Source organism: Paenarthrobacter sp. NPDC090517 (genome assembly GCF_044769165.1).
Taxonomy (GTDB): Bacteria; Actinomycetota; Actinomycetes; order Actinomycetales; family Micrococcaceae; genus Arthrobacter.
This window is the reverse complement of sequence record NZ_JBIVXN010000006.1, coordinates 113,482-169,968: the sequence shown is the minus strand read 5'-3', so window position 1 is coordinate 169,968 and position 56,487 is coordinate 113,482. Positions and strand designations below refer to the sequence as shown.

General features: G+C 61.9%; 54 protein-coding genes and 3 tRNA genes (2 of these 57 cut by a window edge). 35 read left to right on the top strand and 22 right to left on the bottom strand.

The genetic code is table 11. The features are described from left to right. From ACIQTW_RS17985 to ACIQTW_RS17945, 9 genes are all read left to right on the top strand, one after another. A protein-coding gene (locus ACIQTW_RS17985; RefSeq protein ID WP_402939682.1) for a DMT family transporter crosses the window boundary here: on the top strand, positions 1–12 show its 3' portion. It extends 993 nt beyond the left edge of the window; 12 of the gene's 1,005 nt are visible here — the last part of the coding sequence; the start codon falls outside the window, past its left edge; its stop codon occupies positions 10–12. A 114-nt stretch (positions 13–126) separates the two neighbouring features. After that, on the top strand, positions 127–1,512 hold the full coding sequence (locus ACIQTW_RS17980; RefSeq protein WP_402939680.1) for a glycine--tRNA ligase: 1,386 nt from the start codon (positions 127–129) through the stop codon (positions 1,510–1,512). A gap of 2 nt (positions 1,513–1,514) precedes the next feature. Then, a complete protein-coding gene (locus ACIQTW_RS17975; protein WP_402939677.1) occupies positions 1,515–2,477 on the top strand; it encodes a GNAT family N-acetyltransferase in 963 nt (320 codons plus the stop codon). 127 nt (positions 2,478–2,604) lie between these two features. Beyond that, complete coding sequence (locus ACIQTW_RS17970; protein WP_402939675.1) at positions 2,605–4,101, top strand: YibE/F family protein; 1,497 nt, start codon at positions 2,605–2,607, stop codon at positions 4,099–4,101. Positions 4,102–4,214: 113 nt separating this feature from the next. Beyond that, a complete protein-coding gene (gene dusB / locus ACIQTW_RS17965) occupies positions 4,215–5,396 on the top strand; it encodes a tRNA dihydrouridine synthase DusB (RefSeq protein WP_402939672.1) in 1,182 nt (393 codons plus the stop codon). Between the two features lie 64 nt (positions 5,397–5,460). Next, positions 5,461–6,777 (top strand): deoxyguanosinetriphosphate triphosphohydrolase, encoded by a 1,317-nt coding sequence (locus ACIQTW_RS17960; RefSeq protein WP_402939669.1) that lies wholly within the window; start codon positions 5,461–5,463, stop codon positions 6,775–6,777. A 58-nt stretch (positions 6,778–6,835) separates the two neighbouring features. Then, positions 6,836–8,725 (top strand): DNA primase, encoded by a 1,890-nt coding sequence (gene dnaG / locus ACIQTW_RS17955; protein WP_402939667.1) that lies wholly within the window; start codon positions 6,836–6,838, stop codon positions 8,723–8,725. 53 nt (positions 8,726–8,778) lie between these two features. Continuing rightward, positions 8,779–8,851 (top strand) — tRNA-Asn (locus ACIQTW_RS17950). A 115-nt stretch (positions 8,852–8,966) separates the two neighbouring features. Beyond that, positions 8,967–9,039 (top strand) — tRNA-Asn (locus ACIQTW_RS17945). 50 nt (positions 9,040–9,089) lie between these two features. On the opposite strand, the gene ACIQTW_RS17940 is transcribed toward ACIQTW_RS17945, so the two are convergent. The 5 genes from ACIQTW_RS17940 to ACIQTW_RS17920 all read right to left on the bottom strand — a co-directional run bounded on the left by ACIQTW_RS17940 (position 9,090) and on the right by ACIQTW_RS17920 (position 14,921). Continuing rightward, a complete protein-coding gene (locus ACIQTW_RS17940; RefSeq protein ID WP_218649751.1) occupies positions 9,090–9,479 on the bottom strand; it encodes a hypothetical protein in 390 nt (129 codons plus the stop codon). A 62-nt stretch (positions 9,480–9,541) separates the two neighbouring features. After that, complete coding sequence (locus tag ACIQTW_RS17935) at positions 9,542–10,816, bottom strand: alpha/beta hydrolase (RefSeq protein WP_402939664.1); 1,275 nt, start codon at positions 10,814–10,816, stop codon at positions 9,542–9,544. A gap of 22 nt (positions 10,817–10,838) precedes the next feature. Then, a complete protein-coding gene (locus ACIQTW_RS17930) occupies positions 10,839–13,364 on the bottom strand; it encodes a bifunctional lysylphosphatidylglycerol flippase/synthetase MprF (protein ID WP_402939661.1) in 2,526 nt (841 codons plus the stop codon). A 124-nt stretch (positions 13,365–13,488) separates the two neighbouring features. Then, positions 13,489–13,668: a glycine zipper domain-containing protein gene (locus tag ACIQTW_RS17925; protein WP_017199401.1), complete on the bottom strand. Its 180-nt coding sequence runs from the start codon at positions 13,666–13,668 to the stop codon at positions 13,489–13,491. Positions 13,669–13,691: 23 nt separating this feature from the next. After that, entirely contained in the window at positions 13,692–14,921 is a 1,230-nt protein-coding gene (locus ACIQTW_RS17920; RefSeq protein WP_402939657.1) for a multidrug effflux MFS transporter, read from the bottom strand. Positions 14,922–15,093: 172 nt separating this feature from the next. On the opposite strand from ACIQTW_RS17920, the gene ACIQTW_RS17915 reads away from it, so the two are divergent. The 6 genes from ACIQTW_RS17915 to ACIQTW_RS17890 all read left to right on the top strand — a co-directional run bounded on the left by ACIQTW_RS17915 (position 15,094) and on the right by ACIQTW_RS17890 (position 20,422). After that, the gene (locus ACIQTW_RS17915) at positions 15,094–15,942 is read left to right on the top strand and encodes a phage holin family protein (protein ID WP_402939654.1); all 849 of its coding nucleotides are present in this window, start codon (positions 15,094–15,096) and stop codon (positions 15,940–15,942) included. A gap of 46 nt (positions 15,943–15,988) precedes the next feature. Then, positions 15,989–16,612 (top strand): CDP-alcohol phosphatidyltransferase family protein, encoded by a 624-nt coding sequence (locus ACIQTW_RS17910; protein WP_402939651.1) that lies wholly within the window; start codon positions 15,989–15,991, stop codon positions 16,610–16,612. Then, on the top strand, positions 16,612–17,517 hold the full coding sequence (locus ACIQTW_RS17905) for a DMT family transporter (protein ID WP_402939649.1): 906 nt from the start codon (positions 16,612–16,614) through the stop codon (positions 17,515–17,517). Before ACIQTW_RS17910 ends, ACIQTW_RS17905 begins: the two co-directional genes overlap by 1 nt. Positions 17,518–17,624: 107 nt before the next feature. Continuing rightward, positions 17,625–18,821, top strand: a complete 1,197-nt coding sequence (locus ACIQTW_RS17900) for a glycosyltransferase (RefSeq protein ID WP_402939646.1) — start codon at positions 17,625–17,627, stop codon at positions 18,819–18,821. 83 nt (positions 18,822–18,904) lie between these two features. Further along, positions 18,905–18,978 (top strand) — tRNA-Ile (locus ACIQTW_RS17895). Positions 18,979–19,231: 253 nt separating this feature from the next. Then, on the top strand, positions 19,232–20,422 hold the full coding sequence (locus tag ACIQTW_RS17890) for an acyl-CoA dehydrogenase family protein (RefSeq protein WP_402939643.1): 1,191 nt from the start codon (positions 19,232–19,234) through the stop codon (positions 20,420–20,422). Positions 20,423–20,478: 56 nt separating this feature from the next. Here the strand turns inward: ACIQTW_RS17890 and ACIQTW_RS17885 are convergent, their stop codons facing one another. Further along, complete coding sequence (locus ACIQTW_RS17885) at positions 20,479–21,003, bottom strand: M23 family metallopeptidase (RefSeq protein ID WP_402939640.1); 525 nt, start codon at positions 21,001–21,003, stop codon at positions 20,479–20,481. Between the two features lie 408 nt (positions 21,004–21,411). Between ACIQTW_RS17885 and rpsB the strand changes: the two genes are divergently transcribed. From rpsB to ACIQTW_RS17855, 6 genes are all read left to right on the top strand, one after another. Continuing rightward, positions 21,412–22,284, top strand: a complete 873-nt coding sequence (gene rpsB, locus ACIQTW_RS17880; RefSeq protein ID WP_017199410.1) for a 30S ribosomal protein S2 — start codon at positions 21,412–21,414, stop codon at positions 22,282–22,284. 121 nt (positions 22,285–22,405) lie between these two features. Then, on the top strand, positions 22,406–23,242 hold the full coding sequence (tsf, locus tag ACIQTW_RS17875; protein WP_011774217.1) for a translation elongation factor Ts: 837 nt from the start codon (positions 22,406–22,408) through the stop codon (positions 23,240–23,242). Between the two features lie 121 nt (positions 23,243–23,363). Then, positions 23,364–24,101 carry a UMP kinase gene (gene pyrH, locus ACIQTW_RS17870; RefSeq protein WP_402939637.1) on the top strand — a complete coding sequence of 246 codons (738 nt, stop codon included), beginning with the start codon at positions 23,364–23,366 and terminating at the stop codon, positions 24,099–24,101. A 116-nt stretch (positions 24,102–24,217) separates the two neighbouring features. After that, positions 24,218–24,775, top strand: a complete 558-nt coding sequence (frr, locus tag ACIQTW_RS17865) for a ribosome recycling factor (protein WP_011774219.1) — start codon at positions 24,218–24,220, stop codon at positions 24,773–24,775. Continuing rightward, entirely contained in the window at positions 24,775–25,710 is a 936-nt protein-coding gene (locus ACIQTW_RS17860) for a phosphatidate cytidylyltransferase (protein ID WP_402939636.1), read from the top strand. Before frr ends, ACIQTW_RS17860 begins: the two co-directional genes overlap by 1 nt. 20 nt (positions 25,711–25,730) lie before the next feature. After that, positions 25,731–26,315: a DivIVA domain-containing protein gene (locus ACIQTW_RS17855; protein WP_402939633.1), complete on the top strand. Its 585-nt coding sequence runs from the start codon at positions 25,731–25,733 to the stop codon at positions 26,313–26,315. A gap of 12 nt (positions 26,316–26,327) precedes the next feature. Here the strand turns inward: ACIQTW_RS17855 and ACIQTW_RS17850 are convergent, their stop codons facing one another. Genes ACIQTW_RS17850 through ACIQTW_RS17830 form a run of 5 tightly spaced genes read right to left on the bottom strand, consistent with a single transcriptional unit; the run spans position 26,328 to position 30,837 of the window. Continuing rightward, entirely contained in the window at positions 26,328–27,020 is a 693-nt protein-coding gene (locus ACIQTW_RS17850; protein ID WP_402939632.1) for a hypothetical protein, read from the bottom strand. Between the two features lie 48 nt (positions 27,021–27,068). Continuing rightward, a complete protein-coding gene (locus ACIQTW_RS17845) occupies positions 27,069–28,535 on the bottom strand; it encodes a cation acetate symporter (RefSeq protein WP_402939630.1) in 1,467 nt (488 codons plus the stop codon). Continuing rightward, positions 28,532–28,903 (bottom strand): hypothetical protein, encoded by a 372-nt coding sequence (locus ACIQTW_RS17840; protein ID WP_402939627.1) that lies wholly within the window; start codon positions 28,901–28,903, stop codon positions 28,532–28,534. The genes ACIQTW_RS17845 and ACIQTW_RS17840 overlap by 4 nt, the downstream gene beginning before the upstream one ends. Further along, positions 28,900–29,619: a LytR/AlgR family response regulator transcription factor gene (locus tag ACIQTW_RS17835; protein ID WP_402939624.1), complete on the bottom strand. Its 720-nt coding sequence runs from the start codon at positions 29,617–29,619 to the stop codon at positions 28,900–28,902. Before ACIQTW_RS17835 ends, ACIQTW_RS17840 begins: the two co-directional genes overlap by 4 nt. A 21-nt stretch (positions 29,620–29,640) precedes the next feature. Further along, complete coding sequence (locus ACIQTW_RS17830) at positions 29,641–30,837, bottom strand: sensor histidine kinase (RefSeq protein ID WP_402939622.1); 1,197 nt, start codon at positions 30,835–30,837, stop codon at positions 29,641–29,643. A gap of 208 nt (positions 30,838–31,045) precedes the next feature. Between ACIQTW_RS17830 and ACIQTW_RS17825 the strand changes: the two genes are divergently transcribed. Both ACIQTW_RS17825 and ACIQTW_RS17820 read left to right on the top strand, forming a co-directional pair. Further along, a complete protein-coding gene (locus ACIQTW_RS17825) occupies positions 31,046–31,426 on the top strand; it encodes a DUF485 domain-containing protein (RefSeq protein ID WP_017199418.1) in 381 nt (126 codons plus the stop codon). After that, a complete protein-coding gene (locus ACIQTW_RS17820; protein WP_402939619.1) occupies positions 31,423–33,042 on the top strand; it encodes a cation acetate symporter in 1,620 nt (539 codons plus the stop codon). Before ACIQTW_RS17825 ends, ACIQTW_RS17820 begins: the two co-directional genes overlap by 4 nt. A 76-nt stretch (positions 33,043–33,118) precedes the next feature. Here ACIQTW_RS17820 and ACIQTW_RS17815 read toward each other — a convergent pair whose 3' ends face one another. From ACIQTW_RS17815 to ACIQTW_RS17795, 5 genes are all read right to left on the bottom strand, one after another. Continuing rightward, positions 33,119–34,138: a PHP domain-containing protein gene (locus ACIQTW_RS17815; RefSeq protein ID WP_402939616.1), complete on the bottom strand. Its 1,020-nt coding sequence runs from the start codon at positions 34,136–34,138 to the stop codon at positions 33,119–33,121. Between the two features lie 73 nt (positions 34,139–34,211). Then, a complete protein-coding gene (locus ACIQTW_RS17810; protein ID WP_402939613.1) occupies positions 34,212–34,817 on the bottom strand; it encodes a hypothetical protein in 606 nt (201 codons plus the stop codon). A 43-nt stretch (positions 34,818–34,860) separates the two neighbouring features. Further along, entirely contained in the window at positions 34,861–35,268 is a 408-nt protein-coding gene (locus tag ACIQTW_RS17805) for a DUF4383 domain-containing protein (protein WP_011774231.1), read from the bottom strand. Positions 35,269–35,397: 129 nt separating this feature from the next. Continuing rightward, positions 35,398–36,090, bottom strand: a complete 693-nt coding sequence (locus ACIQTW_RS17800) for a hypothetical protein (RefSeq protein ID WP_402939608.1) — start codon at positions 36,088–36,090, stop codon at positions 35,398–35,400. A 147-nt stretch (positions 36,091–36,237) separates the two neighbouring features. Next, positions 36,238–36,708: an Lrp/AsnC family transcriptional regulator gene (locus ACIQTW_RS17795; protein ID WP_017199423.1), complete on the bottom strand. Its 471-nt coding sequence runs from the start codon at positions 36,706–36,708 to the stop codon at positions 36,238–36,240. A 195-nt stretch (positions 36,709–36,903) separates the two neighbouring features. On the opposite strand from ACIQTW_RS17795, the gene pdhA reads away from it, so the two are divergent. From pdhA to ACIQTW_RS17780, 3 genes are read left to right on the top strand one after another with little or no spacing between them, the layout of a single operon-like run. Continuing rightward, entirely contained in the window at positions 36,904–38,073 is a 1,170-nt protein-coding gene (gene pdhA / locus ACIQTW_RS17790) for a pyruvate dehydrogenase (acetyl-transferring) E1 component subunit alpha (protein WP_402939605.1), read from the top strand. After that, on the top strand, positions 38,073–39,083 hold the full coding sequence (locus ACIQTW_RS17785) for an alpha-ketoacid dehydrogenase subunit beta (protein ID WP_402939602.1): 1,011 nt from the start codon (positions 38,073–38,075) through the stop codon (positions 39,081–39,083). The genes pdhA and ACIQTW_RS17785 overlap by 1 nt, the downstream gene beginning before the upstream one ends. Next, entirely contained in the window at positions 39,080–40,486 is a 1,407-nt protein-coding gene (locus tag ACIQTW_RS17780) for a dihydrolipoamide acetyltransferase family protein (protein WP_402939599.1), read from the top strand. The genes ACIQTW_RS17785 and ACIQTW_RS17780 overlap by 4 nt, the downstream gene beginning before the upstream one ends. Before the next feature lie 108 nt (positions 40,487–40,594). On the opposite strand, the gene ACIQTW_RS17775 is transcribed toward ACIQTW_RS17780, so the two are convergent. Continuing rightward, positions 40,595–41,467 (bottom strand): NAD-dependent epimerase/dehydratase family protein, encoded by an 873-nt coding sequence (locus ACIQTW_RS17775; RefSeq protein ID WP_402939596.1) that lies wholly within the window; start codon positions 41,465–41,467, stop codon positions 40,595–40,597. A 223-nt stretch (positions 41,468–41,690) separates the two neighbouring features. Between ACIQTW_RS17775 and ACIQTW_RS17770 the strand changes: the two genes are divergently transcribed. Both ACIQTW_RS17770 and ACIQTW_RS17765 read left to right on the top strand, forming a co-directional pair. Continuing rightward, positions 41,691–42,290 (top strand): TetR/AcrR family transcriptional regulator, encoded by a 600-nt coding sequence (locus ACIQTW_RS17770; protein ID WP_402939593.1) that lies wholly within the window; start codon positions 41,691–41,693, stop codon positions 42,288–42,290. Then, positions 42,287–44,080 (top strand): alpha/beta fold hydrolase, encoded by a 1,794-nt coding sequence (locus tag ACIQTW_RS17765; protein WP_402939591.1) that lies wholly within the window; start codon positions 42,287–42,289, stop codon positions 44,078–44,080. Before ACIQTW_RS17770 ends, ACIQTW_RS17765 begins: the two co-directional genes overlap by 4 nt. 47 nt (positions 44,081–44,127) lie before the next feature. Here the strand turns inward: ACIQTW_RS17765 and ACIQTW_RS17760 are convergent, their stop codons facing one another. Then, on the bottom strand, positions 44,128–44,760 hold the full coding sequence (locus tag ACIQTW_RS17760; protein ID WP_402939588.1) for a TetR/AcrR family transcriptional regulator: 633 nt from the start codon (positions 44,758–44,760) through the stop codon (positions 44,128–44,130). Positions 44,761–44,894: 134 nt separating this feature from the next. Here ACIQTW_RS17760 and ACIQTW_RS17755 point away from each other — a divergent pair, with 134 nt between their 5' ends. Genes ACIQTW_RS17755 through ACIQTW_RS17725 form a run of 7 tightly spaced genes read left to right on the top strand, consistent with a single transcriptional unit; the run spans position 44,895 to position 52,721 of the window. After that, entirely contained in the window at positions 44,895–46,505 is a 1,611-nt protein-coding gene (locus ACIQTW_RS17755; protein ID WP_402939585.1) for a carboxyl transferase domain-containing protein, read from the top strand. A gap of 2 nt (positions 46,506–46,507) precedes the next feature. After that, positions 46,508–48,649, top strand: coding sequence for a biotin carboxylase N-terminal domain-containing protein (locus ACIQTW_RS17750; RefSeq protein ID WP_402939582.1), 2,142 nt, complete (start codon positions 46,508–46,510; stop codon positions 48,647–48,649). Then, on the top strand, positions 48,646–49,809 hold the full coding sequence (locus ACIQTW_RS17745) for an acyl-CoA dehydrogenase family protein (protein WP_402939579.1): 1,164 nt from the start codon (positions 48,646–48,648) through the stop codon (positions 49,807–49,809). The genes ACIQTW_RS17750 and ACIQTW_RS17745 overlap by 4 nt, the downstream gene beginning before the upstream one ends. Before the next feature lie 20 nt (positions 49,810–49,829). Then, positions 49,830–50,597 carry a CoA transferase subunit A gene (locus ACIQTW_RS17740; RefSeq protein WP_402939576.1) on the top strand — a complete coding sequence of 256 codons (768 nt, stop codon included), beginning with the start codon at positions 49,830–49,832 and terminating at the stop codon, positions 50,595–50,597. Then, the gene (locus ACIQTW_RS17735) at positions 50,594–51,346 is read left to right on the top strand and encodes a CoA transferase subunit B (protein ID WP_402939573.1); all 753 of its coding nucleotides are present in this window, start codon (positions 50,594–50,596) and stop codon (positions 51,344–51,346) included. The genes ACIQTW_RS17740 and ACIQTW_RS17735 overlap by 4 nt, the downstream gene beginning before the upstream one ends. Then, entirely contained in the window at positions 51,343–51,828 is a 486-nt protein-coding gene (locus ACIQTW_RS17730; protein WP_091466399.1) for a MaoC family dehydratase, read from the top strand. Before ACIQTW_RS17735 ends, ACIQTW_RS17730 begins: the two co-directional genes overlap by 4 nt. A 44-nt stretch (positions 51,829–51,872) precedes the next feature. Beyond that, positions 51,873–52,721, top strand: coding sequence for an HpcH/HpaI aldolase/citrate lyase family protein (locus tag ACIQTW_RS17725; protein ID WP_402939568.1), 849 nt, complete (start codon positions 51,873–51,875; stop codon positions 52,719–52,721). A gap of 65 nt (positions 52,722–52,786) precedes the next feature. Here the strand turns inward: ACIQTW_RS17725 and ACIQTW_RS17720 are convergent, their stop codons facing one another. The 4 genes in view from ACIQTW_RS17720 to ACIQTW_RS17705 are tightly spaced (at most 48 nt apart) and all read right to left on the bottom strand, a layout consistent with a single transcriptional unit that may run on beyond the window. Then, positions 52,787–53,926, bottom strand: a complete 1,140-nt coding sequence (locus tag ACIQTW_RS17720; protein WP_402939565.1) for a Gfo/Idh/MocA family protein — start codon at positions 53,924–53,926, stop codon at positions 52,787–52,789. After that, on the bottom strand, positions 53,911–54,612 hold the full coding sequence (locus ACIQTW_RS17715; RefSeq protein ID WP_402939562.1) for a ThuA domain-containing protein: 702 nt from the start codon (positions 54,610–54,612) through the stop codon (positions 53,911–53,913). The genes ACIQTW_RS17720 and ACIQTW_RS17715 overlap by 16 nt, the downstream gene beginning before the upstream one ends. Before the next feature lie 48 nt (positions 54,613–54,660). Beyond that, positions 54,661–55,665 (bottom strand): sugar phosphate isomerase/epimerase family protein, encoded by a 1,005-nt coding sequence (locus ACIQTW_RS17710; RefSeq protein ID WP_402939560.1) that lies wholly within the window; start codon positions 55,663–55,665, stop codon positions 54,661–54,663. 11 nt (positions 55,666–55,676) lie between these two features. Then, on the bottom strand, positions 55,677–56,487 hold the 3' portion of the coding sequence (locus ACIQTW_RS17705) for a Gfo/Idh/MocA family protein (protein WP_402939558.1). 410 nt of this gene lie beyond the right edge of the window; only the last 811 of its 1,221 coding nucleotides appear in the window; the start codon falls outside the window, past its right edge; it ends in the stop codon at positions 55,677–55,679.

Here is a 56,487-nt window from a genome sequence, read left to right as displayed (position 1 = left end):
AAAGGCCGGTAGGGTAGGAATCAACAAACTTTCCCCCCATCACCCCGCCGGACAACCTCGTCCGGATTCCGGGGCAAACCACCGCGGACCGCACCCAGCGGCCCTGTAGAACAAATGGAGTTACCCATGGCAGCAAAATCCGTCCTTGACCAGGTCATTTCCCTCTCCAAGCGGAGGGGCTTTGTCTTCCAGGCCGGTGAAATCTATGGTGGCTCCCGTTCGGCATGGGATTACGGTCCCCTCGGCGCTGAACTGAAGGAAAACATCAAGCGCCAGTGGTGGCAGAGCATGGTCCGCGGCCGTGAGGACGTTGTAGGCCTGGATTCCTCCGTCATCCTTCCCCGCCAGGTATGGGAAGCATCCGGCCACGTGGAGGTCTTCTCCGACCCCCTGGTTGAATGCCTGTCCTGCCACAAGCGCTACCGTGCCGACCACCTCGAAGAAGAGTACGAGGAAAAGAAGGGCCGCCCGGCAGAAAACGGCCTCAAGGACATTGCCTGCGCAAACTGCGGCACCCGCGGCCAGTGGACCGAGCCCCAGGAATTCTCCGGCCTGCTCAAGACTTTCCTCGGCCCGGTGGCCAGCGACGAAGGCATGCACTACCTGCGTCCGGAAACCGCCCAGGGCATCTTTGTGAACTTCAACAACGTGCTCACCACGTCGCGGAAGAAGCCGCCGTTCGGCATTGGCCAGATCGGCAAGTCGTTCCGCAACGAGATCACGCCGGGCAACTTCATCTTCCGTACCCGCGAATTCGAGCAGATGGAGATGGAGTTCTTCGTCGAGCCCGGAACCGATGAAGAGTGGCACCAGTACTGGATGAAGGAGCGAATGTCCTGGTACACGGACCTGGGCATCCGTGAAGACAACCTCCGTTTCTTCGAGCACCCGCTGGAGAAGCTCAGCCACTACTCCAAGGGCACCACGGACATCGAATACCGCTTCGGTTTCCAGGGCTCCGAGTGGGGCGAGCTCGAGGGCATCGCCAACCGCACGGACTTCGACCTTTCCACGCATGCCAAGGCTTCCGGCACGGACCTGAGCTACTTCAACCAGGCCACCAACGAGCGCTACACCCCGTACGTGATCGAGCCCGCCGCCGGCTTGACCCGTTCCTTCATGGCCTTCCTGATTGATGCGTACACCGAGGACGAGGCACCCAACGCCAAGGGCGGCGTCGATGTCCGTACTGTGCTGAAGCTGGATCCACGCCTGGCGCCGGTCAAGGCCGCAGTCCTGCCGCTGAGCCGCAACGAGGACTTGTCCCCGAAGGCCAAGGCGCTTGGCGCCCAGCTGCGCAAGAACTGGAACATCGACTTCGACGACGCCGGCGCCATCGGCCGCCGTTACCGTCGCCAGGACGAGATCGGTACCCCGTTCTGCATCACGGTGGACTTCGACACCCTTGAGGACCAGGCCGTGACCATTCGTGAGCGCGACACCATGAGCCAGGAACGCGTGTCCCTGGACAAGGTTGAGGGCTACCTGGCTGCACGCCTGATCGGCGCCTAGTCGTGGCTTTGGAGTACCGCGAATGGAAAGAGGGCGACGACCTCGCCCTCCTGGAAATCTGGGGTGGCCCGGAGACCCTTCCCGCTGAGCAGTTCAGGGCGGCCCTGGCGCCGTCCAGCAACCAGCCCTGGCGCCGCTGCATCGTGGCTGAGGACGTGGTGGACGGCGTGCGTATTCCCGTTGCCGCCGGCGTTGTCCACGAGGCATCCCTGCACCCGGAGCGACTCTGGGCCTACATCGAGGTTGCCAAGGACCACCGCCGTGAAGGGGTGGGTGCCACCCTGCTGACCATGCTTCGCCGCGAAGCCGGGAACTCGCCGTCGGGCGTTTCCAAGCTGCGCAGCAAGGTGGAGCCGGATACCGCAGGTGCGGCATTCGCTGCGGCTGCGGGACTTGCACCCATTCAGCGTTCGCAGTTGGTGGTGGTTGACCCTGAACCCCTGTCCTTGCCGCGGTTCGGCGACGGTTCCGAGGAAGCCGCTTCCGAGCGTGTGGAAGACCTGGCCACGGGGTCGGTGGAGCTGAGCGATGTGGTGGGAAAGTACTACTCGCACGTCCACCATTGGGACAGCCCGGGGGAGCTCAGCATCCCTACGGTGCAGCGTCTGTTCCTGCATGACCTGACTGGCGCCCACGGCGCAATCGTCCTGCGCGCGCCCAAGGCCAGTGCCTTCGGCCAAGGCGTTCCGGCAAGCCGCAAGGGCAAAATCCAGGCGTTCGCCATCAGTTACGCCCAAGGCGACTCCGATGAGCCTTCGGATGTCTTCCTGGGGCATGACCCCGAGCTGTCCGCCGAGGAGGCAGCATTTGCTGTGCGGGACCTCCTGGCGCTCATCGCCTACCAACACCCCGTGTTGCTGGAAGTTGATGAGTCCATGACGGCGCTGCGCGCAGTTCTGGAGCCGCTGCTGGAATCCGGAAAAGCCCACGTGCGGGGTGCCGACACCTTGATCGTTAGCGACTGATTGTATTTTGCACATCAGGATCCCACGCTGCCCGTAATCTGCGGGCCGCGTGGGATCTTGCGTTAAGTGCCTGACTTTGCGGGTGTTCGGTCCCGCGTAGGGTTAAGGGCATGAGGTTTTGCTGCTGATGGGCCACTCCCACGGTCATTCTGAAAATTCCGAGCCAACGCCGCAGGCTCTTGCATCGCGGAAGAGGGCAAACTGGATTCTGGCGGCCATACTTGTTCCGCTGGGCGTCCTGACGCTCGTGGCCATGATGGTCATGTGGCCCTCAGGCAGTCGGGAAGGGATCTCGTTCTCGAGCCCGTACCAGGCTGCCCCGGGGGTCACGTTCGATACGGGCCGGATTCAGAGCGTGGTGGTGGAAAGCTGCACACAGACGGGCCAAAGCAATACTGGCCAAAGCGACACCGGCCAACCCAACACCGGTCAGATTGACGCTGGCCAAAACAACCAGTCCGGCGGATCCCAGTGCACCTTCGCCTTCACCGAGCCGGATAAGGGCGGGGACGTGGTCAAGGTTGTTATTAACCCTGACGTCGCCATGTCCCACGGCGTGGACGTGGGGGACTCCATCCGGTATCTCAACCTGTCCGCCGTCCAAGGTACGAATGCCGGAAGCGGTGCTCCTGCCTACGTTTTCGTAGACTTCGTCCGTAGCATCCCCATCGCACTCCTGGCCGTCCTGTACGCCGCCGTTGTCATCGCGGTGGCACGGTGGCGGGGCTTCCGGGCACTTCTTGGCTTGGTAGGTGCCTACTTCGTCCTGGTCAGCTTTATCCTGCCGGGTTTGGTGGAGGGCAAGCCGCCGCTCTTGCTCGCGTTGGTGGGATCCACGGTGATCATGATCGGGGTCCTGTACTTCGCGCACGGATTCTCGGCGCGAACGTCCACGGCTTTGTTGGGCACCATATTTGGCCTGAGCATCACTGCTTTGCTGGCGGCCTGGGCTACGGACGCCGCCAACCTGGCTGGAGTGGGGAACCACGACGCCTCAACGTTGGTGAACATGTCACCCCAGATCTCCATTTCAGGGATCATCCTGTGCGGCCTCATCATCTCCGGCCTGGGCGTGCTTAACGACGTCACCATTACGCAGTCCTCTGCGGTGTGGGAACTCTACGAACTCGCGCCCAACACCAGTGCCCGCAAGCTGTTTTCCTCTGCCATGAGGATCGGCCGGGACCACATTGCCTCCACGGTCTACACCATCGCTTTTGCGTACGCCGGAGCCGCGCTTCCCATCCTTATCATTGTGATGCTCTATGACCGCCCCCTCGATGAAGCGCTGACCAGTGCGGAGCTATCCGAGGAAGTCATCCGTACTTTGGTGGGCTCCATCGGCCTTGTCCTCGCCATCCCGGTCACTACGCTGATTGCCGTCCTGGTGGTCAAGGCCACCGGCATGAAGCGCCTCGTCGCAGCCGGTGGGCCGACCGTAACCGCTGATGAGCTTAACGACACCGGTTCGCTGGCAGCAGCCGCCGCCGTCGTAGGTTCAGACCAGCATGACAAGCACGACGCCGGTACGCGCCTTGACCATTCCGGCAAGCCGGCGCGGCCGGGCAGCCGCCGTGCCCAGCGGGAGGCTGAGCGGCGCGGAGGCACGAAGGACGCCACCTAAACCCGAGCCCTGTTCTTGTTCGCCACGCCCGCCGTACTGCGTACGCGTGGGCGAACAAGCACGGAATTCGGCTGCCTGTCCGCCGATTTGCCTGACTTTGCAACAATGGATAGGTGACTGTAGTAGCGACGCCCCCTGCACCAAAGCTCGAGCTCCCGCCTTTGAAGCTCGGTGGGATCACCGTGGACACCCCGGTAATCCTTGCCCCCATGGCGGGTATCACCAACTCTGCCTTCCGCAGGCTCTGCCGTGAATATGGTGGCGGCATGTACGTAGCCGAGATGGTGACCTCGCGTGCGTTGGTGGAGCGCACGCCGGAATCGTTGCGCATCATCTCGCATGATGAGGACGAGAAAGTCCGGTCCGTGCAGCTCTACGGTGTGGATCCGGTGACAGTGGGCGCCGCAGTGCGGATGCTCGTGGAAGAGGACCGAGCTGATCACATCGACCTCAACTTCGGCTGCCCGGTGCCCAAGGTTACCCGGCGCGGTGGCGGATCGGCGCTGCCCTGGAAGATTGACCTTTTTACATCGATTGTCCAGACCGCGGTCAAGGAAGCGTCCAAGGGCGATGTTCCCCTGACGATCAAGATGCGCAAAGGCATCGACGAGGACCACTTGACGTACCTCGACGCCGGCCGCATCGCCCGCGACGCCGGAGTGGCCGCTGTTGCCCTCCACGGCCGGACTGCAGCCCAGTTCTATTCCGGCCAGGCCGACTGGTCCGCTATTGCCAGGCTCCGTGAGGCGCTCCCTGACATCCCTGTGCTGGGCAACGGCGACATTTGGTCCGCTGAGGACGCAGTCCGCATGGTGCGGGAGACCGGCGTGGACGGCGTGGTTGTGGGCCGCGGATGCCAGGGCAGGCCATGGCTTTTCGGTGACCTGCAAGCAGCCTTCGAAGGCAGCGACCAGCGGCATCGTCCGGGCCTCCGCGAAGTTGCTGAAGGCGTCTATCGTCACGCCGAGCTCATGGTGGAAACGTTCGGGAACGATGAATACAAGGCCCTCCGCGAGATCCGCAAGCACATGGCCTGGTACTTCAAGGGCTACGTAGTGGGCGGCGAGCTCCGTGCCAAGCTGGCCACCGTGCCCACCCTTGAGGTGCTGCGCGAATACCTTGATGAACTGGACATGGACTCGCCTTATCCGGGAGTCGATTCCGAGGGCCCCCGCGGCCGTGCGGGTTCGCCCAAGAAGCCGGCCTTGCCCAAGGACTGGTTGGTGAGCCGTCAGCTGAACGCTGAACAGAGCGCGGATATCTCGGCCGCGGAGCTGGACGTTTCGGGCGGCTAGCCTCACGCGTGTAAGACTGACTCAAGAAGCTCCACACCCCGGCGCTTGAAGGAGGCAGATACCCATGGGAACCGAAGCGATACTTGGCCAAGACGGGACGGCTCACGATTTTGTGCTGGCCATCCCCGGTTACGCCGAGGCAGATTCCGCGCGGTGGGTCGAAGAGCCGCGCAAGAGCAACTATCGCTCGGACTTTGAACGGGACCGCGCCAGGGTCCTGCACTCTTCGGCGTTGCGCAGGCTCGGTGCCAAAACGCAGGTAGTTGCCCCGGACACGGACGATTTTGTCCGCACCCGGCTTACACACAGCCTCGAAGTAGCCCAGGTGGGCCGCGAGCTGGGCCGCTCCCTGGGGTGCGATCCTGACGTGGTGGACACTGCATGCCTGAGCCACGATCTTGGCCATCCGCCCTTCGGCCACAATGGTGAGTCCGCGCTGAACGAAGTAGCGCACACCATTGGTGGTTTCGAAGGCAACGCCCAGACCTTGCGGCTGCTGACGCGGCTCGAACCAAAAGTACTCGCCGAGGACGGCAGGCCAGCAGGGCTTAACCTGACCCGTGCCAGCCTGGATGCTGCATCCAAATACCCGTGGTCCGCCGTCGACGCCCCTGTGATCCATGGCCACCGCACCAGTAAGTTCGGCGCTTACGAAGACGATCTTCCGGTGTTCGAATGGCTCCGGGAAGGCGCTCCAGGCAACCGGTCGTGCATCGAGGCCCAGGTGATGGACCTTGCGGACGACATCTCGTATTCGGTCCATGACGTCGAGGACGCGATCGTCGCCGGCCATTTCCAGCTCAAATGGATGGAAAACCCGGACCACCGTGCGCGCGTGGTGGGCTATACCAAGCAGTGGTACCTGCCGCACAACGATCCCGCCGAAATTGATGCCGCCCTTGCGCGGCTGGAGGCAACCAAGGTCTGGGTCCGCGAAGCTGATGGCAGCCGGAAATCCATGGCTGCCTTGAAGGACATGACCAGTCAGTTGATCGGCCGGTTCTGCCAGAGTGCCATGGAAACTACGCGCGCTCATTTCGGACCAGCAAATCTGACCCGCTACGACGCCGAACTCATGGTCCCCGAGGACACCGTCACCGAAATTGCGGTCCTCAAGGGCCTGGCAACCACTTTCGTCATCTCCACCGACCACCGCCAGCCGGTGTACGAGCGCCAACGCGAAGTGCTGCATGCACTGGTTGGTGTTTTGAACGCCACGGGCGACCGTCACCTTGAGCCGATGTTCGCCGCGGACTGGCGTGACGCCGTCGACGACGGTGCGCGGCTGCGCGTAGTGATTGACCAGGTGGCGTCGCTGACGGATGTGTCAGCGTTGGCTATGTACGAGCGGCTCGTGGGCAGCCTCCCGTCGCTCTGGTAAGCCTTCCGGTGTTCCGTTAACGGCGGGGACTCTTGGGGCAAGCGACTAGGATGGTCACGTGGCTGGCCTGATCAAACGTGAAGATATCGACGAAGTACGCCAGCGCACGGATATCAAGGAAGTTGTTGACGGTTACGTCACTCTCAAGGGCGCCGGGCTGGGTAGTTTCAAGGGACTGTGCCCCTTCCACGACGAACGCTCTCCCTCGTTCACAGTCCGCCCGCAGGTGGGCAGGTACCACTGCTTCGGCTGCGGTGAGGACGGCGACGCCATCTCCTTCGTGCAGAAAATGGACCACAGCTCGTTTCATGAAGCCGTGGAGAAACTTGCCGCCAGAATCGGTTACGAGCTGCGCTACGAGGACGGCGGCACCGGTCCCAGTCGCGAGGAAGTGGGCAAGCGCCAGCGCCTGCTGGATGCACACAAGATCGCTGACGAGTTCTTCCGCGCACAGCTTCTGACACCCGGAGCGGCCGAAGGGCGCAACTTCCTGGATGGCCGCGGTTTTGACCGAGCTGCCGCAGAGCATTTCGGTGTCGGCTATGCGCCCCAGGGCTGGGACGCCCTCCTGAAGCACCTCCGCGGCCGTGGGTTCACCGATGCCGAGTTGAAGCTCACAGGCATGTTCTCCGAAGGGAACCGCGGAATTTACGATCGCTTCCGCGGGAGGCTGATTTGGCCCATCCGGGACATCGCGGGCGACACTATCGGCTTCGGTGCCCGCAAACTTTTTGAAGACGACCAGGGCCCCAAATACCTGAACACTCCTGAGACCACGCTCTACAAGAAGTCCCAGGTGCTCTACGGGATCGACATCGCCAAGCGGAACATCGCCAAGGAACGGCAACTGGTGGTGGTCGAGGGATACACCGACGTTATGGCCTGCCACCTCGCTGGAGTCACGACGGCGGTAGCCACCTGCGGTACTGCCTTCGGTACCGAGCACATCAAGGTTGCCCGGCGGCTGCTCTCCGACGACGGCAGCGGGGGAGAGGTCATCTTTACCTTCGATGGCGACGCCGCCGGCCAGAAGGCGGCTCTGCGTGCTTTCGAGGAAGACCAACGCTTCACCGCCCAGACGTACGTCGCAGTGGAGCCCTCCGGCGCCGACCCCTGTGATCTCCGCCAACTAAAGGGCGACGCCGCGGTCCGTGAACTCATCAACACCCGCAAGCCACTCTTCGAATTCGCTATCCGGGCCACTCTCCGCCGCCACAATTTGGACACCGTGGAAGGCCGTGTAGCTGCGCTGCGCGAAGCCGCGCCCGTGGTGGCACAGATACGGGATTCCGCCACCAGGCCCGGCTACACGCGCAACCTGGCCGGCTGGTTGGGCATGCCCATCGAGGAAGTCAGCGGTTACGTCGGGGCGGCCGCCAAGCGAGCCGCTTCCGGCGGAGGCACAGCCACCACTGCAGGCCCCGCAGGACAGGCGACGGCGGCAGCACCGCCGTCGAGCGGCCCGGTCTTCCAGCGGCCCGACCCCAGGGACCCCATAGCCAGTATGGAACGCCAGGCGCTTGAGGTTGTCCTCCAGGAGCCGGGAGTGCTGGGCGGGGGAGCCTGGGAACGCTTCGAGGCCTCACACTTCACCACGCCTGCTTATGCGGCCGTCCACACGGCCGTGCGCGCTGCGGGCCTCGCCCACTCGGATGACCCTGTGGCCTGGGTGGAACAGGTCCGCCAGGAAGTTCCGGAACCGCTACGGCCTTTGGTCTCGGAGCTGGCCGTAACGCCCTTGCCGGCAAGCACCCCCGAGGCCATGCAGAGATACTGCCGCGATATCCTGGCCCGTCTCTTCGAATTGCAGATCACCCGGATCAAGGCAGACAAGATGGGGCAGCTGCAACGCTTGGATGCAGGAGCCAACCCGGAGGAATTCCAGCGGCTGAACCGGGAGCTCATGCAGCTCGAAATGGAGCGCAGGGCGCTGCGTTCGGACGGCTGAAAGCGCCGATTTCGTTTTCCGGCGGGCCCCTGTTAAGCTAGTAACCGCTTCATTCCTCCGTAGCTCAATTGGCAGAGCATTCGACTGTTAATCGAAGGGTTACTGGTTCAAGTCCAGTCGGAGGAGCGCACAATACCCCCGTTCCGATCCTTCGGAGCGGGGGCATTTTTATACCCCCCAGGGGTATGCAGGCCGATTTCGCATTTCGGTAGAACCTTTGCTAAAGTCATAACCGCTTCATTCCTCCGTAGCTCAATTGGCAGAGCATTCGACTGTTAATCGAAGGGTTACTGGTTCAAGTCCAGTCGGAGGAGCATAAGGACCCCGTACCGGCTTCACTGCTTGTACGGGGTCCGCCTTTTTCTCAGACGAAATCCATCTCCACTTGCAGGAAACGGGCTGCTTCGGCCACGGCAGCCAGGAACGAATCCTGCTCGGTGGGCGGAGTTCTGGGCTCGCGGGGGTGCCACTCGTGGGGCGCCGAGTAGACGCGGGTAAAGCCACCACCCGGCGGGGCATAGAAGATGCCGAAGCGCTGGACCGGCCATTCAGGTGAGGTCTCCGGCGCGACCAGCAGCGCGGCGTCCGTTTCGGGGTTGTACCACTGGGCAATGGGGCGGCGACGGTCGTCCGTGAAGAGCCCGGCGGCGTAGAGGGCAGCCGATTGTGGGCTGGTCACCGAGCACAGCCTGTCCCACCACAGCGGCAGGATGCGTTCATCCCGACGCTGCCACGGTGCCGGTAGCGGCTGCAGCTCTTGCCAATGTGGTACATCTCAACTTTATCGCCCGCGAGTGGACCGGAAAAGGGTAAGCCCTACTTGGACAGACCCAACCGCGGATAGAGAACCTCAAAGCCCTTCGTGAGTCCTGCATTGAGCGCCAGGCCCACATGACCGCCATTGGGCACCTCGTAGTACGTCACAGTCATGCCTGCATCCCGTGCGGCTGCGGAGACGGCCTTGGCGGCCGCCACGTACGTTGTATCGTCCGAACCCACGGTGAAAACTGCCGTCGTGTCAGGGAACTGCTTTCCCTTCATGATGTTGATGGGCTTCTGGGCATCGTAGGCAGCTTGGTTACCGTTGAAGATCGTTGCGAGGTTGCCGGCCGGATCCTCCGCGCCGGGGAACTCTTCGCCGGAGATGTCCACCACGTTGCCCCACATCGCCGGGTATTTGACCGCGAAGGAAATGGCACATTGGCCGCCGTTGGAGTATCCGGCGATGGTCCAGTGTTCGCGGTCGGGGAGGATGTTCAAGTTGGCTTTGGCCCAGTTCACCACGTCCTCGTTGATGTACTTCTCCACGTTGCCGTACTTCGCGGTGTCCAGGCAGAGGGTGTCATTCTGGTCCGGGCCTATCTGGTCCGCGACGATTGCGATAGGGGCCAGGCCGTTGTTCCTGGCCGCGAACTCATCCAGGGCGGCGGAAACGTATTGGGGATCCGGCAGCCCCGGTTGGCCCATCATGAGGACGAACAGGGGCAGCTTGGGCGGATTGGCTGTCAGCGCAGCAGGGGGCAAGTAGATGCCGGCCGGTCTGGCGTCGAAACCGGAGGCGGTAGCTGGAATGATCTGGGTGCCGGCTTCGCCCTTCGCGTGCAGGTTGGCCGGGGGCTTCCAGCTCTGCCACAAGGGACCCGCCGGAATGGAGGCGTCCGGGTCCGGTTTGGCCAGTTGAATGGCATCCTCCGTCGAAATTCCCAAGGCCGAGCCCAACGTCTTGTTCAGGCCGAACTCCGTGTTGATTCCGAGGGCCGCGACAACGACGAACACAGGAATGGATACCGCAGCCACCACTTTCCGCCACCGTGGGCTATGGCGGAAGCTGACCGCGGTGAGACCCAGGGCTGCGAAGCAGGAAATCGCCCAGAACCACACCCGCGGTGTCAGCCCCACGTGAAAGACGTCCTCCACGATCCACACCGTCAACCATCCCAAAAGGGCTGCGACCACTATGGCCGTGATCGCGGTGAGGGCCCAGCGTGCTGACGGCCTAAGGAACAGCAACAGGAAGAACCCGACGCCGATCGCCCCGGCAATCGTCATGACCACAGGTCCGCTGATTTCAACCTTCAGGAGGTCGTTCATGGCTGGGGACTCCGCTCCGGCGTCATGCGGCGGGTTCCTTGGCTACCATCTGCCGCAACAGCCCCGCGCTTTGTGCTGGGGAGAGTCCCGGCAGGTAGGCAGACCCCACGGCGATGCCAATGGAAGGCAAGGCCAACGGGTCCTGGTAGTACATGTACAAGGTGCGATGCTCAGGCTGGAACCGCGACTTGAAGGCTGCCAACGACTTGAAGCCATACATGGGCTCCAGCGCGTTCCCGAGGAGCGCAAGGACGCGGTCCAGGGTGCTGTGGTCCACAGCGCTGTGGTCTCCCTCGCCGCCATGGGCTCCTGCCCCTCCTCCAGTATTGGCGAGCGGAGAGCCGGACAACGAGATTTGCGGCACTTCCTCTTTGAAGTGGGTTACCGCAGAAGCGATCAGGAACTCCATGACCCCTTTGAAGCCTGTGGTTCGGCGGCGCATGAAGTCCAGGGTCCATCCGGAGATGACCCCGTCCCTGAAGACGGGAAGCCAGCTGGTGACGCCATGAACCAAGCCTTCATCATCCACAGCCACACAGCAAAGGACCTCGGGGTCTTTGAGCTCATTCAGGCCACCCAAGGTGAAGCCCATCTCAGGAAGTGCCTTATCAGCCACCCACTCCTCGGAAATCTCGGCGAGCTGTGCCCTGATTCCCGGCGGCATCGCAGGGTAGCTGTACCAGTGATCCTTGATGGAGAGTTTGTCTGCGCGGTTCAAGGCCGTGCGGACGTTTTGCCATTCCTTTCCCTTGAAGGTCATGGCCTGGACGTTGAGGAGCGTCTCTTCCGCCACCTCCAGCTTCCTGAAGCCATGGGGGAGAAGCGCAGAGTCGAGCTCTGCCGTGGCTGAGTAGAAGCACGGAATCAGCCCAAGGCTGGAGCAGTGCTTGACGAAACCCGTTGCCGCCCCGGCATGGAGTTCGCTTGCGCCAAAAGGCCCCGCAACTGTGAGGGCCACGCCGTTGTGGACCTGGTAAGCAACACCGGCCTTCCTGTCCGGGGTAAACCAGTATTGGTTGTTGTCCCATAGAGCCATCCAGGACAACGTTCCGCCGCCATCGTGCAACAGCTCCCTGGTGTGGCCCAGATCTGCTGCTGGATCAGTGGCGAGCATCCGGAACCGACGGAAGTTGTTCAGGACAAGTACGAGGATGCAGAGCCAAATGATGTCCCCGCCCAATCCGTATACCACCGTGCTTAGCAGCCCTTGCGGGAGGGCCACCACGAACGGGACAGGGAAGGGAACCAGAATGTGTGTCAGCTGCCCGGCAAGATCCAGCAGCGTGGAGCGTCCCGGGTTGCCTTCAATGAACCAGAACGCGACGTAGCAGATGACGGCAGCTACGGCGAGGATGAGCGAGGTCCGGCCAAGGAGACGGTAACCGGCGTCGCTCGACTCCACCCGGAACTTATGTCGATTTACCAGCAGCAGCGCCACGATGATGATAGGGGCGAGGACTGCGGGGACCGCGTACAGGAGGAGGTACGCAAAGTCGTCGTCGCCTAAGGTGACGTCCGGATCTGCAACGTACTGGACGATGGACAGGACAGTCACGGCAGCCAGATACAGCTGGATGACGAGCGTCAGCCTGTATGCGAGCCGGCGGCCACGACGGAGCCCCTCGGCGCAGACGAGCAGCAGAAGAACCGGAATCAGTGTCAGGATCGCCGCTCCGAAGCTCTGGACGCCGACGATGCTCTGCAAGGTGACACAGTTGGTGTCGTTGTTGCACGCTTCCTGAACCTCATCCGCGTCGGGACTGGCCTGGAGCATGACCTCGGAAACAACGGAGAGGGGTCCGATTTCCCACGTTCCGGTCAGTTGCGTGAGCAAAGGTCCAACGGCGAAGACTCCAACCACGGTGCCCACCAGGAAACGCGTCTCCCGAAGGCTTGAGGAGTGGAGGGACCCCGCCCGTTGGCGCAGCACCAGCGACTGGATGACCCAACCCGCCAGAATGCCAATCACGGCTCCGGCAAGTGCCTGCAGGGTTTGGGCGACCCCCACGAACAGGGCAAACATCAGCGTGGCGGCCAGCAACCACGTCCTCAGGCGGCGACGCCACAGTGCCTCGAGTGCCGCCGTCGAGCATCCCAAGGCAGCGGCTGCGCCGCCGTAGGCACCCACTACATATTCTCCGCCCAGAAAACTCAGCCACTGGTCGCTGGCATCCGTTCCAAAGGTTACGAGTACTACGAGCACAAGGGCGCTGAGGGCTGAACCGGCTATGAAAGCCGCCAGGGCAAGCCAAGGGCCCAAAACGCGTTCGGCGATGCCGACACCTACCAGGATCACTGCTGTGCAGGCCAGATAGTCCAGCAAGGAGGAGGCGAAGAACGCGGACGTGAAGATGGACCACCACGGTCCGGGTTCCACCGCCAGGCCGATTCCCACTTGATCCAACAAAGCTTGGCCGGGGCCGTTGAGGAGGCTACCGGAGACGGCGCCCAGCACCCAGAGGAGCACTACGAGAACCAGCGTCAGTGGCAACCTCCGCACAGTTGCCATGCCGCGCACGTTGCCCCGAAATTCAACAGCCGTGCTCATGTGATGTCCCCTTCACCGGTTGCAGCACCGGTTACCCCGGCTGGCCACCATTCTGCCCTGCAGCAGGCGGTTAGGGGAGGGTTTGGTGACTCTCGACGGCGGCGGGTCGCCGACGGCAGCTAGCCTAGTCCCGCTTCCAAGGGCCAGGATTCACGCGGTACAGCACGGCGGCGCCGATCACGGCACCCAGGATGGCACCAAACAGCGCACTGCCAGCGGCGCGACCGAGAAGGGCGCCTGCGACGGCGCCGAGCAAAGCACCGAGGAACAAGCCCCTGCCGTTGCGGTGCGGTTTATTAGTCATGGTCACAGCCTACGGGGCTGCTGCTAATGGATGGAGGGAACAGAGCGGGGCCGGACTACCAGCCACAATGCGGCGATGGCGCCGGTGATGCAGCCGGCCATGACGGCACCCATGGGGACGGCGGAGCTGACGCCCAGCCAACCGACAACCGGGGGGACAATTCCGGCCATCATGAACTGGGACGCTCCCAGGAGAGATGCAGCGGTGCCCGCTTGTGCGCCGTGGTTGGCCAAGGACAGGACCTGAACACACGGGAACATGAAGCCGGTTGCGCAGATGTAGAACCACAACGGAATAAGGATTCCCAACAGCCCCACCTGAAACAGGTCAAGCACCACGATCAGGAGGGCAGTGAACAGCATGAAGACCGTGGCTCCCGCCACAATCCACTGCGGGGCCACCCGCCGGATCAGGCGGGAGCTGATCTGCACGCCGGCCACGATGCCCAGGGAATTGATGCCGAACAGGATGCCGTATTCCTGCGGCGAGAAGCCATAGACGTTTTGGAAGAGGAACGTGGAGGCCGAGAGGTAGGCGAAAAGCCCGCCGAAGTTCAGGCTTCCTACGAGGACCATGCCCACAAAAATCCTGTCCGTCAGGACGGTCTTATAGCGTTGTGCCACCGTGATGGTGGACTTTCCACGCTGGTCTGCCGGAAGTGTCTCCCGAATGAAGAAGATGGAGGCCAGGATCACCAGCAGGCCATAACCCGCCAGGAAGTAGAAGATGCCCGGCCAGGGGAATGCCAGCAGCAGTTGGGATCCGATGACCGGTGCAAGGATCGGTGCCAGGCCGTTGACAAGTGACATCCTTGAGAACATCCGGACCATGGAATAGCCATGAAAGAGGTCGCGGACCATGGCCATGGCCACCACGCCACCTCCGGCCGCGCCGATTCCCATGAGTACGCGGAATAGGGAGAGCATCCCGATGTCCGTGGCCAGCGCAGCTCCAAGCGAAGAGCCGATGTGCACAGCCGTCGCCAGGATCAAGGGCAGCCGGCGCCCCACCTTGTCACTGAAGGGCCCCACCAGTAGCTGGCCGAGCCCGAAGCCAACGGTTGTCCCGGTCAGTGTGAGCTGAATTGCTGCCGCCGAAACATCAAAACTCTCTTCCAAAGCGGGGAACGCCGGAAGATACAGGTCGATGGTGAAAGGACCCAGGGCAGTCAGTGCACCCAGCAGGAGAATGTAGACAAGTTTTTCGCGTCGGCTCAGAGAATCGCCCGGAGCAATGGGAGAGGTCACGATCATCTATCCTATGGCCCGGATCATATTTATTGGATGTATGACAGGCGCGCCACGGCGGGATCCCGAAAGTTCAGCAGGAACCTGAATGATAGCTTTGAGGACAGGTGTCCGTGGCAATGGTTTTCCGCCGCGTTCGCCCTACACGATGCCCAGAGGAAGCAGTTAGGCGGAACCCATGAGTGGACGTCACACCGGCCGGCCCAGTCAAGGACCAGCCATTCGTACTTTGCCGAAGACCCTCAAGCTCGTAGCAAGGCTGGCTCCGAGGCAACTCAACGACGAAATCGCCCTGGCGAAAGTAGAACTCAAGCGAAAGGCCACACAGGTTGGCATCGCCGGCGCCTTCTTCGGAGTGGCGCTGGTCTTCCTGGCGCTGCTAGTGATCGCGCTGGTTGTCGCAGCGATCCTGGGTTTGGCCACGATCATGCCCGGCTGGCTGGCGGCACTTGTTGTTGCAGCCTTTTTCCTGATCGTTGTGGCTATCGCTTCCTTGATCGGCATCGCCAAATTCAAGAAGGCCATGCCCTTGGTCCCCGAGGACACCATCCGTGGGATCAAGCACGATCTCGGAATCGCCAAGGAAGGTTCTGACTTCGACGAGTCGATCCTTGATCCCAATTCACCTGCCGCCAAGGCAGCCAAGGCTGAAAAGGAAGCAGCTGCGGAGAAGGCCAAGGCAGAAAAGGCTGCAAAGGAAGCCGCCAAGGAAGCAGACGCGGTCAAGGCACCCACCGAAGCTGAGCTTCGCTCCCGCCTGAAGCGGCGCCGTGAACACCTGACCGGTGTCCGCGACGAACTTGGTGAACAGCTGGACGTCAAGAAGCAGGGTCAGGCTTTGTTGGAAAGCGCGAACGGAAAGTTCCAAGAGGGCAAGGAATTCGCTGCAGCGAAGTTTGCCGCCCTTGAAGAATCTGTCCCCGAAAGCCTGACCGAACGGCTTGCCGCCCGGTGGAAGGACCTCGCAGCGTTTGCCACTGCTGCCGTGGTCTTCGTTGTTGCGCTGAGGAAGCTGCTGAAGAAGTAGCAGCTCCCGGCGGCGCCAAACACTGAAGACGAGGAAGGGGGACAGGATGAGATTGATCGGAGCTGGGTCGGACCCCGACCGGCCGCAGGTCGATCATGACCTCATCTTCACTGTCCCCAACATCCTTACGGTCCTTCGGTTCATGGGCGTGCCACTGTTCGTCTGGCTCGTATTGTCGGAGCAGGAGTACGGCTTCGCGGTGCTGGTGCTGGTGATCATGGGCAGTACTGACTGGGTGGATGGCTACATTGCCAGACGCTTCGATCAGACCTCCAAACTTGGACGGATCCTGGATCCGATGGCCGACCGGGCCGCGCTGCTGGCCGTCGCGTTCACGCTGGCGATTGCCGGCGTCGTGCAGTGGTGGTACCTGGCCGCTCTGCTTGTCCCGGACGCTGTCCTGGCCATCGCATCCTTGATCTACTTCCGCAGCCATCCGGACCTGCCGGTGAGCGTTATTGGAAAAATCCGCACGGCGCTGCTGTTGGTGGGCACGCCGTTGCTTGTCCTGTCCAAGCTGCCCATTGCTTTCACCGAGGTCTACTTCGTGGCGGCGTGGACGTTCCTGGGCTTCGGCTTGATCGGCCACTGGATTGCGGCCTACAACTATTTTTGGGCCATCTTGCGTAAGGGTAAAGAATTGAAAACCGACGACGGCGGACGAGGCTGATGGTCTGGCTTGCGGTTTTTCTCGCGGTACTTGGTGCCTTCTTCCTCGCCATCGGCGCCCAGCGGCAAGGCAGTGCGGTAAAAGCCGATACGGGTGGCTTGGCGCTCAGCTCCAATGGGTTCCTGCGGCTCCTGCGCAACCCCCGCTGGATGCTCGGGCTGTTGTTCCTTGCCCTCGGTATGGTGATGAACGCCATCGCTTTGGTGTCCGCACCCCTCACAGTGGTGCAGCCCATCGGCGCCATCGCCCTGGTGATCACAACGGTGGTCAACGCCAAGGACCAAGGCCTCAGCATCAACCGCGCCACTGTGGTGGCCATCAGCGCCTGTGTCACGGGTTCAGCGCTTTTCGTGCTGCTGGCAGTCAATGTCACCCAGGAAAACCATCACGTCAATGCCGACGACGAACTGACGATTGTTCTCCTTCTGGCCCTCGCCGTGGGCATTTTTGGCACCCTGGCCGTGATGTTCAAACACCGCATGAGCGCCTTTATCTACATCCTGGGAGCCGGTGTCCTGTTCGGCTTTGTCGCCGTACTGACCCGCATTATCGGCAAGCACTTGCTCGATCCCAACGGCCTGTTCCTGCTCAATGTCCAGTGGTACACGCTCATTGCCATCGTGGCCGCCGGGGGACTGGGGTCCTGGTTTGTCCAGAGTGCGTACTCAGGGGGCCCGCCCGACCTCGTCATCGCAGGTCTGACCGTTATCGACCCCATGGTGGGCATCGCAATCGGCATCGTGATCCTTGGTGAGCTTCGTCCCGATGTCCACGCCGTGATGGCCATCGCCATGGCCACGGCCGCTACGCTTGCTATCGTGGGGGTTATTGCCCTGAGCCGGCACCATCCGGAAGTCACCAAACGCAAGAAGGACGCGAAGGCGGCTGCCAGCCGGAAGGCTTAGGTCAGAGCTTTACCTTGCGCCACCGCTATTGCGGGCGGCAACCCGGCGACACCGCAGCATTGCCACAAGCAACGCTGTCCGCACCGTGACCATCAGGAGTTCTCCACGTGACCATTCCCGACACCAACAAGCCCCTCACTATTCTGATTGCCGCGGATACCTACCCGCCGCACGTCAACGGTGCCGCCCAGTTCGGCTACCGCCTGGCCAAGGGGATGACTGCACGCGGGCACAACGTGCATGTGTTGGCCTGCCGTCCGGACACGGGCAAGAGCTACACCGAGTTCCGCGACGAAGCCACCGTTCACCGGCTCCGCTCCCATGGTGTCTTCACCCACGAATACTTCAGGATCTGCTTCCCGTGGGAAATCAAGAAGGAAATCAGCCTTCTTTTCGACAAGGTCCAGCCGGACGTCGTCCATATCCAGAGCCACTACATGATCGGCGAGCACGTCCTCTACGAGGCCGTTAAGCGTGGAATCCGGATTGTGGCCACCAACCACTTCATGCCCGAGAACCTCAACCCGTTCCTCCCGTTCCCGCAGTGGTTCAAAGACATCGTTGGCCGGATTTCCTGGAAGGACATGGGCAAGGTCATGGGCCAGGCGGATGTGGTCACTACGCCGACACCACTCGCCGCGAAGGCCATGCACCAGCACGCCTTCCTACGTAAAGTCCTGCCCCTTTCCAACGGGATCGACTCGTCGGCCTACGAGCTCCAGCCCGGCGAGGTCATCGAACCACACGCAAACCCCACGGTCCTGTTCGTGGGCCGCCTCGCCGAAGAGAAGCACATTAACGTGCTGATCGATGCCGTGGCCAAAACCCCGCGCGAACTCAACGTAAACCTGGAAATCGTGGGTGGCGGCGAAGTCCGTCCTGCCCTTGAAGCCCAGGTTGGCAAGCTTGGGCTGGGGGACCGGGTGAGATTCCTTGGGCTTGCCAGCGACGAGGACCTGCGTGAGGCGTACATCAAGGCCGACATCTTCTGCATGCCCGGCACGGCCGAGCTTCAGTCCCTGGTGACGCTGGAGGCCATGTCTGCGTCCACTCCTGTGCTGCTGGCCAACGCCATGGCGCTTCCGCACTTGGTTCGTGACGGGGAGAACGGCTATCTCTTCACGCCGAACGACGCCAATGAACTCGCTGCCAGGATTACCCAGCTGGTGGAGCTTCCCAAGGACGAACTTGAGGCCATGGGCAAGCTCAGCCGCGAGATGGTGGAACCGCACAGCATCAACGGCACCCTCCAGACTTTCGAGGACCTCTACCGGGGCGCGTCCTACGAGGACATGGTGGTGTGACAAAAGCACTGCCCGGCACCTATTAGAATTGCTGGAGTGCTTTGCCCGGTACTACTGTTTTCAGCGGCCGGACCGGGCATCACGGGGCTATAGCTCAGCTGGTTAGAGCGCGGGACTCATAATCCTAAGGTCCTCGGTTCAAGTCCGAGTAGCCCTACTTTTCCAATAACGTCGCAGTTTCAACGCCCTCACCCTCAGGTGGGGGCGTTTGTGGTTTCCAGAACGGAACATGCCGAGGGGCCCTCGCTGTGGACTAACGCCAGCGTTGCGGGGAACGGAGAACCTGCGGTATGTTACTGATCAGTAACTTATTACCCGCCGGTAACTTAGCTGCCCTGCCGCCCCTTGGGTTCAGCGCAGTTGGTCCGGACATGACGTGGTCGCAGGTGACCACCCTTGAAGGAGCGAATATGTCCAACGCTGCATTCGACGCCACCACCCTTCCGTATGCCGACGGTGACTTCTACGCCTTTGAGCAGATGCTGACAGGAAAAGAGCAGGACCGCCTTGCGGAGGTCCGGGAATTCCTGGCGCGTGAGGTCAAGCCCATCGCCGTGGATTGCTGGAACCGTGGCGAGTTCCCCATGGACCTCATTCCCAAGCTCGGTGAACTGGACCTTGTCAGCCCCGTCCGCCGCCAGGGGTACTCCAACCTGTTCGCCGGCATGCTCCACGCCGAAGTGACCCGTGCGGACGCTTCGATTGCTACCTTCATGGGTGTCCATGATGGTCTCTTTACCGGCTCGATTGAAGCCCTCGCGTCGCAGGAGCAGAAGGATGCCTGGCTGCCGGACATTTACTCACTGAAGAAGATTGGCGCCTTCGGGCTGACCGAGCCCCTGGGTGGTTCGGATGTCGCTGGCGGAACGCGCACCACAGCGAGGCGCGACGGCGACAACTGGATCCTCAACGGCGCCAAGCGCTGGATCGGCAACGCCACCTTCTCCGATTGGGTGGTCATCTACGCCAAGGACGTGGCGGACAACCAAGTCAAGGCGTTCCTGGTGGACGCCTCCCTGCCCGGCTACTCGGCCACCAGGATTGAAAACAAGATCTCCCTGCGTACGGTGCAGAACGCGGACATCATTCTGGACAATGTGGTGGTTCCCGACTTCTTCAAGCTCGCCAACGGTAACAGCTTCCGCGATACAAACAAGGTCCTCAAAGTAACCCGCCTGGCCGTCGCGTGGCAGGCTGTGGGGCTGCAGATGGCTGCCTTCGATGTTGCACGCAGCTACGCTGTGGAGCGCCAGCAGTTCGGGCGTCCGCTTGCCGCGTTCCAGTTGGTGCAAAACCAACTGGTTCAAATCCTCGGAAATACTGTTGCCTCCATGGGCATGATGGTTCGTCTGGCCCAGCTCGAAGACGCCGGTGTGGCCAAGGATGAACAGTCGGCTCTGGCAAAGGCTTTCACTACAGCGCGTATGCGCGAAAGTGTCGCCTTGGGGCGCGGCATCCTGGGTGGTAACGGCATCGTCACGGACTACGGCATGGCCAAGATCTTCTCGGATGCAGAAGCCATCTACTCTTACGAGGGCACACACGAAATCAACACCCTGGTGACCGGCCGTGCCATCACTGGAGTTTCGGCCATCGTCTAGAACGTCCGCCGAAGTAGCAGGGGAGGTGCGGCGGGGACTTTGGCGTTGCCGGCAGCTCACTTGAGCGGCAGCAGTACGGATGGCCGCATGTCCGACACGAAGCCCAGCGGATTGACGTAGTCCTCGGCGCGGCGCACGCCCCAATGCAGGCAAGTGGCGCTGCTGCAGTGGCCGGCTTCCAAGGTGCCGATGACCTGCCCCTTGCGGACAGCGTCTCCGCTTTTGAGTTCGCTGGTCACGGGTTCGAAGCTGCTCTTGAGGTTGTTGCCCTGATCGATGGTCAGTACCGGGCGATCAACCACGACGCCGGCAAAGGTCACCACGCCATCAGACGGCGCGGTGACCGGAGCGCCGTCGGGAGTTGGTCCCAGGTCCACACCGCGATGCCCGCTGAGCCACGGTTTGTCCGGCGGGTCGAATGTCCGAAGGACGGAAGGCCTGGGGGACAGTGGCCAACTCCACTGAGCCTGTCCCGACTGTGTAATCGTGGGATCCGGACTTGCCGGCGTAGCTGAGCTTGCGTTGCCAAAAGCCATGGCGGCGGCAAGGAGTGTGGTCAATGTGAGCTTGAGAACGGTCATGGAACCAGCCTTCCGGAGCAACCCCGGCGATGCGATACGTTGACTGCCGTATGTGGACAAAGGGTGGGTTTCCCGCGGTCAAATCAATGGGGTCGCTGTAGTACACTTGGTGGAGCAGTTTGCTGTGCCCTCAAGCTTGTTCAGGAGCATGTCTCATTCAGATATGTGAGGGTCCCAGGCTGACTACGCGTATCCAGCCCTCCACCAGCTAAGCCTCATGGCTTCATGCTGCGGAGGATTGCGCCTCTTGCGGTCCGGCCGAGCTTAGGCTCTGTGCCGGATGAGAAGTGCAATGGATGCCAGGAGCCACGCCCAACCGGGCAAAGGCTAAACAACCGTCAACTATTGGCAGGGTAAGAGCAGTCCCATGGGCTCTCTCATGAATGACCTGCCGGAAGGAGCGTCGGCATGCCCGTCGTAACTATGCGCCAGCTGCTTGACAGCGGCGTCCACTTTGGACACCAGACCCGTCGTTGGAACCCGAAGATGAAGCGCTTCATCTTCACGGAGCGCAACGGCATCTACATCATTGACCTTCAGCAGTCGCTGTCCTACATCGACCGCGCCTACGAGTTCGTCAAGGCTACTGTCGCCCACGGCGGCACCGTCCTGTTCGTTGGCACCAAGAAGCAGGCTCAGGAAGCAATTGCCGAGCAGGCTACCCGCGTTGGCCAGCCCTACGTCAACCAGCGTTGGTTGGGCGGTATGCTCACCAACTTCCAGACCGTCGCCAAGCGCATCCAGCGCATGAAGGAACTCGAAGAGATCAACTTCGACGACGTCGCTGGCTCGGCTTACACCAAGAAGGAGCTCCTGCTCCTCAAGCGTGAACTCACCAAGCTTGAGTCCAACCTCGGTGGTATCCGCAACCTGACCAAGGCTCCCTCGGTTCTCTGGGTTGTTGACACCAAGAAGGAACACCTTGCTGTCGACGAAGCCAAGAAGCTGAACATCCCGGTTGTTGCCATCCTGGACACCAACTGCGACCCCGACGAAGTTGACTTCCCGATCCCGGGTAACGACGACGCCATCCGCTCCGTCAACCTGCTCACCCGCGTTGTTGCCGACGCCGTAGCTGAGGGCCTCATCGCCCGTAACCAGCGCGCAACGGGCACCACCGAAGCTCCGGAAGAGCCGCTGGCTGAGTGGGAGCGCGAGCTCCTCGAAGGCAGCAAGGCCGAAGAAGCAGCGGCAACCGAGGCACCGGCAGCAGAAGCTCCCGCAGCCGAGGCTCCCGAAGCAACTGAAGCTGCAGCCGGCGAAGCCGAAGCAGCCAAGTAAATCTGGACCTTCCCTGATGCTGGATACAGCGTCGGGGGCAACTGACAGGATGGCGGCTCACACGGTGGGCTGCCGTCCTGTCAGTCCGTAAACACACAAATTTCTAGACAGAGGGGTTCACATGGCGAACTACACTGCTGCTGACATCAAGGCCCTGCGCGAGCGCACCGGCGCCGGCATGATGGACGTCAAGAAGGCTCTTGACGAAGCCAACGGTGACGCTGAGAAGGCCATCGAGATCATCCGCATCAAGGGCCTCAAGGGTGCTACCAAGCGCGAAGGCCGTTCCACTGCTGAAGGCCTGGTTGCTGCCAAGGTCAACGGCGGCGTCGGCGTAATGATCGAGGTCAACTGCGAGACTGACTTCGTCGCCAAGGCTGACAAGTTCATCCAGCTGGCTGACAAGGTCCTCAACGTTGCAGTCGAGTCCGGCGCAGCCGACCTCGAGACCCTGCTGGCCACCGAGGTCGACGGCAAGCCGTTGTCCGAGGTTGTCGTCGAAGAAGGCGCAGTCCTCGGCGAGAAGGTTGTTGTCCGCCGTATCTCCCGCGTTGAGGGCACCACGGTTGACGCTTACCTGCACAAGACGTCCAAGGACCTCCCGGCTCAGGTCGGCGTGCTGTTCGCTGTCGACGGTGAAGGCGAAGCCGCTGCCACCGCCGCACACGACATTGCTGTCCACGTTGCAGCCATGGCACCGAACTACCTGACCCGCGAGGATGTCCCGGCCGAACTGGTCGAGTCCGAGCGCCGCATCGCGGAAGAGACTGCAAAGGCTGAAGGCAAGCCCGAAGCTGCTCTTTCCAAGATCGTGGAAGGCCGCGTGACGGGCTTCTACAAGGGTGAAGTTCTGGTTGATCAGGCATTCGCCAAGGACTCCAAGAAGACTGTTGCACAGGTCCTCGAAGAAGCCGGCGTCAAGGCAACCGCAGTAACCCGTTTCCGCGTCGGAAACTAGTAATTCATGAAAAGGGGTGGTCACTTCGGTGGCCGCCCCTTTTTCATGCACCCGTCCGGGTAGTACCTGCGCGGACCCACAGCACGATAATCTAGCCAGAGTCCACCAACGGGAAGGCACCATGGAAACCGTCAACACTGCTATCCAGCCCGAGAAGACCCGTCGACGTGTACTTCTGAAACTTTCCGGCGAAGTCATCGGCGGAGGCAAGCTCGGCGTCGATCCTGAGACCGTACGCGCCATCGCCAAGCAAATCGCGGCAGCAGTCACCGAGGTAGAAGTGGCAATTGTTGTTGGCGGCGGCAACTTCTTCCGCGGCGCCGAACTGTCGCAAAGCGGTATGGACCGCTCCCGCGCCGATTACATGGGCATGCTGGGCACTGTGATGAACTGCTTGGCCCTCCAGGACTTCCTGGAGCAGGCGGGTGTAGAGACCAGGGTCCAGAGCGCCATCACCATGGGCCAGGTCGCGGAGGCCTACATTCCCCGCCGCGCAATCCGCCACATGGAAAAGGGCCGGGTGGTCATTTTCGGCGCAGGCGCCGGTTTGCCCTACTTCTCCACTGACACCGTTGCTGCACAGCGCGCCCTCGAAGTGCACGCAGACGTGGTCCTCATGGCGAAGAGTGGTGTGGACGGCGTCTACACTGCTGATCCCAAGAAGGACCCCTCAGCCGAGAAGTTGGATGTCCTCAGCTACGATGACGCCTTGCGCCGTGACATCCGGGTCATGGACCAGACTGCAATGACCATGTGCAAGGACAATAGTCTATCCATGGTGGTGTTCGGCATGGAGGGTGAGGGCAACGTTACCCGCGCCATCCTGGGCGAAACGCTGGGAACCTTGGTTACCCCCTAGCAAGGGCTAGGATATTTCTAGGACCGTCCGCCCTTGGTGGCGGATCTTTACTGTGCATTGAGTTACTGTGCATTGCCGCCTGTAGTTGGGTAGCAACTATTTCTGAGGAGAAACCCGTGATCGAAGAGACCTTGCTCGAAGCCGGCGAGAAGATGGATAAGGCGGTGGAGGTAGCCAAGGACGATTTCGCGTCGATCCGCACTGGCCGGGCCAACCCCGCCCTCTACAACAAGGTGATCGTCGAGTACTACGGCACACCTACCCCGCTTCAACAGCTGGCCTCCTTCGGTGTTCCGGATGCCCGGACCATCCTGATCACCCCTTACGACAAGACCGCGTTGCGCGACATTGAGAAGGCACTGAGCGACTCTGAGGTTGGCGCCAACCCTTCCAACGACGGCAACGTCATCCGCGTGACCATCCCGGAGCTCACCAAGGAGCGACGCAAGGAGTACGTGAAGATCGTCAAGGGCAAGGGTGAGGACGCGAAGGTATCCATCCGAAGCATCCGCCGTAAGGCAAAGGACTCCCTGGACAAGCTCGTCAAAGACGGCGAAGCCGGAGAAGACGAGGGTGCACGCGCTGAGAAGGAACTCGACGCCCTGACCAAGCAGCACGTGGACAGCATCGACGAACTGCTCAAGCGCAAGGAAGCCGAGCTGCTCGAGGTCTGATGAACCAGGCTGAGCCGGCGCCCGCTGAGCGGGTCCCGACACGCGATACCCCCAAGCGCGTCAGGCGCGTGCGGAAGAACCCCACCCCCAAGGCAGGCCGGAATCTTCCGGCGGCCATCGGCGTCGGGCTTGCCATGCTTTTGGCCGTTTTGGGTGGATTGCTTTTCCTCCCGCTGGGATTCGTCCTGCTCACTACTGCTTTCGCGGTACTGGGTGTTTGGGAGGTCTTCCGGGCGCTTGAGGCGCAGGGGACCAGGATGCCGATCGTTCCCGTGATGATCGGCAGCCTGGTGATGCCGGTATCGGCCTATTTCGGCGGACTTGAGGGTTTGCTTTTCACTATGACGGCGAGTTCGGTGGCCGTTTTGCTGTGGCGCTCGATCGAGAGCGCTGCGGGGGCGCCGCGCAGCGTGTTTGCCGGCGTTTTCACCCTGGCCTGGGTTCCGTTCCTTATTAGCTTCGCAGCATTACCGCTCCACGCCAGCGGTGGCGCCACCCCCTTCGGCTTCTGGCCAAACGGGATTCCGGACGGTGCGTGGCAGATAGCCACATTGTTGCTGTTGGTAGTCTCGAATGACACGTTCGGCTACATCGTTGGTGCCACTTTCGGTAAGCACCCTATGGCCCCCAAGATCAGTCCCAAAAAGTCCTGGGAGGGTTTCGCCGGGTCGGTGGGCGGGGCCATGGTCATTGGTGTGCTCGCCTGCATCTTCCTACTCGATAAGCCATGGTGGGTTGGGCTTGTGCTGGCAGTTGGCATGGTGGCCGCATCAACTGCAGGAGACCTTGCTGAGTCCATGGTCAAACGCGAACTTGGCGTCAAGGACATGAGCAGCATCCTGCCCGGCCATGGTGGCGTGATGGACCGCTTGGACTCCATCGTGTTCGCAGCCCCTGTAGCCTATGTTCTGTTCGCGCTGCTGAGCGGCGTCTGACAACCAATGAAGGAAAATTAGTGGCCTTGGATATTCGACGCCAGATTCCCGCAACGTTCGATCGCGTGGAGCGCAGCAAGTACGGCTATAACGCCAAGCAAGTGGATGAGTTCCTCCAGCGAGCCAGGACGTCGTTTGAGAACCCTGTAGGCACAGCCGACCAAGTGGCCAGCGCAGATGTGCGGGCTGTGACTTTCGACCCGGTCAAGGGGGGTTACGACGCAAATAGCGTGGATGCTGCGCTGGACCGGCTGGAGGACGCCCTTGCTCGTCGGGAGAGGGACGACCTCATCAGCCGGCAGGGCGAGGAGGCCTGGCTGCGTGAGATTGGCAAGCTCTCCGGAATCCTGCGCGGCAGGTTGCACCGGCCCGACGGCGAGCGCTTCCGGCGCCCGTCCGGGAAGAGGACCCGCAGCTACAACGTCCAGGATGTCGACGCCTTGTGTGCCGAGCTCATTGGGTACCTCGAGCACGATCAGGCCCTGAGCGTAGACACTGTGCGTCGTGCTGTTTTTCGTGCGGCCAAGGGTGCTGACGGCTACGAAGAGGCACAGGTAGATGCCTTTCTCGAGCGTGTTGTAGAGCTCATGGCGGCCATTGATTAGTCGAACGGCGGCCTAATGCGGGGTGGGGGAGATTGGCTGGTTGATCTTCCACACCGCGTAATACCGGCGCCCGCCGCGGACCATGGTGAATGCGAAAAAGCCCAGTGCGGCCACCACAGCCACGCTGATTGAGACGGGTGTGGGCACCTGAAAGACAGTCAAGATTGAGCCGATCAGCAGTGCAAGCAACGCCGAGTTAGCCGTCATGATGAACATCATGCTGCTGCCTGCTACTTGGCTGAATGAGCCCCGCCCGCCCAGGAAATAGTACGTCTGCTCCGAGCCTGCCTCGTCGTCGTGGTAGCCGGCCATCAAGTAGCGCGCCATGCCGGGATCGAGCTCGACGTAGGCGGCACGCAACCTGTTCATGGCGAGGACGTACATGAGGTCCTCCATGCCGACGTTTAAGACCCGGATCTGTGTTAATAGTCCTACGACGACGTCGATGCTGAGGATCGTCAGCGCGAAGGCCCTGAAGTCATCTGAAAATTGGGTGGCGTTACCTACGAGCGCTACGCTGAGCAGGCTTGCCGACGTGAAAGTCAGGAACATGCTGATGCGGGTGAGGACTTCGCCTTGGGTGGTACTCCTCGAAGCAAGCAGGCTCCAGTGTTCCGTGGCCAGCAGTTGCGCCCGGACGCTGGGAGATAGCTCCGTGGGTGGCGCTGGCGGTTCCTGGCTCGCGGTACCCGCTTCGTCGGACATGGCGTTATTGTCCACCCTGTAGGGGCCGCGGACAACGGCTTGCTGCTGCTATCTCTCCGTGGCTACCGGACGCTCCGGCACATGCAAGCGTGACATCACTCGGTTCACCGAGGCCGGCACGCGGTTCTTCGTCATGGTTGAGACGGTCACGGTCACCGCGAACGCGGCCGGGACGCTCCATGCTGCAGGCTGCGCCAACCACGCGGGTGCGTTGCCAGGGCCCATGAGGGTGCCCGCCACCATGGCGCCACCACAAAGAAGCGCACCAATCAGCATCCCCGCGATAGCGCCAGCATCCGTCAGCCCACGCCACCAGATCCCCAGGAGCAGCACCGGGCAGATGGTGGACGCCGTGAAGGCGAAAACCAAGCCAACGCTTCCCGCCAGCGCAAGCGTGTCAGTCATCAAGGCAAAACCTAAAGGCACGACGGCGGCGAGCAGCGCTGCGAGGCGGAAGCCCTTTACGCTTCCTCCAAAGAGATCCTGGCTGATGACGCCGGAAAGCGAAACTACCAGCCCCGACGTCGTGGACAGGAAAGCAGCGAAGGCGCCGGCCACAACCAGGGCGGACAACATGTCACCGGCCATTCCGCCTACAAACCTTCCGGGCAGCAACAAGACCAGGGCGTCGGCCTGGCCGGACTGCGCGAGCTCGGGCGCGAACATCCTTCCCAGGGCACCCGACAGTGTGGGGAACAGATAGAAGACGGAGAGCAGCCCCAACACGATCAACGTTGTCCGACGGGCCGATTGGCCGTCCGGGTTGGTATAGAACCTCACCAGGACGTGCGGTAGGCCCAGGGTTCCGAAGAGCAATGCCACCAGGAGTGAGATGTGTTGGTATGCCCCGGCTGCACTCTGGCCGGTGGGGTTGAGGGGGAGGGGTGCCTGCGGCTGTGCGCCATTGCCTGCCAGCACCAGAAGAACGAAGACCACAGGCACCGCCAAAGCGGTCAGTTTCAACCAGTACTGAAACGCCTGGACAAAGGTGATCGAGCGCATTCCACCTGCCACCACCGTGAGGCACACAACCAGAACCACCGCCGTCGAACCTACCCACGATGGCAGTCCGGTGGTAATCCGGATGGTGAGCGCCGCGCCATGGAGTTGGGGAACGATGTACAGCCAACCGACGGCCACCACCACCAGGCTCGTCACCCGGCGGACCAGCTTGGAGTCCAGTCGGGCTTCAGTGAAATCCGGAATCGTGTAGGCGCCGGAGCGCCGGAGGGGAGCGGCCACGAAGAGCAGCAGCATCAGGTAGCCGGCGGTGTACCCCACGGGAAACCAAAGCGCATCAGTTCCCGAGAGCAGGATCAGCCCCGCTACTCCAAGGAAGCTGGCGGCGGACAAGTACTCGCCGCCGATTGCGGATGCGTTCCACCACGGCGGGACAGTTCGCGAGGCGACATAAAAGTCGCCGGTGGTGCGTGAGATGCGCAGGCCGTAGAAGCCAATGACCGCCGTCGCGATGGAAACGGCCAGAAAAGCGAACAGGCCAACAGCAGGATTCACTTGTCCTCCACAAGGTCCTGGTAACGCGCCTCATTGCGGGCCGCGGCGCGATTGTAGAGCCAAGCGCTCAGTCCGATGACGGGGTAGATGCCCGCGCCCAGAACCAGCCAATCCAAGGGAATGCCGAAGATGCGGGTCTCGGTCACCCCTGGTCCATAAACCAGGAAGACTGCGATCACGGCCAGAATGACCAGGAACCCGCAAGCCACCACCAAGGCTAACCGCAGCTGGGAGCGGATGAGCGAACGGATGAAAATCCGGCCGGCATCGGAGTCCTCGGCAACTTCCCTCAGGTACGGCAACTTTCCTGAGGCCCCCGGTGTCGCCGTGGCGGATTGGCGCGGGGCCGTTACGCGGACGCGTGTCATCCCTGCGGCCGGAGGCGGGTGGACTGCAGCTTGTCCCTGACTGACGGCAGGTGCCTGCGGCTGATGGGCAGCTCGGCGCCGGCGACTGCCACGCTGGGCCCCGTTGCGGAAAGTTTGAGGTGCTGCACGTGGTTCAGGGCGATGAGATACGAGCGATGAATCCGGAGAAAGCCTGCGTCCGCCCACTTCTGTTCGAGATCGCTGAGGGGCACACGGATGAGGTAGCTGGCCTCGGCCGTGTGCAGTCTTGCGTAGTCGCCCTGGGCCTGCACATACGTGACGTCGTCGCGGCGGATCATGCGGGTTGTGCTGCCGAGATCCACCGTGATCATCTCCGGCGCGGGGGTTCCGTCCTTGATGAGCTCGCTGATGCGGTCCACGGAGCGGGAAAGCCGTTCCGCGCGCAGGGGCTTCAGCAGATAGTCGATTGCCGCGAGGTCGAAGGCTTCAAGCGCGCAGTCTTCGTCTGCGGTGACAAACACGACGGCGGGCGGACTGCTGCTGCGGGATATGGCGCGTGCGATGTCCAAGCCGGAGAGCGCCGGCATGTGGATGTCGAGGAAAACGGCGTCCACTGACTCTGTTTCCAAGGTCCGTAGCGCCTCTGCGCCGGACGATGCCCGGTGGATGGCGCCAATCCGCTCATCCCGGCCCAGCAGGAAGGCGAGCTCCTCCACGGCGGGCATTTCGTCATCAGCGACGAGCACGTTGATCATGATTAAAGACTAACCGCCGCCTCAGGCATCATGTCCGGGCTGCGATTTCGGCACCCGCATAGTGATCATGGTTCCTTCGCCCGGAGCCGTGTCGATGATGAGCCCGTGCTCGTCGCCGTAGACCTGTCGCAGGCGGGCGTCTACATTGCGAAGCCCCACGTGGACCCCATCCGTGTGCCCGGCGAGCACAGACCGCAGATGCTCCGGGTCCATGCCGACGCCGTCGTCCTCAATGGTCACCTCAGCGAACGCTCCGGAATCATTCGCGCAAATGGTGATGTGTCCGGGTCCTTCCTTGGCTTCCAAACCGTGCCGGACGGCGTTTTCCACCAGCGGTTGGAGGCTAAGGAAGGGGATGACCGTGCTGAGGACCTCCGGAGCGATCCGCAGGCTCACTTGGACCCGCTCGCCGAACCTGGCCCGCTCCAGCAAGAGGTAGCGGTCAATGCAGCGGAGTTCCTCCGCCACAGTAGTGAAGTCGCCGTGCCGTCGGAACGAATAGCGGGTGAAATCGGCAAATTCCACCACTAGCTCCCGGGCCCGGGCCGGGTCGGTGTTGATGAACGAGGCAATGGCATTCAACGAGTTGTAGATGAAGTGTGGGCTTATCTGCGCCCGCAGTGCACGGACCTCGGCCTCCATCAGGAGGGTGCGCGATGATTCCAGTTCCGCGAGCTCCAATTGCGCGGCAATCCAGTCAGCCACCTCGCTTGTTGCCCGCACCAGACCGGCCCCGGACGCAGGGGCAAGTGCGGCCACGGAACCAACAACCCTGGATCCAGCCCGGATCGGTGCGATGACAGCGCTGAAGTCCTGGTTGTGATCAGGCTTTGTGGCTGAGGGGTGCCCGACAGCCACCACAACAGTGCGGCCAGTGGTCAACACTTCCTCCGCGAGCCGCATCAATGACGGCCGGAGTTCCTCGGCGGCACCATCCCAGGCGAGCACGCCGTCCGTGTCCGTGATGGCCAACGCATCGCAGCCCAGCAGGGCCCGTAATTGCTTGCTGGCCTTGGCTGCGCCGGCGGGATGGAGGCCACCGCGAAGGTGCTGTCCCGCCTTGGAGGCTGCATGGAGTGTGTTGTAGGTGGCACGTTCGGCGTCCGTGCCAAGGTCGCGGAAAGAGCGGATCACTTTGAGGCCAACGCCCACGACGACGGCGACTGCCAGCACGATCACGGCGATCGCAGCTGCGGTGAAAAGCGGGGAATCAGGCATAAGGCCAGCGTAGCCCGACGCCCTGGTACGGTTGGCCCGCTCATCCTGATGCTCCCCTGCAACCACCGTTTGGCGCAACGTCGCAACCGTTGGGCGACGGCAGTGGACGATTCTCTGGAACAGTTACCGCCGGGCGTTCGATAGTGATTGCAGTCACATTGGCAATGCGTGCGGAGCTGATGTGGACACATCACAATCAGGAGGAACCATGGGTAATGAGGCCCAACCCCAGGACGCAACGGCGTCCGTGGACTTCCAGGAAGTCCAACAGACGGAACGGTTCAAGACACTGCGCAAGCGGCACCGCAGCTTTGTCTTTCCAATGGCAGTGGTATTCCTGCTCTGGTATTTCGCATACGTTCTCTTGGCCGACTACGCAGTCGGCTTCATGTCCATCAAGGTTTGGGGCAACATCAATGTCGGCCTGATTCTGGGGCTGCTGCAGTTCGTCACCACCTTCGGGATCACGGCCTGGTACGTGAGCTACTCCAACAGGAAACTGGACCCCATCGCTGCTGAAATCCGCAACGAGATTGAAGGCCACGAATTTGATAAGGACGGCAATGTGATCAGCGGGGCAGCCAAATGAACACCATCGTCCCGGCAGCAGTCAACGTCGAAGCGCTGAAAGACACCACGCTGCTCAACATGGGCATCTTCGCCCTCTTCGTGGCGGTCACCATGGTGATCGTCTTCCGGGCCAGCCGGAACAACAAGACCGCGGCAGACTACTACGCAGCCGGCCGATCATTCACCGGCTCCCAAAACGGCACGGCCATTGCTGGCGACTATCTTTCGGCCGCGTCATTCCTCGGTATCACCGGTGCCATTGCCATCAATGGCTACGACGGTTTCCTGTACTCCATCGGTTTCCTTGTCGCGTGGCTTGTCGCCCTGCTCCTGGTGGCTGAACTGCTCCGCAACACCGGCAAGTTCACCATGGCGGACGTCCTCTCATTCAGGCTCCGTCAGCGCCCGGTCCGTATCGCGGCAGCCCTGTCCACCCTCGCAGTCTGCTTCTTCTACCTCCTGGCGCAGATGGCAGGTGCAGGCAGCCTGATCTCGCTCCTGCTGGGCATCAGCGACTGGGGCGGCCAAGCCTTGGTGATCATCGTCGTCGGGGCCCTGATGATCATGTACGTACTGATCGGCGGCATGAAGGGCACCACCTGGGTACAGATCATCAAAGCCATCCTGCTGATTGCCGGTGCGGGGGTCATGACGGCCATGGTGCTTGCAATTTACGGGTTCAACCTCTCCAGCCTGCTGGGCTCCGCAGCTGAGGCCGCCAACAACCCGGCCATCCTTAACCCGGGCCTTCAGTATGGAAAGACCGAAACGTCAAAGCTCGACTTCATGTCCCTTGGCCTTGCCTTGGTCCTCGGAACCGCGGCCCTGCCGCACGTCCTGATGCGCTTCTACACAGTCCCCACGGCCAAGGAAGCCCGAAAGTCCGTTGTTTGGGCGATCTGGCTGATCGGCCTGTTCTACCTCTTCACCTTGGTGCTGGGCTACGGTGCAGCAGCCCTGGTGGGTGCAGAAACCATCAAATCCGCGCCTGGCGGCGTCAACTCCGCCGCCCCGCTGCTGGCCTTCCACCTTGGTGGGCCACTGCTCCTGGGCTTCATTTCGGCGGTTGCCTTCGCCACCATTTTGGCGGTGGTGGCCGGTTTGACCATCACAGCGGCAGCATCATTCGCCCACGATATTTACGCCAACGTCATTGCCAAGGGCAAAGCCGACGCAACTACCGAAGTGAAGGTAGCCCGACGCACCGTCCTGGTGATCGGAGTCCTGGCCATCCTGGGCGGCATCTTTGCCAATGGCCAGAATGTGGCCTTCCTGGTGGCTTTGGCCTTCGCTGTTGCAGCCTCGGCGAACCTGCCCACCATTGTCTACTCCCTGTTCTGGAGGAAATTCACCACCCAGGGCGCGGTCTGGAGCATGTATGGCGGCCTGGCTGCGGCCATCTTGCTGATCACGTTCTCGCCTGTGGTTTCCGGGGCCAAGACCTCCATGATCCCGGGAGCGAACTTTGCCCTGTTCCCGCTGAGCAACCCGGGCATCGTTTCCATTCCGCTGGCCTTCTTCCTCGGCTGGCTCGGCACGGTCCTGGACAAGCGGCGCGAGGATCCGGCCAAGCAGGCGGAGATGGAAGTGCGCTCGCTGACCGGTGTCGGTGCGGAGAAGGCAGTAGACCACTAATCGACACCGCGCCAACAGAACCAACAGAAGGCTCCTCCTGCGAACTGCAGGAGGAGCCTTCTACTGTGTGGGTCAGTCACTTCTTCAGTCTCAGCCACTCCTTTAGCTGCTCCAGCGGCCACGTGGTGACAATCCGTTCCTTCGGCACGCCAAGGGCTTCCGCCCGCTCCGCGCCGTACTGCAGGAAGTCGAGTTGGCCGGGGGCGTGGGCATCGCTGTCGATACTGAACAGGCAGCCGGCGTCGAGGGCCATCCTGATGAGGTTGTCCGGTGGATCCTGCCGCTCTGGCCGTGAGTTGATTTCAACAGCCACGCCCCAATCCGCACACTCTTTAAACACTTTGGCCGCGTCGAACTCAGACTCAGGCCTGGTACCCCGCGATCCTTGGACAAGGCGGCCCGTGCAATGCCCCAGGACGTTGGTATGGGGATCACTGATGCCGCCCAGCATTCGTGTGGTCATGGTCTTCTTGTCTGACCGAAGTTTGGAGTGAACGCTGGCCACCACTACGTCCAGACGGTCCAGCATGTCCGGTGTCTGGTCCAAGGTTCCATCCTCAAGGATGTCCACCTCGATGCCCTTGAGCAATCGGAAGCCGTCCTGTGCAGCATTGATGCCTTCCACCACGCCCAGTTGTTTCTCAAGCCGTTCGACGCTGAGGCCATTGGCAATGGTGAGGTTGGGGGAGTGGTCCGTCAGGGCAAGATACTCCCGGCCGAGAGTGCGGGCTGCGGCAACCATGGTTTCGATCGGTGAGCCGCCGTCGGACCAGTTGCTGTGGCTGTGAAGGTCGCCGCGCAAGGCGGCCCGCAGGGTGTCGCCGCCGGCGGCCAAGGATTCTGTTCCACGTTCACGCAGATCGGCCAGATAGTCGGGGGTACGGTCCTCCATGGCCTGCGTGATGACTTCGGCACTCCGGCTTCCGACGCCTTTGAGGCTGGTTATCCGCCCGCTGCTGACAAGCGTCGCCAGATCTTCCGGCGCAAGCTGCCGGACGGCGTCGGCTGCCTTGCGGAAGGCCTGGACCTTGAAAGTGGGGGCTTGGCTTCGTTCCAGCCAGAAGGAAATTTCGTCGAGCGCCTCGATGGGATCCATGGGTCCATGATCCACGAACCAGGCGCACCATCAACAGTGGGCATTGTTAATGGTGCGCCGGTCCAGTCGCCGCCTAGTGGTGGCGACCCGGTTCCAGGGCGGGATTGGAGCCCTGGCCGTTGTTTCCGTCCGGCGACTGGCCGTGTTCGCCATGGGGGACGGCGTGCTGCCCGGCCATCGAGGCTGCCAGGCCGGGTGTTGCCACTGTTGCAACAACGACGGCGGCTCCGAACGCGGCTGCCAGAAGCCGCCCGGTCCTTGGCTGGCCGTGGGCGCCGCCGTCGTTGGTCTTGTGCTGCCGCCTAAGCCAGCCCGCTCCGGCTAGCGCCATGAGCGTCAGGCCGAGGGCGGCGAGGTGGCTCACGTCAAGTGAGCGCTGGGTGGAGACGCTGGCCGCCATGACTGCGACGTGGGCCGCGGCAGCCACTGCCAAGGCTGGAACGGCATAGCGGGCGAAGGTGAGTGAGTTGCGATGCAGCCCCCACAGAGACCAAGCCAGGAAGGCCAAGCCAGCCGTGAGGGTTGCCACACCGGCGATGACCAAACCGGGCGTCACCGAGTTGGTGCCGGTGAGATACCCGGCGGCAAGGGAAAGTTCGACCATCCCGGCCGCCATGGCAGCGAAGTACACGAACAGCAAGGTGGCTGCCTTCAACGTGGGGTGATTTCTGCTTTCCATGGCTCCCGCCGTCCTTTCGCTCTTAGTGGCGCGTAGTGGGTGATCAGGCGCGGGCGGAAGCTACGGCGGCCTTGTCCTGGGACAGTGCGACACCCAAAAGGACCACTGCACTGGCAAGGTGGAGGACGTTGTCTGCCCCGTTGAGGGCGATGATGTTCAGCGAGGAACCCACCAGGAAGAGCCCGAGGATACCTACTAGGAGGTAGACGCCTCCTACAGCCGTGTTCACGGACTTGGACAGTGTCACGCTGTTCATACCGGCGTAGAGAAGGGCGGCGCCGATGGCCAGGTGGATGATGTTGTGAAGCGGATTCACTGCAAAGATGATCAAGTTGGCGCCCTCGGTGGCGAAGAAGCCTATTCCCGAGGTGACAAAGAATCCGAGCACGCCTACCAAGAGGTAAACGGCTCCGAAGATGGTGGCGATCAAGCGATTGGGCGAAGTACGCATTGGTCCGAACCTTCCGGTGATGGCCGGAAATACCGGCCGTCCTGCTGAGCCCCGGGTAGGGCTCTCAGGAAGTGATTCGGACCATTCGCGCAGGTGGATGGGTGGTGGGCAGGATTATTTTGCTGCGACTTAGGGGCGCAAGCGGATGCTGCTCATCTTCAGGTCGTTGGTGCCCTCGAAGATGTATTTGAGATCTATGGTCTTGCCGTCACATTGGAGCTTGCCGGCAAGGTCAGCCTTGTTGTTTCCGTTCTCCGAGTTCACGTTCACGGAGTTGTAGTTTGGTTTGCATGTGCTGTCCAGTTCAAGGCTGGCAATGCCATCCACGAACGATTGTTTGTCCAGTTCATCCTTCAATGGCTGGCTGAGGTAGTTGTCGTAGGCCTGCTCCGTTTGGCCTGACACCACCAGATTAGTGAATTCGTCGGCAAGGGATCTGGCCTTGGAGGTAGCGTTGCCCACCACGTTGACGAGCACCAGTATGCCTATCACGGCCAGCACGATAACTCCCGCCACAACGCTGAGGACGATCCACAGCGCTTTCCGGCTCTTTTTCGGCGGCTGCTGGCCATATTGCCCCGGGGAATATTGACCTGGCGGGTATTGGCCCTGCGGATAAGGATTTTGGCCCTGAGGATAGGGGTTTTGGGACTGGTCCGGCACGCCATATTGCGGGTTGCCCGGGGGAGACGCGGACGACGGCGGCTGTTGCCACTGCGGGGAACTGCCGCTCTGTGGGGGGTACCCGGGTCCCGGCGGAACCGGCGGCGGGTTGTACCCGGGTTGGTGATCCGGCTGGTTTGGTTGTTGCGGATTGCTCACGGTAGTGCCCCTTTCGGCAGCCTTCGGCAGCGCCACCACCTGGCCGGGGACCTCTGGACGGTCCCCGATGCGTCCTCTTGCATCAAATCGCAAGTCCGCTTCCCCGGGCAAGAGTTGGCCAGCAATAACTGCAGGTAAGAAGGGAACTCAGGCCTCGGCGCGTCGCCCCAGCAATGGTTGTACCCGGTAGGGGATCATCTCCCGCATGGCCAGTGCTGTGTCTGTCCGGTCCACGCCGTCGCAGCCGAGGATCTTCCCGTTGATGCGGTAAAGGTCCTCCGCATCCAAGGCCACAACCCTCAGTAACAGGTCCGCGGATCCCGTCAGGCCGAAACCTTCCAGAATCTCAGGGATATCTGCCAGATCCTGGGCAAGTGAGGCCAGTTTCTGCTGCTGCACATGGACGGTGATAAATGCCGTCAGCGGGTAGCCGAGGGCTACCGGATTGATCCTCCGCTCGAATGACAGGAATGCGTGCTTCTTCTCGAGCTGGGCCATGCGGGCCTGCACTGTATTGCGTGACAAACCCAGCTTTTGCGCCAATGCCACCACCGTCCCGCGGGGGTCCTTGGCCATGGCGGAAAGAAGCCGGGTGTCAGTGCCATCCAAGGGTTGCATAATGCGCAAGATTAGCACGGCCCGGGAGCCCAAAACAGGGCATAATGCTCAACTTCAACGAGGGCAGTTGTACCTGATGCGCGTTGTGAGTAGGGTCACAATTAACTCCGGCGAAGGTGCCGGAGGGCCGGTCTGCGACAGGATCACAAGTCCCGCCAGCGCCGACGAAAACGAGCCGGAAGGTTGCGATCACCTGTGTTAACGGATCAGGCGGGCAAGGGAGTGCACCATGACACTCCACGCCCAGGACATAGTGCACAAAATCCCTTGAGGACTGGCGGCGATCTGCTCCAGTTGGTGTCGCCGGACGGCGAGCGCATCAGCCACCCCGAATTTGATATCTGGGTCAAGGACATCGGCGATGAGCAACTGTGCTCCTTGTATGAGGACATGACGGTGATTCGCCGCATCGATGCAGAAGCCACGGCATTGCAGCGGCAGGGAGAGCTCGCATTGTGGCCCCCGTTGCTGGGGCAGGAAGCCGCCCAGATCGGTTCAAGCCGCTCGCTGCTGGACGATGACTTCGTCTTCCCCAGCTACCGGGAAAGCGGCGTGGCCTATGTGCGAGGCGCCCACCTCTCCGAGATCGCCCGCGTATGGCGAGGCAACGCCTCCTATGGCTGGGATCCCCTGCGCATAAATCTTGCGACGCCTCAGATCATCATTGGTTCGCAGAGCCTGCACGCCACCGGCTATGCCATGGGTGTCCAGTTGGATGGCGCCAACACTGCGGTCCTGGCCTACTTTGGGGATGGTGCCACGAGTGAAGGCGACGTGAACGAGGCCATGGTGTTCGCCGCGAGCTACCAGGCTCCCGTGGTGTTCTTCTGCCAGAACAACCATTGGGCAATATCCGAGCCCGTCCGTGTGCAGTCCCACGTTCAGTTGGCTGACAGGCCCACCGGATTCGGTATCCCGAGCATGCGGGTTGATGGCAATGATGTGCTGGCTGTCATGGCTGCGACTCGTGTCGCCTTGGACCGGGCTCGGAAGGGCGGCGGACCTACCTTCATTGAGGCGGTCACCTACCGCATGGGTCCACACACTACCGCTGATGACCCCACCCGCTATCGTGACCCGATCGAGCTGGAGGATTGGGCTGCCAAGGATCCGATCCTGAGGCTGCGCAAGCTGTTGGAGGCCAAGGGCCTGCTGACCGTGGATGTTGAAACCCGCGTGAAGGCAAAGGCTGATGCGGTGGCCGCGGAACTTCGGTCCAGCTGCATCAATATGCCGGACCCACAGCCGTTGGATGTTTTCAACCACGTCTACAGCACCCCCAATTCCTGGATTGAACGCCAGAAGGACCACTACTCGCGCTACCTGAACAGTTTCAACCAGCCGGTCGAGGAAGGTGCACTCTGATGTCCAAACTCACTTTTGCCCGCGCCATCAATGCCGGCCTCAGGAAGTCCCTCGAGAACGATCCCAAAGTAGTCCTGATGGGAGAAGACATCGGTTCGCTCGGTGGCGTTTTCCGCGTCACGGATGGGCTGCAGAAAGATTTCGGGAAGCACAGGGTCATCGATTCCCCGCTGGCTGAGTCCGGCATTATCGGCACCGCAGTTGGCTTGGCCTACCGTGGCTACCGGCCGGTGTGCGAGATCCAGTTCGATGGTTTCATCTACCCGGCGTTCGACCAGATCGTCAGCCAGGTAGCCAAGATGCACTACCGGACTCAAGGGCGTGTCAAGATGCCCATCACCATTCGTGTTCCGTTCGGTGGTGGCATCGGATCGCCGGAGCACCATTCCGAATCACCCGAGGCGTACTTCACACACACCTCCGGCCTCCGGGTTGTAGCTGTATCAAATCCGCAGGATGCCTACACCATGATCCAGCAGGCCATCGCGTCCGATGACCCCGTCCTCTACTTCGAGCCCAAACGGCGTTATCACGACAAGGGTGATGTGGATGAGACCCTGGACCTTTCCACTGCACTTCCTTTGGACAAGGCTGTCGTGGCGAGCCCCGGTTCTGATGTCACGCTGGTCGCCTACGGTCCACTCGTCAAAACGGCCAAGGACGCTGCCATGGCCGCGGCCGATGAAGGCATTTCCGTGGAGGTCATCGATCTTCGCTCCCTGGCCCCTGTGGACTACCCCGTCGTCGAAGCTTCTGTCCGCAAGACCGGTCGGCTGGTTATCACCCACGAGGCCGGCCAATCCGGTGGCCTTGGCGCCGAGATCGCTGCCAGCATCACCGAACGCTGCTTCCACTACCTCGAGTCGGCTCCCGTCAGGATCACCGGATTCGACGTTCCGTACCCTTACTCGAAGCTCGAAATGCACCACTTGCCGGACCTGGACAGAATTCTTGACGGCGTGGACCGCGCCCTGGGCCGCCGCAACTCCCTGAGTGGACTGGAAGGATGACCGCCACCATGATCAAGGAATTCAGGCTGCCGGACCTTGGCGAGGGCCTGACCGAATCGGAAATCCTGAGCTGGAAAGTGGCGGTGGGGGATACGGTGACGCTGAACCAGGTCATCGCCGAGGTCGAAACAGCCAAGGCCGTCGTCGAGTTGCCCTCGCCCTTCGCAGGAGTGGTGGCTGAACTTCATGAGCAGCCCGGCACCGTGGTGGAGGTTGGCAAGCCGATCGTTTCGTTCGAGGTTGACGACGCAGGCTCCTCCAATGGGGGCAGCGCACCTATTGCTGGTAAAGCGTCTGCTGGGACGGGGTCCACCGGTGGCGTATCCGCTGGTGACCGCGCGGCCGTCGTCGATGGGGTGGGGAGCCCCGCGAAACGTGAGCCGAACCTGGTGGGATACGGCGCCGTCGTCGAGCATTCCGGCCGCCCAGCGCGGCGGGCACGCGGTCAGGCCCACGAAACGAAGTCTCCAGCCCCGGAGGCACCGGCGGCCGCCGAGCTCGTGGTGTCACGTCAAGCAGAGCCCGAAACCTCTGAGCGTCCGCGCTCAACCCCGCCGGTCCGGAAGCTCGCCCGTGACCTTGGGATCAACCTGGAACTCGTTCCCGGCACCGGACCGGGCGGGCTCATCACTCGCGAGGACGTCCAGAACTTCTCCACTGCAAAGCAAGCTCCAGCCGAGGTCTCTGTTTCTGCACAGGGTGAGCGGGAAACCCGAACGCCCATTAAGGGTGTTCGCAAGTTCACGGCCGCCGCTATGGTGCAGAGCGCGTTCACTGCCCCGCACGTGACGGAGTTCCTCACGGTGGACGTCACGGCAACCATGGAATTGCTGGCCAGGCTCAAGGGCAATAAGGCATTCGAAGGCTACAAGCTGACACCGCTGACCATCGCGGCGAAGGCGGTCCTGGTAGCGCTGCGGAACAATCCGTCGCTGAATTCGCGGTGGGATGAGGCCAAGCAGGAAATTGTCCAGTTCAATTACGTGAACCTTGGCATTGCGGCTGCAACGCCTCGCGGCCTGACTGTCCCGAACATCAAGGACGCGGACCGGCTGACGCTGCGTGAGCTCTCCACGGCGCTGACTGAACTGACCGATACGGCGCGGGCAGGAAAGACGTCGCCGTCGGAGTTGTCTGGTGGCACCATCTCCATCACCAACATCGGTGTGTTTGGCATCGACGCCGGAACTCCCATCCTGAATCCGGGCGAGGCCGCCATTGTGGCCCTCGGCGCTGTGCGGAAGGCGCCGTGGGTTGTTAATGACGAACTCGCCGTTCGGCAGGTCATGTCGCTCAGCCTGTCCTTCGACCACCGCTTGGTGGATGGGGAACAGGGTTCACGATTCCTTGCGGACCTCGGCTCAATTTTGGCCGACCCCGCCATGGTCATGACCATGATCTGACGCCTATGAAGCTGCGCCGGCCCATCCCTTTACGAGTGCTTGCAGGTGACTGCAGCTAAGGGGTGGGCCGTCGCGCATCATCAGGGCCGAGCGTCATGCGCCAGCGTGTCAGTCTTCGGTTGGCGTGGTGCGGTTGGAGTGGACATTGCGCCAGCTATGCTCCGGCTCAAAGCCCAACAGCCTTCGGGCTTTGTCGATGGACAGCATGGTTTCGTGCTCGCCCAGTTCCTTGAGGACCTCGACGCCGGGGAAGACTTCGGCGGCCAACTCGGTGCTGCTTCGGCTCATCACGGTATCGGCGGCGGCAATGATGAAGGTCTCGAAGCCCGGTTCCCCATGTTCCAAGGCCCTCACCACCGCAAGGGCGCCATCCCGGGCGTCGATGTAGCCCCAAAGGTTCCATTTCCGGAGGTTTGCGTCAGAGTCGAAGCTCGGGAAGGCATCATAGTCCTCGGGGTCCATGACGTTGGAGAAGCGCAGCGCAGTGATGCTCAGTTCCGGATCCCATCGCGTCAGTTGGATGGCCATCTGCTCTTCCAAGTGCTTAACCAGCGAGTAGGTGCTTTCCGGCCGGGCCGCGTACTCCTCATCCACGGGGATGTAGGGAGGTTCGATGTCGAAGGGGAGTCCCAGCACGGTCTCGCTGGAGGCGTAGACCACCTTCTTGATGCCCGCTCTCCGCGCCGCCTGGAACACGTTGTACGTGGACACCATGTTGTTCTCAAAGACTGCAGCATCCGGGGCCAGCCCCGGTGCAGGAATGGCTGCCAAGTGAACTATCGCGTCCAAGCCGTCGTGTTGGTCATCCAGGCCCAGGATGACATCGAGGACCTGGCCGTAATTTCGGAGGTCAACGTTGACGTAACCCCGGCCACGTGTGCCCGCGCGGTCCATGTTGAGCACCTCATGGCCATCCTGCGTAAGTCGTCGGACCACGCTCCTGCCCAGTTTTCCGCTTCCGCCGGTTACGGCAATCCTCATGGTGCGCTCCTTGATAGTGGCTGGACCAAACCCTGTCGTTTTATCGATTCAGTATGGGTTCGAGCTTCAGCCTAGGCGGCGCGGCTGCAGAAAACAGCCAGTGAGGCTGGCCCTGGGAGTCCTAGGAATATATGAACGTCCCAAAGGCCGACGCCCACGGCTGGCTTGAGCGCGGGGCAGTCAACGATTTGCAAAATATATAGACCGGTCTATTATTAGTTTTATGGCATCAAAAGGGAACCTGACAAAAGCACGGCTCGCGGAGTCCATGCTCCAGCTGATACAAACCAGCGGCTATAGCGGGACGGGGCTGAATGCTGTGATCGAACACGCCGCAGCACCGAAGGGATCGGTCTACTTCCATTTCCCCGATGGGAAGGAGGGCCTGGGCGTCGCAGCGGTTGAGCTCGCCGCGAAACAGTTCGAAGCACTCATTGCAGAGGCCGCAGCTTCCGCGGGGGGTGCGGCTGAGGCTGCCCGCGCCGCAATTGAGGCCTTGGCCGACATCGTCAGCGAGAGCAACTTCCGGCTGGGCTGCCCGGTCTCCGTCGTCACCCTGGAGATGGGCGCGGAAAGTGAGCGGCTGAGGCAGGCGTGTGCCGCTGCCTTCGAGTCGTGGATCGTCCCGACGTCCGCGCTCCTCGAGGCCAGCGGAGTTGACGCTGAGGAGGCCCGGTCCCTGGCAACCGTTGTTGTATCGACTATCGAGGGAGCGGTGATCGTCTCTCGCGCCATGCAAACCACCCAACCCCTGCTTTCGGCCGCTGACGTCGTGGCAGAGCTCATCAACCAGCGCTGCAAGACCGTTGGCGGGACGCGATGACTCCACACGAAGACTCCCGTCACGCCCTGGTCTTCGGGGCTTCGGGAATGATCGGCCGACACCTCGTCCTGTCCCTTGCTGAAGCTGGCGCGAACGTCACAGCTGCAGTTCGTACCGCCGAATCCGGAGCGCGGGTCGAGCGATGGGCCAAGGAGCATGGTCTGGTGCGGAGCATCAGCACGACGATCGTCGACTTCGATGCTCCAGAGATCATCGCGGGCGGCCCCTCGGCATTACCGTCCATCACCGAGATCCACAACTGCGCCGGGTCGTATCGGTTCGGGATGACCGCACGGGAGGCACGCAGCGCGAACGTCGGTATCGTCGAGAAACTGATTGACTTCGCCGAAGAACTTCCCAATTTGCAGCGCGTCGTCCATGTGTCGGGGTACCGAGTCGGCGGGCAGGACCCTGCTACCGTTCCATGGTCAGAGGGCCATCGCGCCGCGGTCTACAAGGAACTTGGCGCCTATGAAGCTTCAAAAGTGGAATCCGACGCCATCTTCCAAGCCCGGGCGATGGAGCGGGAAGTCCCGTGGACCATCGTCAATCCGGCCAGCGTGATCGGAGACAGCGTGACCGGTGAGTCCGACCAACTCATCGGGCTGGCCACCACCATTGGGCAGATCCGGGACGGCACCATGGCCGCACTGCCTGGAAACCACAAGACGTTCCTCCCGGTCGTCACGGTCGACTATCTGGCAGCTTTCATGACTGCAGCGGCGGTCGATCCGCTTGCTGCCGGCAAGGCCTATTGGATTTTGGACGACGCCACCCCGCCGCTGGCAGATCTGCTCACGCACGTCGGCCGTCATCTCGGTGTCAAGGTCCCCAGGATAAGGATGCCGATCGGTGTCATCAAGCGGCTCCCGCAGCGGATCACCAAGGCAGATCCCGAGACGCTGACCTTCATGTCCGCCGACCGCTATCCGACAGATTCAGCCATTGAGTTCGCCGCCAGACACAGGATCCCGATGCCGGATGTGCTGGTGTCACTGGAGCGGTGGGTCGACCACCTGGCTGCGTATCGGTTTGGCGCCGTCACTGCTGACGGTCGTCGATTCGTCGACATCGCCGGTCTAAGGACATTTGAGCTCGGCGTAGCCGGATCAAGCAGGGTGGTCTTTCCTGGCTTACCCGTCAACGCAGATACGTGGGCCGATGTTGCGACGGGCATTGACGCCCGGGTGGTAGACCTGCCCGGACTCGGCCTCAGTGGTGGAACAGGCGTTCAGGACTGGGAAAAGTGGCTGCCTGCTGTGCTGGGTGGGGAACCTGCTGACCTCATCGGCCACTCGATCGGTGCGGCCGCGGCGGTAATCGCGGCTGACCGGCACCCGGCGCAGGTCAAGTCGCTCACGCTGATAGCACCGTTCTTCCTCCAGGCCCCGATGGGTGGCCCGGCAAGACTGCAGCCGCTCGTATCCACCTACTTGCGACACTCCGACCCGGCGCGGCTGTCACACCAACTGACCGGATCAGGAGGGAGTGCGGCGGCACTGGAGTCCAGTCTCAGTGACCTCAAACGGAGTAGCGCCAAGAGGGTATCCGAGCACCTCGCCCTTGCGGAATCGAAGCCGTGGCGTACCGAACTCCGGGAAGCGCTGGGACGCTTCACCGGCACGGTCCGCATCGTCACAGGAAGCGATGACCCCCTTGCCTCGGATGCGGTTGAGCAGCTCAAGTCACTTCCGAATGTTCAGCTGATCTCGGTGCCGGGTGCCGGGCACCATCCGCAACTGACGCATAGTGATGATCTCGTCGCGCTCGTCAAGGGATCGCTCGAGTGAACAGGGCGCCCCTCACCCTCGAGGAATCCGCCAATGAGGGGTGGCAATCACGCTGAAGTAAGAGCAGCCAGGGCCATTTGTTCCAGGATGGGCCTGGCTGACTTCACGGCGATCTTCCTGCCGTGGTGGCGCACGGAATGGGGTGTGGAGTTGATCAAACCAAAGGCTGCGTGTGCACGGACGCGGAGGCCGGAGACATCTGCGTCTGTGTGAATGCGGGCCAAGACTTCTACCCACGTTTCGACGTAACTGCGCTGGAGGGACCTTACCTCTGCCTGGTCGGCGTCGCTGAGGCTTCCGAAGTCCCGGTCCTGGACACGGATGACATCAGGATTACTGAGGGCGAAATCGACCTGGAACTGGATGAGCCCTTTCAACGCGGTCCGGGGATCTTCGGACTCCGATACCACCCGCAATCCGCCGTCCAGCAAGTCACGGCTGACGCTGAGTAGTAACTCTCCGAGGACCGCTTGCTTGCCGGGAAAATGTCGGTAGACGGCGGGCCCACTGACGCCTGCTGCTGCTCCGAGGTCCTCGAGCGACACGCGGGTAAAACCGTTCTCCGCGAAGAGCCCGGCAGCAGCGGACAACAAAGCCAGTCTGCGGAGCTCCTTCGCCTGGCCTCGTTGCGTGCCGGCGGCGCGGGTGCCATTGATGCTTGCTTCCGGACCTCCGGTCACGTCTTCCTCCTTGCGCCAGGCCCGGCGCTCCCGGGACCCCTGTGCTGGACATCACAGTTAATAAAGACTAACCTAAATTTCAGTTACGTGGCACTAACCGAAATGGCCTGCGGCCGGGAATGGAACAGGGGTCAATGGAGACAATTTCCAGTCTGACGGGAGCCGCCAGCGGCACCTTTGAGGCCAACCAGGAAGCGCAACTGGCCTTGGTGGAGGAATTGAGGGAGCGCCTGGCGACGGCGGCCCTGGGCGGCCCTGCCAAGTCCAGGGAGCGGCACATCGCCCGCGGGAAACTTCTCCCGCGGGAACGCATTGACTACCTACTCGATGAAGGCAGCCCGTTCCTCGAGATCGCACCCTTGGCTGCGAATGGCATGTACAACGACGATTCCCCCGGCGCCGGGGTTATTGCAGGCATTGGCCTGGTCCATGGCCGCCACGTTCTGGTGATCTCCAATGACGCCACGGTCAAGGGCGGCACCTACTATCCCATGACCGTGAAGAAACACCTTCGGGCACAAGAGATCGCCTTGGAGAACAAGCTTCCGTGTATCTACCTCGTGGATTCCGGGGGAGCTTTCCTGCCCAAGCAGGACGAAGTTTTCCCGGACAAGGAGCACTTTGGCCGGATCTTCTATAACCAAGCAAAAATGTCCGCCGCCAAGATCCCGCAGATAGCCTCGGTCATGGGGTCGTGCACGGCCGGCGGGGCCTATGTACCCGCCATGAGTGATGAGACCGTCATAGTCCGGAACCAGGGCACCATCTTCCTGGGTGGTCCGCCCCTGGTTAAGGCCGCCATTGGTGAGATCGTCACAGCAGAGGAACTGGGCGGCGGCGACGTCCATTCAAGGATTTCCGGCGTCACGGACCACCTTGCCGAGAACGACCACCATGCACTGGAGATAGTTCGGGACATCGTGGCGACATTGCCTAAGCCGGCGCGACCGGCCTGGGACGTGTCCGACGTCGTCCTGCCGCCCGTCGTCGATCCTTCAGAGATTTACGGTGTGGTTCCCACGGATGTCAACGCCCAATACGACGTCCGCGAAGTCATCGCGAGGCTGGTTGATGGATCCGAATTCCACGAGTTCAAGAAGAACTACGGCACCACCCTGGTGACGGGATTCGCGCACCTGCACGGCCATCCTGTGGGCATTGTGGCCAACAACGGCGTACTTTTCAGCGAATCGTCCTTGAAAGGCGCCCACTTCATCGAACTTTGTGACCAGCGAGGCATTCCGCTGATCTTCCTGCAGAACCTGTCCGGATTCATGGTGGGCAAGGACTACGAGCAAGGCGGCATCGCCAAGAACGGCGCCAAAATGGTCACCGCAGTGGCTACTGCCCGCGTGCCAAAGCTGACGGTGGTCATCGGTGGATCCTTCGGCGCGGGCAACTACTCCATGTGCGGCCGGGCCTACTCGCCACGGTTCCTGTGGATGTGGCCGGCCGCCCGCATTTCCGTGATGGGCGGAAACCAGGCCTCCAGCGTCCTGGCAACGGTCAAAAGGGATCAGTACGAGGCGGCGGGCCAAGAATGGTCCGCCGAGGAAGAGGAAGCTTTCAAAGCTCCCATCAAGCAACAGTATGAGGACCAGGGAAGCCCGTACTACTCCACTGGGCGCCTGTGGGACGACGGCATTATCGACCCTGCTGACACGCGGCGCGTCCTGGGAATGGCCTTGGACGTCGTCTCACGCCAACAACTGCCCGAGACCTCCTTCGGTCTCTTCAGGATGTGACCATGAGCCTCCCAACAACAACTACAGCACCGCCCCTCCCGGCAGCCGAAACCCGAACCTTCAGCGCCGTCCTTGTTGCCAACCGTGGTGAGATCGCCTGTCGCATTATCAGGACGCTGAAGGAGATGGGCATCCGCTCCGTCGCCGTGTACTCGGACGCCGACAAAGAGGCAAAGCACGTGGCCATCGCCGATACCGCCGTCGCCATTGGTGGAACGGCTCCCGCGGACAGCTACTTAAAGATCGATGCCATCATCGACGCGTGCCGTCGAAGCGGGGCGGAGGCAGTCCATCCGGGCTACGGCTTCTTATCCGAAAATGTGGAGTTCGCCAAAGCGCTGGACGCCGCGGGCATCACGTTCATCGGACCGGGAATTGGGGCCATTGAAGTAATGGGCGACAAGATTCGGTCCAAGAACCACGTGATGGCCTACGACGTTCCCTGTGTTCCTGGCATCGCACAACCAGGACTCACCGATCAGGAGTTGATCGAAGCGGCACCGGGTGTCGGTTTCCCCTTGCTGATCAAGCCTTCCGCAGGTGGCGGCGGCAAAGGCATGCACGTTGTGGAACGGCTCGAGGACATGACCGCCACGCTCGTCACGGCCAGACGCGTGGCGGCGTCCGCATTCGGTGACGACACCCTCTTCCTTGAGCGGCTCATTCGCGCTCCCCGGCACATCGAGGTTCAGGTCCTGGCCGACAACCACGGCAATGTGATCCACCTCGGCGAGCGCGAGTGCTCACTGCAACGACGCCACCAGAAGGTCATCGAAGAAGCCCCGTCCGCCCTCTTCGAATCACTGCCCGATGGCGCACGGGAGCGGGCAAGCATCGGCGAGGCGGCCTGCAACGCTGCACGTTCGGTCAACTACAGTGGCGCGGGAACGGTCGAGTTCCTGGTCTCCGATGAACACCCCGACGAGTTCTTCTTCATGGAGATGAACACCCGGCTGCAGGTAGAACATCCTGTCACGGAGATGGTTACGGGCATCGATCTCGTGGAATGGCAGGTGAGGATCGCCGCCGGTGAGGTGCTCACTTTGGCGCAGTCCGACGTCGTACTTAAGGGCCATGCCGTTGAGGCGCGCGTCTACGCCGAGGTGCCCGAGCGGAATTTCATGCCGTCGATGGGGCGCATTGTGGCGCTTGCAGAGCAGGGTGTGGCGGATGCCACCGTTTCCGGGCAACAGCAGGCCCATGCGAACGTACGCATCGATTCCGCTATGCGGGACAACCTGGACATCACAGGGGACTACGATCCCATGCTCGCCAAGGTCATTGCGTGGGGCGAGGACAGGGCAGCAGCGCTGAATACCCTTGACGCTGCGCTCGGCCGGTACACATTGCTGGGCGTAGATACGAACGCCGAATATCTGCGGTTGCTGATTAATGATCCCGAGGTCCGCTCGGGGCACCTGGATACCGGACTGATTGAGCGCAAGCTGTCGTCCATGGAATTCAGGCACGCTGGTCCCGCCGAACTGATCGCCGCCGCGCTCACCCTATGGCTGGAGCGCACGGCTTCGGCGCTCGCGGGGGACGCGTGGAAGACGCCCGATGCCTGGCGAATCGGTGGCCGTGGCGCGTGGACAGCCAGCTTTGGTGTTCAGGGCGGTGAAATCAATACCGTGTCCATCATCGAGGAGGACGGTACCGTCACGGCGAGCATCGACGGCGGGAATCCGGTACAGGTGAAGGTGGCGGATCGCGGCGCGAACAGCATTGCGTTGGAGTTCGACGACGGATTTGTCACCTTCGCGGTTGGCATTGCCCAGGGTGATGCCCGTGAAATCTACGTCGGCAACGAGGGCTGGTCCTGCAGGTTCGAGGTCCTGAATCGTGCTGAGCGCTTGCGGCGGATGCTCGCCGGTATCCAACGCGAGGAAGGGGCTGCGGACCCCGAGGTACGTTCGCCGATGCCCGGGACGGTGGTCTCCGTGTCCGTGGTCGACGGTGACTTGGTGGAGGAAGGCCAGGCGCTACTTGCCGTGGAAGCGATGAAGATGGAGCACCAACTGGTGGCGTCCGTTGCGGGAACCGTCCACCTCACCAGCAAACCCGGCGACCTGGTCAAAGCGGACCAGGTACTCGCCACCATTCACGTAGACAAAACCAGCACAGACGAGGAAGTCCAGCGATGAGCACGTTTGAACTCAATGAGGAATACCAGGACCTTAGCGACTCCGTCCGCGAATTCGCCGACGAGGTAGTCGCACCGGTCTCCGCCAAGCACGACGAAGAGCACAGCTTCCCCTATGAGGTTGTGAAGCAGATGGGAGAGATGGGTCTGTTCGGCTTGCCTTTCCCAGAGGAATTCGGCGGGATGGGTGGCGATTATTTTGCGCTGGCGCTGGCATTGGAACAGCTGGGCCGTGTTGACCAGTCGGTAGCCATCACCCTTGAAGCCGGTGTGTCGCTCGGCGCCATGCCGGTGTACCGCTTCGGCACGGAGGAGCAGAAGCAAGAGTGGCTGCCGCAACTGGCGTCCGGGCGTTCCTTGGCCGGGTTCGGCCTAACGGAACGTGAAGCCGGTTCGGACGCCGGCGGCACCAAGACCAACGCCCATCTGGAAAACGGCGAATGGGTCATCAACGGCAACAAGGAATTCATCACCAACTCCGGCACGGATATCACCACGCTGGTCACCGTCACGGCAGTCACAGGCCAAAAAGAGAACGCCGACGGGAGCACCAAGAAAGAAATCTCCACCATCCTAGTCCCGACCGACACGCCCGGTTTTAGGGCGGAAAAGCCGTACAACAAGGTGGGCTGGAACGCGTCGGATACTCACCCTCTCACCCTCGACAATGTCCGCGTTCCTGAAGCGAACCTCCTGGGCGAGCGCGGCCGGGGTTATGCCAACTTTCTTTCCATCCTTGATGAGGGCCGTATAGCCATCGCCGCACTGGCCACCGGCGCAGCCCAGGGTTGCGTGGACTTGTCCGTGAAGTACGCCAAGGAACGCACCGCGTTCGGGCAGAACATCGGCAAGTACCAGGCCATCCAGTTCAAGATCGCCCGGATGCAGGCAAGGGCGCACACTGCCCGCCTTGCGTACTACGACGCAGCCTCCCGGATGCTGGCTGGCAAGCCGTTCAAGACCGAAGCGGCCATCGCTAAGATGGTCGCAGGCGAGGCAGCCATGGACAACGCGCGGGACGCCACCCAGGTGTTCGGCGGCTATGGCTTCATCAACGAATTCACGGTGGCACGGCATTACCGCGACTCCAAGATCCTTGAAATCGGGGAGGGCACCACCGAAGTCCAGTTGATGCTCATCGCCCGTGAGCTGGGTCTGTAACCGTACGGGAAGGATCAAGGATGATTGACAAGGTTGTTGCCAGCGCCGCGGAAGCGGTGAAGGACATCCCGGACGGTGCCTCGTTGGCGGTGGGTGGTTTCGGCTTATGCGGCATCCCCGTTTCCCTTATCGATGCCCTTCATCAGCAAGGCACCACGGATCTTGAGACGGTCAGCAACAACTGTGGCGTGGACGATTGGGGCCTCGGCATTCTGCTTAAGGATGGTCGAATCCGACGGACCATCAGTTCGTATGTGGGTGAGAACAAGGAATTCGCCCGGCAGTATTTGGCGGGGGAACTGGAAGTAGTCCTCACTCCGCAGGGCACCTTGGCTGAGAAGCTGCGCGCCGGTGGTGCCGGCATCCCGGCCTTCTACACCAAGGCGGGTGTGGGTACCCAGGTGTCCGAAGGCGGCCTTCCGCAAAAGTACGACGCCGACGGAAACGTTGCGCTGGCCTCTTCACCGAAGGAAGTGCGCACCTTCAAGGACGCGGACTACGTGCTGGAAGAGTCCCTGACACCGGACTTCGGCCTTGTCCATGCCTGGAAGGGAGACCGGCACGGCAACCTGGTCTTCCATGCGACAGCGATGAACTTCAACCCCCTCTGTGCCATGGCGGCCAGGACCACCATTGCCGAAGTGGAGGAGTTGGTGGAACCAGGGGAGCTTGATCCGGAGCACATCCACACTCCGGGGATCTTCGTCCAAAGGGTAGTGGTGGCAACCTCGAACGAGAAGCGGATAGAAAAGCGGACGGTAGCGCTGACGGCAGGAGCGGACCAATGACCGACAATCCCTACCACGACATTCCGCCCCGCCCGGAAGCCGTCCGGCACGAGTACCGTCGCGCCGACGTCGAACATCACGAGGCCAAAGGCTGGACCCGCAACGAACTGGCCGCCCGCGTTGCCAGGGAACTCACCAACGGGCAATACGTGAACCTGGGAATCGGGATGCCCACGCTGATCCCCAACTACATTCCCGATGGCGTGGAGGTCATTCTTCACTCCGAGAATGGGATCCTTGGCGTTGGTCCCTACCCCACCGAGGACAGGGTTGATCCAGACCTCATCAACGCAGGCAAGGAAACCGTCACCACAAATGCGGGGGCTGCATTCTTCGACTCGGCGTCGTCCTTCGGCATGATCCGCGGCGGTCACGTGGACGTGGCCGTCCTGGGTGCCATGGAGGTGGCCGCGAACGGCGACCTGGCCAACTGGATGATTCCAGGCAAGATGGTCAAGGGCATGGGCGGTGCGATGGACCTGGTGTTCGGTGCCAAGAAGGTCATCGTCATGATGGAACATGTAGATCGCAGCGGTCGGCCGAAAATCGTCCAGGACTGCTCGCTCCCGCTCACAGGGAAAGGCTGCGTGGACCGGATCATCACGGATTTGGCAGTCATCGACGTCGTCAAGGATGAAGGTGACCCGCGCTTGGTCCTCCGTGAGTTGGCCCCCAACGTCACCCTTGAGGACGTCCTGGCCGCTACCGGTGCCGAGCTCTTTGAGGAAGACCAGGAGCTCACCGTATGACGCGGGTGGTTGAGCAGCGCGGGCTGTACTTCGATGAACTTGAAGAGGGCGTGATCTACGCCCACAAACCCGGCCGCACTGTCACCGAGACTGACAACGTCCTTTTCACCACCATGACCATGAACACGCAGGCACTGCACTTGGACGCGGCCTGGAGCTCCGGGCAGCCGTTCGGGCAGCGCCTGATGAACTCCATGTTCACCCTGTCCACCATGGTGGGTCAGTCGGTGACGCAGCTGACGCAAGGGACCATCATTGCGCAGTTGGGTTTGACGGATGTCACCTTCCCTCACCCGCTGTATCACGGCGATACCCTTTATACGGAAACGGTGATCACGGGAAAACGGCTGTCGTCGTCCCGCCCGGGTCAAGGCGTGGTGACCATGCAGCACACCGGCCGCAATCAGGACGGTGCAGTGGTGGCCTTGGCTACCCGGACCTGCCTGATGTGGACCAAGGAAGCGCACGCCGCGCAGTCCTGAACCACCAATCCAAACTCTGTAGGACACCAGCAGCAAGGACTTTCATGCTCTTTTCCAGCGCGACTCCGTTCACCATGGGTCCGGCCCTCTTGTTCTGCCCAGCAGACCGGCCGGAGCGTTTCGGCAAGGCCGCTGATCGATCCGATGCCGTCATCCTGGACTTGGAGGATGCCGTAGCTCCTGCGGACAAGCCGGGGGCCCGCGAAGCGATTCTGAAGCAGGCGGGCACGGGTGGCCTGGAGCCAATCCGCACCATTGTTCGCGTCAATCCAGTGGGGACGCCCGAGTTCGAGCTCGACCTCGAGGCTTTGGCAAGAACGCCTTACCGCACGGTGATGCTGGCAAAGGCGGAGAGTGCGGAGCAGCTCAGGTTTTTGGAGGGCTATCAGGTCATCGCACTGTGCGAAACTGCGGCGGGCATCGTCAACGCCTCTGCTATCGCCGCCGAACCGAACGTCGTGGGACTGATGTGGGGTGCCGAAGATTTGTTGGCGTCACTGGGTGGCCTCTCCAGCAGGAACGACGACGGCGGATACCGGGCTGTCGCCCTGCACTCCCGGTCCGCTGTCCTGCTCGCCGCCAAAGCCGCGGGCAAGGAAGCCGTCGACTCGGTGTATGTGAACATCCCGGATCTGGAAGGCTTGTTGGCTGAGTCGCAGGACGCCGTTTCCAGTGGTTTCGGTGCGAAGGCCTGCATCCATCCGAATCAGGTCGCAGTAGTCCGTGAGGCCTACGCTCCCGCTCCCGAAGCCATAGCCCAAGCCACCGAGCTCCTGGAAGCTGCGGCATCTGCGGGCACGGGAGTGTTCCAGTTCAAGGGCAAGATGATCGACGGACCCATACTCAAGCACGCCGAAGCGACACTTCGCCGGGCCGGGCACCCCGCGAGATGACAGTTAACACCCATGTTCGGCGGAAACATGGGTGTTAACTGTCATCTCGGCGGGTGTGCTGAGTGCTAGGCGCGCACCGGAGTCGAGAGTTCCGTCAGTTCAACCACAGCGGGCCGGGAGGCCGTGCTCTTGATGGCCACTGCCTGCCCGTTCTTGGCCGATTCCAGCACCGATTCCATGACTTCCAAGGCATGGAAAGCCAGTTGGCCGCCGGCGCGGGGTTCCTGCCCGGCCGGGGTAGCCGCGAGGTCGGCGATTCCAAAGCCGCGCCCTGAGTCCACGTAGCCGGCAGAGACAGGGAGCGTCTCCCAATCCTCGGCACCAAGTGCGAACAACTGCACATCGCCGTCGAAATAATTGGGGTCCGGGACGATCAGCGAACCCGTTTCACCATGGATCTCAATGTTGGGGCTCTTCGTTTTTACGGCGTCGAAGCTCATGAACAGGGTGGATAAGGCACCGGAGGCATGTACCAAAACTCCGGTGACGTGCGAGTCAATATCCACCGGGACCTTTTGGCCTTGCCGCGGGCCCGAACCAATCGTGCGCTCGTTGCGGGTGTGGCTCGCAGCGCCCACCACGGAGATCACGGGTCCAAGCAGCGTGACAAGCGCCGAGACGTAGTAGGGACCCATGTCCAGCAGTGGCCCACCGCCGGGCTGGTAGTAGAAATCGGGGTTCGGATGCCATCGTTCGTGCCCTGGCGTTGCCATGGTGGCCGTAGCGGAAACAGGTGAGCCGATTAGTCCGTCGTCAATCGCTTTGCGGGCTGTCTGGATCCCCGTGCCCAGCACTGTGTCCGGCGCGCAGCCCACAGTAACTCCGGCCGCGGCGGCCGCATCCAGTACCTGCCGCGCCTCTGCCGTGGTGGCTGCCAGCGGCTTTTCACCGTAGACGGACTTACCGGCTGCGATGGCCCTGAGCGCGATCTCCGCGTGGGCGGCAGGGATGGTCAGGTTCAGGACGAGGTCCACGTCGTCCGCGGCCAGGAGGTCGTCCACGGTAAGTGCCCGGACGCCGTCGTACGAGTCCGCGACGGCCTGTGCCCGCGCCGGATCCAGGTCCGCGACCGTCACCAGGTTAATGGAATTTAGCCGACGGAAGTTGGCCAAGTACTGGGCGATGATGGCACCACAGCCGATGACTCCCACGTTCAGCGGCGTATCGGTGTTCAGTGGCTTGGACTCGTTTATCGAGATGCCCACAGCATGCCCCTTTCGATGATGGTGCGGACGTTGCTGTCCTGGAGAATTTCCACGCGGTGCCCTGGGGTGCAGACAAAGATCTTTCCTTTGCCCCACTGACGGGTCCAGATGGCGGGAGAGGTGACTTCGCGGTTCCACGGGTCCCACTCGCGGACTTTCTGGGTGGTGGTAGCCAGGACGTCGATGTAGTCGTCGGACAGGACCCAGTACTGTTCCGTGACGAGGTCGAAGTCGCCGGTTCCTTGAGTGATGGGGTGGTTGGATGCGGCAGGCAGCATGTTGACGGTGTACGGAACGTAGTTGTCTGACTGTTCGCCGATCTGCTCGTCAGCGTGCTTGCCGGGGTGGCAGGCAAACTGGCCGCCGATCAGATGCAGGTAGTCCGAGTTGTTGCGGTACGAATCAGCGATCCCGCCGTGCCAGCCCGCCAGGCCCGTGCCGTTTTCGACCGCAGTGCGCAGGCCCTCGAACTCATCCTTCTCAATGGTGGTCATGGTCATGCATTGCACGATTAGATCCACGGCGGCCATATATTCGGGGTCGGCGTAGATCTTGGGGGATTCCTCCACACGGACCTCGTAGCCGTTGTCCCTCAGGTAGGGAATGAACAGCTCTGTGGCCTCCACCGGCTGGTGTCCGTCCCAGCCGCCGCGAACCACCAGCGCTGTCTTGTTGTTGCTCGTCATGGTTTCCTTCGTTTTTGGGGCGTATTTCAGTGAGTCAGGGTGTTGTGATCAGCGCGTTGCAAAAGCGGCGTCAAAGGCGGCAGCCGGCGGGCGTATGGCGGCAAGTTCCCGGACCATGCGAAGCGCCTGGGGGGCTCCGACGAGTCGGTCCATTCCGGCGTCCTCCCACTCGATGCTGGTGGGGCCTTCATAGCCAATGGCGTTCAGCGTGCGGAAGATTGGCTCCCACTTCACGTCGCCGTGGCCGGCTGTGACAAAGTCCCAGCCACGACGCGGATCAGCCCATGGGAGGTGCGAACCCAGCCGCCCGTTCCGTCCGTTAAGCTGCCTGACGGACTCCTTCACATGGACGTGGAAGATCTTGTCCGCGAAGTCCTGGAGGAACATCACGGGGTCCAGGTCCTGCCAGATGAAATGGGACGGATCGAAGTTGAGGCCAAAGTTCTCCCGGTGCCCTACCGCGTCCAACGTTCGTTTGGCCGTCCAATAGTCGTAGGCGATTTCAGAGGGATGGACTTCCAAGGCGAATCGGACGCCCACTTCCTCAAAGACATCCAGGATGGGGTTCCAGCGGTCGGCAAAGTCCTGGTAACCACGCTCGATCATGGCATCCGAAGCCGGTGGGAACATGGCCACGCATTTCCAAATAGACGAGCCTGTGAATCCTGTGACCGTCTTTACTCCCAGCCTCGCGGCAGCACGTGCCGTCGTCTTCATGGCCTCCGCAGCCCGCTGGCGAACGCCCTCCGGCTCACCATCGCCCCAGACCGAAGGGCTCAGGATGTCCCGATGGCGTTCGTCAATGGGGTCGTCGCAGACGGCCTGGCCTGTGAGGTGGTTGGCGATTGCATGGACGGTCAGCTTGTGCTTTTCCAGGATGTCCAGCTTGCCCTGCAGATAGTTGTCGTCTGCCACAATGCGTTCGGGATCGAGGTGATCGCCCCAGCAGGCGATCTCCAATCCGTCGAAGCCCCACTCTCCAGCCAGCCGTGCCACTTCCTCGAACGGAAGGTCGGCCCACTGACCGGTGAACAAGGTGATGGGTCGGGTCATGTTGCTTCCTTTCACACGTTCTGCCATCGGCTTGAGTTGTCTGCGCTTGTCTCGACGGCGGCCAGCACCTTTTGCACCTGCAGGGCGTCAGCGAATGACGGCGAGGGCTGCTCGCCTGCGCTGATGGCAGCCACGAGGTCCACCACCTGATGCGTGAAGCCGTGCTCATAGCCGAGTCCGTGCCCTGTGGGCCACCAGTTGGCGGTGTACGGGTGGGAGGGCTCGGTAACCATGATTTTTCGGAAGCCTGAGTCGGGTTCCAACGTGGCATCGTAGAACTGCAGCGAGTTCATGTCCTCGAAGTCGAAGGAAATGGACCCCTTGGTGCCGTTGAGTTCCAAGCGCATTGCGTTCTTTCGTCCCAACGCAAAACGGGTGGCCTCGAAAATGCCGATGGGACCGGAGGAACCGCTGTTGCGCAAGCCTGCGTCAGCGTCGTCGTCGTGCTTGGCCTCAAAGCGGGCGGTGAACAGGGCAGCATCGTCCACGGTCACCGGACCGCGTGGACCGCCCGCGCCACCGTGACCGCCAAGGCCCACCAAGTCGCCGCCTACCGGGCGATCCTTCACGAAGGTCTCCAGCAAAGCCGAGACACCGGTGATGTTGAGTCCGGTGATCCATTGCGCGGCGTCAATGCTGTGCGCGCCGATGTCACCCAGGGAACCGGACCCGGACTTGGACTTTTCCAACCGCCAGGTCAGGGGAGCATCGGCGTCACTGAGCCAGTCCTGAAGGTACTGGGCGCGGACGTGGCGGATCTGGCCCAAACGGCCGTCATCCACCATGCGCTTGGCCAGTGCCAAGGCAGGCGTGCGTCGGTAA

What these genes read in the sequence shown, in the direction of transcription:
- ACIQTW_RS17980 (WP_402939680.1), top strand. Translation starts at nt 127, where the DNA reads ATGGCAGCAAAATCCGTCCTTGACCAGGTCATTTCCCTCTCCAAGCGG.
- ACIQTW_RS17970 (WP_402939675.1), top strand. Translation starts at nt 2,605, where the DNA reads ATGGGCCACTCCCACGGTCATTCTGAAAATTCCGAGCCAACGCCGCAG.
- ACIQTW_RS17960 (WP_402939669.1), top strand. Translation starts at nt 5,461, where the DNA reads ATGGGAACCGAAGCGATACTTGGCCAAGACGGGACGGCTCACGATTTT.
- ACIQTW_RS17935 (WP_402939664.1), bottom strand. Translation starts at nt 10,816, where the DNA reads ATGAACGACCTCCTGAAGGTTGAAATCAGCGGACCTGTGGTCATGACG.
- ACIQTW_RS17930 (WP_402939661.1), bottom strand. Translation starts at nt 13,364, where the DNA reads ATGAGCACGGCTGTTGAATTTCGGGGCAACGTGCGCGGCATGGCAACT.
- ACIQTW_RS17925 (WP_017199401.1), bottom strand. Translation starts at nt 13,668, where the DNA reads ATGACTAATAAACCGCACCGCAACGGCAGGGGCTTGTTCCTCGGTGCT.
- ACIQTW_RS17920 (WP_402939657.1), bottom strand. Translation starts at nt 14,921, where the DNA reads ATGATCGTGACCTCTCCCATTGCTCCGGGCGATTCTCTGAGCCGACGC.
- ACIQTW_RS17915 (WP_402939654.1), top strand. Translation starts at nt 15,094, where the DNA reads ATGAGTGGACGTCACACCGGCCGGCCCAGTCAAGGACCAGCCATTCGT.
- ACIQTW_RS17910 (WP_402939651.1), top strand. Translation starts at nt 15,989, where the DNA reads ATGAGATTGATCGGAGCTGGGTCGGACCCCGACCGGCCGCAGGTCGAT.
- ACIQTW_RS17905 (WP_402939649.1), top strand. Translation starts at nt 16,612, where the DNA reads ATGGTCTGGCTTGCGGTTTTTCTCGCGGTACTTGGTGCCTTCTTCCTC.
- ACIQTW_RS17890 (WP_402939643.1), top strand. Translation starts at nt 19,232, where the DNA reads ATGTCCAACGCTGCATTCGACGCCACCACCCTTCCGTATGCCGACGGT.
- ACIQTW_RS17885 (WP_402939640.1), bottom strand. Translation starts at nt 21,003, where the DNA reads ATGACCGTTCTCAAGCTCACATTGACCACACTCCTTGCCGCCGCCATG.
- rpsB (WP_017199410.1), top strand. Translation starts at nt 21,412, where the DNA reads ATGCCCGTCGTAACTATGCGCCAGCTGCTTGACAGCGGCGTCCACTTT.
- tsf (WP_011774217.1), top strand. Translation starts at nt 22,406, where the DNA reads ATGGCGAACTACACTGCTGCTGACATCAAGGCCCTGCGCGAGCGCACC.
- pyrH (WP_402939637.1), top strand. Translation starts at nt 23,364, where the DNA reads ATGGAAACCGTCAACACTGCTATCCAGCCCGAGAAGACCCGTCGACGT.
- ACIQTW_RS17860 (WP_402939636.1), top strand. Translation starts at nt 24,775, where the DNA reads ATGAACCAGGCTGAGCCGGCGCCCGCTGAGCGGGTCCCGACACGCGAT.
- ACIQTW_RS17850 (WP_402939632.1), bottom strand. Translation starts at nt 27,020, where the DNA reads ATGTCCGACGAAGCGGGTACCGCGAGCCAGGAACCGCCAGCGCCACCC.
- ACIQTW_RS17840 (WP_402939627.1), bottom strand. Translation starts at nt 28,903, where the DNA reads ATGACACGCGTCCGCGTAACGGCCCCGCGCCAATCCGCCACGGCGACA.
- ACIQTW_RS17835 (WP_402939624.1), bottom strand. Translation starts at nt 29,619, where the DNA reads ATGATCAACGTGCTCGTCGCTGATGACGAAATGCCCGCCGTGGAGGAG.
- ACIQTW_RS17830 (WP_402939622.1), bottom strand. Translation starts at nt 30,837, where the DNA reads ATGCCTGATTCCCCGCTTTTCACCGCAGCTGCGATCGCCGTGATCGTG.
- ACIQTW_RS17825 (WP_017199418.1), top strand. Translation starts at nt 31,046, where the DNA reads ATGGGTAATGAGGCCCAACCCCAGGACGCAACGGCGTCCGTGGACTTC.
- ACIQTW_RS17820 (WP_402939619.1), top strand. Translation starts at nt 31,423, where the DNA reads ATGAACACCATCGTCCCGGCAGCAGTCAACGTCGAAGCGCTGAAAGAC.
- ACIQTW_RS17815 (WP_402939616.1), bottom strand. Translation starts at nt 34,138, where the DNA reads ATGGATCCCATCGAGGCGCTCGACGAAATTTCCTTCTGGCTGGAACGA.
- ACIQTW_RS17810 (WP_402939613.1), bottom strand. Translation starts at nt 34,817, where the DNA reads ATGGAAAGCAGAAATCACCCCACGTTGAAGGCAGCCACCTTGCTGTTC.
- ACIQTW_RS17805 (WP_011774231.1), bottom strand. Translation starts at nt 35,268, where the DNA reads ATGCGTACTTCGCCCAATCGCTTGATCGCCACCATCTTCGGAGCCGTT.
- ACIQTW_RS17795 (WP_017199423.1), bottom strand. Translation starts at nt 36,708, where the DNA reads ATGCAACCCTTGGATGGCACTGACACCCGGCTTCTTTCCGCCATGGCC.
- ACIQTW_RS17785 (WP_402939602.1), top strand. Translation starts at nt 38,073, where the DNA reads ATGTCCAAACTCACTTTTGCCCGCGCCATCAATGCCGGCCTCAGGAAG.
- ACIQTW_RS17780 (WP_402939599.1), top strand. Translation starts at nt 39,080, where the DNA reads ATGACCGCCACCATGATCAAGGAATTCAGGCTGCCGGACCTTGGCGAG.
- ACIQTW_RS17775 (WP_402939596.1), bottom strand. Translation starts at nt 41,467, where the DNA reads ATGAGGATTGCCGTAACCGGCGGAAGCGGAAAACTGGGCAGGAGCGTG.
- ACIQTW_RS17770 (WP_402939593.1), top strand. Translation starts at nt 41,691, where the DNA reads ATGGCATCAAAAGGGAACCTGACAAAAGCACGGCTCGCGGAGTCCATG.
- ACIQTW_RS17765 (WP_402939591.1), top strand. Translation starts at nt 42,287, where the DNA reads ATGACTCCACACGAAGACTCCCGTCACGCCCTGGTCTTCGGGGCTTCG.
- ACIQTW_RS17755 (WP_402939585.1), top strand. Translation starts at nt 44,895, where the DNA reads ATGGAGACAATTTCCAGTCTGACGGGAGCCGCCAGCGGCACCTTTGAG.
- ACIQTW_RS17750 (WP_402939582.1), top strand. Translation starts at nt 46,508, where the DNA reads ATGAGCCTCCCAACAACAACTACAGCACCGCCCCTCCCGGCAGCCGAA.
- ACIQTW_RS17745 (WP_402939579.1), top strand. Translation starts at nt 48,646, where the DNA reads ATGAGCACGTTTGAACTCAATGAGGAATACCAGGACCTTAGCGACTCC.
- ACIQTW_RS17740 (WP_402939576.1), top strand. Translation starts at nt 49,830, where the DNA reads ATGATTGACAAGGTTGTTGCCAGCGCCGCGGAAGCGGTGAAGGACATC.
- ACIQTW_RS17735 (WP_402939573.1), top strand. Translation starts at nt 50,594, where the DNA reads ATGACCGACAATCCCTACCACGACATTCCGCCCCGCCCGGAAGCCGTC.
- ACIQTW_RS17730 (WP_091466399.1), top strand. Translation starts at nt 51,343, where the DNA reads ATGACGCGGGTGGTTGAGCAGCGCGGGCTGTACTTCGATGAACTTGAA.
- ACIQTW_RS17725 (WP_402939568.1), top strand. Translation starts at nt 51,873, where the DNA reads ATGCTCTTTTCCAGCGCGACTCCGTTCACCATGGGTCCGGCCCTCTTG.
- ACIQTW_RS17715 (WP_402939562.1), bottom strand. Translation starts at nt 54,612, where the DNA reads ATGACGAGCAACAACAAGACAGCGCTGGTGGTTCGCGGCGGCTGGGAC.
- ACIQTW_RS17710 (WP_402939560.1), bottom strand. Translation starts at nt 55,665, where the DNA reads ATGACCCGACCCATCACCTTGTTCACCGGTCAGTGGGCCGACCTTCCG.